This is a genomic window from Streptomyces sp. NPDC001493 (assembly GCF_053597235.1).
In genome coordinates, this window is sequence record NZ_JBSFHV010000044.1 from 1 (window position 1) to 48,105 (window position 48,105).

Below are 48,105 nucleotides of genomic sequence, written 5' to 3' on the forward strand. Positions count from 1 at the left end.
TGTCGGGATCACCCCGATACATCCAGTATCGGGGCGACCCTCCGCCTTGCGATCGCACGCACCGGACGCCGCCGGACCCGCCCTCCGGGCGGACGACGCCCCTTTCGACACACGACCTAGCAGCCCTGAGCGGCCGTGGCCGCCCGGCCCCACGGCCCGGGGGCGCGCGCCGTACGCTGGTCGCATGAAGAGCCCCTTGCTGTCCCTGCCCGGCGCCGTTCCCGCCGAAGGCCGCGACGAAGGTGTCGCCGCGCACTACGGCGACCTTTTCCGTGAGCAACGCGCCCTCGCCGCCGGAGACGGGTTCGTCGACCTGTCGCACCGGGGCGTCGTCACCGTCACCGGCGACGACCGGCTGAGCTGGCTCCACCTGCTGCTCACCCAGCACGTCACCGACCTCGCGCCGAACCGGGCCACCGAGGCGCTGATCCTCTCCGCCAACGGCCACATCGAGCACGCCCTCTACCTCGTGGACGACGGCTCCACGGTGTGGATGCACGTCGAGCCGGGGACCCGCGCGGAGCTGGTGGCGTACCTGGAGTCGATGAAGTTCTTCTACCGGGTGGAGGTCGCCGACCGCACCGAGGAGTTCGCCGTCGTGCACCTCCCGGCCGGTTCCATCACGGAGGTGCCCGAGGGCGTCGCCGTACGCGAGGAGCCGCACGGCCGCGACGTGTTCCTGCCGCGCGCCGACCTGGAGGCGTACACCGCCGGGGCGGGCCCGGCCGCGGGCATCCTGGCGTACGAGGCGCTGCGCGTGGAGGCGCACCGCCCGCGCCTGGGCTTCGAGACCGACCACCGGACCATCCCGCACGAGCTGGGCTGGATCGGCACGGCGGTCCACCTCCAGAAGGGCTGCTACCGGGGCCAGGAGACCGTTGCGCGCGTCCACAACCTGGGGAAGCCGCCGCGCAGGCTCGTCTTCCTCCACCTGGACGGCAGCGAGGTGCACCTGCCCGGACACGGCACACCGGTCCGGCTCGCCTCGGACGGTGCGGAGGGCCGCCAGCTCGGCTTCATCACCACCTCGGCCCGGCACCACGAGCTCGGCCCGATCGCCCTCGCGCTGGTCAAGCGGAACGTCGCGGTCGACGCGGAGCTGCTCGCCGGGGACACGGCCGCCGCGCAGGAGACGATCGTCGAGCCGTAGGCGGTGTCCGGCGGATCGCCGGTCAGACCTCGATGAGGACGGTGAACGGGCCGTGGTTGGTGAGCGTGACGCGCATGTCCGCCCCGAAGCGGCCCGTCTCCACCCGCGCCCCGAGCGCCCGCAGCTGTGCCACGACCTCGTCGACCAGCGGCTCGGCGACCTCACCGGGCGCGGCGGCGTTCCAGGTGGGGCGGCGGCCCTTGCGGGCGTCCCCGTAGAGGGTGAACTGCGAAATGACCAGAAGCGGTGCGTTCACGTCGGAACAGGACTTCTCGCCCTCCAGGATGCGCACCGACCAGAGCTTCCGGGCGAGCTGCGCGGCCTTCTCCGGGGTGTCCCCGTGAGTGACTCCGACCAGCACGCACAGGCCCTCGCCCATGATCTCGCCGACGACCCCGGTCTCCGGAGCGGCCTCGGTGCCCTCGGACACGGAGACGCTGGCGCCATCCACTCTCTGTACCACTGCACGCATACAGACCAACCTATCTTGGGCTGAACGGGTACAGAACCCCTGCGTCGGCCCCGGGCGGGGTGGCACGATGCACGATGTCGGTGTGCCGACGCACCGGTCGAGGGGACGGAACATCATGAGTACCTATGGAACGGGACAATCTCCCGGTGCCGTACCGACGACGCCCACCACCATGAGGCCGCCCGTGCAGCGGAGCGTACCGGGACCGGAGGGCGGGCCCGGGGCAGGGGCCGCGGTCGCTCCGGTGCGGATGCCGTCCGCCGCCCCGGCCGGTGCCGCTGTCTCGGCCGGTTCCGCCGCTTCCGTGCCCGAGCAGGGCGCGGCGCACCCGGGCCTCGAAGGGCTGGGGGCGATCCGCCCGCAGGCCGGGTTCCGCGGGCTCCGGCTCCCCGCACTGCGGACGCTGCGCCGGGACGCCCAGCGCGACGAGGCCGACCTCAGCTACGTACGCCGGCTGGTCCAGGGGCGCATCGACATCCTGCGGGCGGAGCTGGCGCGCCGGCAGGACCCGGAGTCCCCGGTGGTGGACCGGCTCCCGGAGATCCTCGCGGACACCCCGTCGCGGCACCGCACCTCCGCCCGGCACGTCACGCTCCGCACCCCGCGCGGCGACGAGTACGCCAGGCTGGCGGCGGAGACGCTCGCCGAGGTGGAGCTCTCCGACCTCGAAGCCCGTACGGACGAGGAGCTGCACACCGCGATGGGCAGGCTCGTCGGGTACGAGAAGCAGGTCTCGCGCCGCCGCCACCAGCTCCAGCGGACGGCGGACGAATGCGGGGCGGAGATCGCCCGCAGGTACCGTGACGGAGAAGCACAAGTAGACGATCTGCTCGCCTGAGGTGATCCTTCCGGGAGCGGGTCCAGCCCCCGGAAGGCCCTCATGACCAGCAACGACGCCCTCGCCTCCTCCTCCGGCCCCGGTACGCCGGACGTCCGTCCGGTGCTCGCGGAGGTCGTGCGGTCCGGGTTCCTGGAGGGCCGACACCGGGGCTCGCTGGTGCTGCTGGCGGCGGACGGCAGCGTGGAGTACGCGCTCGGCGATCCGTCGGCACCCGTCTTCCCCCGCTCGTCGAACAAGCCGATGCAGGCCGCCGCCATCCTGCGGGCCGGTCTCGACCTCTCGGGCGAGCGGCTGGCGCTCGCCGCCGCGAGCCACTCCGGGGAGGACTTCCACCTCGCGCTCGTCGCGACGATGCTGGCCGAGCACGGGCTGAGCCCCGCCGACCTGCAGACCCCGCCCGACCTGCCGCTGGACCCGGTCGAGGCGGAGGCGTACCTCGCCTCCGGGCGGGTCCGGGAGCCGATCACCATGAACTGCTCGGGCAAGCACGCGGCGATGCTCGCGGTCTGCGCGCTCAACGGCTGGGACACCGCGAGCTACCTCGACCCGGCGCACCCGCTCCAGCGGCTGGTGCACCAGGTGATCGAGGAGGCGGCGGGCGAACCGGTCGCCTCGGTCGGTACGGACGGCTGCGGTGCGCCGCTGATGGCGATCGGGCTGACCGGGCTGGCGCGGGCGTTCCGCTCCTTCGTCCTGGCGGAGCCCGGTACGGCGGAGCGGCGGGTCGCGGACGCGATGCGCGCCCACCCGGAGTACGTGGCGGGCACCCGGCGGCCGGACACCTGGCTGATGCGCGAACTGCCGGGAACCCTCTCCAAGATGGGCGCCGAGGCCGTGCAGGCGCTGGCGCTGCCGGACGGCCGCGCGCTGGCCTTCAAGATCGAGGACGGCTCCACCCGGGCGCTCGGCCCGGTGCTGGCCCGCGCCCTGGAACTCCTCGGCGTGGACGCCCCGGTCGTCGCCCGGGTCGGCCGGGCGCCGCTGATGGGCGGGGCGGCCGAGGTCGGCGAGGTGCGGGCGGCGTTCTGACGCCCCTGCGCGCCGGGGTCCCGTGGGCCGGGCTGCGGAAACGATCCGCCTGCCCGGTCTCCGGGGCGGCCGGGCAGACGTCGCGAGCGGCCGGGCGGGCGTTGTGAGCGGCCGGGCGGGCGTCGTGAGTGGCCCCGGTCCGGCGTCGTGAGCGGAGCGGCGTGTGTCAGCCGCGGTCGATGGACTGCTCGATGAGGGCCACGGTGGCCCGGGGGTTCTCCACCTCGATCACGAGGCGGTCGTAGGTCTCCGCGTCGGCGAGTTCTATGACGACCGCCTTCTCCGGGTTCTTCACGTCCCAGAAGAGGCGTTCGCCGTGGCGGAGGAACCGGCCCGCGGTGATGACCCCGGGGAGGTAGGTGCCGCCGACCCGGATGCCCTTCCCCTCGCGGGCGATGCCGGGGTCGTGGGTGGCGCCCCGGACGTGCTCCAGAGGGATCTCCAGACGGCTCTTGAGGCTCCAGAGCTTGTCGAAGCCCTGGATTTCGACGGTCATCAGGCCGCCTTCACGGTCGATGGAGATCAGGGCCATGTCAGTGCTCCTTTGAGGTGGCGGGCTGTGCGCCGGGGACGGCGGGCCGGGCGCGCAGACGCAGCCGGGCGCCGAGAACGGTGGAGGCGGTGTGCGGAGCGTTCTCGCCGTGGGAGGGGCGCAGGGCTTCCTCCAGCGCGGTGATGCCCTCCGCGACGAGGGCGGCGACTTCCGGGTCGTGCGGGGCGCGTTCGGCGGCGGCGAGGACCAGGAGCCCGGCCGCCGGGCCGTTGTCGAACGAGGCGATCGCCGTCGACAGCGCCCGCGCCGGGTCGGTGACGGTGGCGAGCGCGGCGGTGGCCGGGCGGATCTCGTGGTCGAGGTGGTTGCGCAGCACGGTCAGATGCAGGCTCCGCTTGGATCCGAAGACCTTGTAGAGGCTGCCCCGGTGAATGCCGGTGGCCGTGACCAGGTCGTCCACCGAGGTGCCCTCGAAGCCGTGGGCGGCGAAGAGGGCGGCGGCCGTACTGACCGCCAGGTCGGTGTCGAAAGCGCGAGGTCGTCCCATGGCCCGGAGCGTAGAAGTAAAAGAACGATCGGTCAAGAACGAGCGTTCCTTTACGGATGCGCCGTGGCCGGCCGTGGGAGAAAAGGGGGCGACACGGCCGGGTCGGCCGCTTAGCGTGAGCCCATGGGCCTGGACATACGTGTGATCACCGCGACCGAGTTTCCCGCCTGGCTGAAGGCCAACCGGCGGGGGTTCCTGCAGACCTCGACGGTCGGTCTCGAAGAGGAGGCGGCGGCGAGGCTGGCGCAGTTCGACCTCTCCCGGGTGCAGGGCGCGTTCGACGGTGAGCGGTGCGTGGCGACCTTCCGGTCGTTCGCCCAGGAGCTGACGGTGCCCGGCGGCGCCCGGGTCGCGGTGGACGCGGTCAGCGCGGTGACGGTCGCGCCGACGCACCGCAGGCGGGGGCTGCTGAGCCGGATGATGGTGACGGACCTCGCGGCGGCGAAGGAGCGCGGCGACCTGGCCGCCACCCTGATCGCGGCCGAGTACCCGATCTACGGGCGCTTCGGCTTCGGCCCCGCCGCCTCGCTCACCGAGTGGGAGGTGGACGTCACCCGTTCGGGCCTGGACCCCCGCGGCCCGGGCGCCGCCGCGCTGGACGGCGGCCGGATCGAGCTGGTGGAGGGTGAAGAGGTACGGAAGCTGGGCCCGGAGATCCACGCCCTGCTGGCCGCCCGGCAGCACGGCGCCGTCGACCGCCCGGCCGCCTGGTGGGACCGGCACACCGGGGTCGGCCTGCCGGACCCGGGCAAGTGGACCGAGCCCTTCCACGCCCTGTACCGCTCCGCCTCCGGCGAGCCCCAGGGGCTGGCCACGTACCGCACCGCGGACGACTGGGGCGACCGCAAGCAGCCCCGGAACACCGCGACGGTGAGCGAGCTGATCGCGGCGGGCCCGGTCGCCGAGCGCGCCCTGTGGGAGTTCGTCTGCTCGGTCGACTGGATCACCACGGTCCGCACCGGCTACCGCGCCCCCGACGACCTGCTCCCGCTGCTGCTGCCCGACCCCCGGGCGGCCCGGGTGGTCACGCACGCCGACTGGCTCTGGCTGCGGGTGCTCGACACCGCGCGCCTGCTCGCGTCCCGTACGTACGGGCGGGAGGCCTCGCTCGTCCTCGACGTCCGCGACCCCGCCGGGCTCGCCGGCGGGGTCTTCCGCCTGGACGCCTCGCCGCAGGGCGCGGAGTGCGTACCGGACACCCGGAGTGCCGATCTGACCCTGGACGTACGGGACTTGGCGTCCGTGTTCCTCGGCGACGAGTCGGTGGAGCGGCTGCTGGCCCTGGGCCGGATCGAGGAGAACCGGCCGGGCGCGGCGACGCTGGCCGACGGTGCCTTCCGTACGGCCCGCCGGCCGTGGTGCCCGGACATGTTCTGAACCGGGCGCCGGGTCAGCTCTGGGCGGTGCGCAGCCGGACGAAGGCGGAGTTGAGCCCCTGCTTCAGCAGGCGCGCGAGCGGGCGTTCCACGAAGCGGTGGATGACGTAAGCCAGGACGAGGAAGCCCGCGAGGACGGCGAGGAGCAGCAGCCGGGGGTCCATGGTGTCCCGCAGCCGGTTGATCAGCGTGGTGCCGATCGCGTAGTGCGTCAGGTAGAGCGGGTACGTCATCGTCCCGGCGGTGACCAGCCACTTCCAGCGGACGCGGTCGGTCAGGCCGAGGGAGACGCCCACCATGAGCAGGACGAACGCGGTGAAGATGACCACGCTGCCGCGCCAGCTGGAGACGTGCTCGACCATGTCGATGCGGTGCCCCAGCTCCAGCTGGCCCATCATCCACGCCATGCCGAGGATGCCCCAGAGCAGCAGGTCCTGGCCGAACCGGTGCATCAGGTAGAGCGCGAGCCCGGCGATGAAGTACCAGGCGCCCTCGGGCTGTGCGACGAGGACGAGCAGCGGGAAGTGGGAGACCGGCGCCAGCATGGCGACGGCACCCCACACGCAGCAGAACACCACGACCTTGCGGTACGTCAGCCCGGAGGCGACGACGATCAGGAAGAGCAGGTAGAACCGGAGCTCCGACCAGAGGGTCCAGTAGACGCCGTCGACGTTCGGGACCCCCGAACCGGACTGCAGCATCGTGAAGTTGATCAGCACCTCGCGCAGCTTCAGCCGGTCCCAGACCCCCGGCACCGCGGCCAGGAACCCGGTGGTGAGGACGATGCCGATCCAGTACGCCGGGTAGAGCCGGATCACCCGCGAGACGAAGAAGTCCTTGGGGGTCCTGCCCCAGCAGGACATGCAGATGACGAACCCGCTGATCACGAAGAAGATCTCGACGCCGATCCAGCCGTACGAGGCGAACCGGAACACCGTCGGCATCAGCTCGGACGCCGGGCGGCCCCAGATGAGGTTCCCCGGCCGGTCCGCCCTGGCCGTACCGGCGTAGTGGTGGACGGCCACCATCAGCGCGGCGGCCAGCCGGATGCCGTCGATGGCGTAGAGGCGGCGCCCGGTCCGGGCGGGGGTGGCCGCGTGCTTGGCGCCCGCCGCCCCGGCGGCCTGCTGGGGGAGCCCGGTACCCGTGGCCGACACCGCCTCGATCCCGGCGAGCGGGGGGAGGGGTTCCTGCAACCCGCCCGTGACCCGCTGCCGTAGGGGTATCGACAAACCGCCGTCCGCGCCGCGCATGCGTATCTGACCATCCTCATCAGGGAACTCCGGGGCGGAGCGGCCACCGGTCGGGCCAGGCTACGACCGGCTCATCGAACAGATGGGAACAAATTCGCTGGGGGTGACATGTTTCCCTCGCCGCCCGCCCGGCCGTTCCGCAGTGTTGGCCGGATGTTCACGTGGCGTCGGCGGCGGGGGTGGTGGCCGAGTCCTCGACCGTGGTCGTCACCCGGCCGGGAAGCAGGAAGAGGGTGGCGACGAAGGCGGCGGCGAGCAGGCCCGCGCCGACCGTGAAGGCGAGCCGGTATCCGTCCGTCAGCGCGTGGGCCGTGCCCTGTCCGGCGGCGAGCAGTCCTTCGGTGCGTCCCGCCGCCAGGGTGCTGAGGACGGCCACGCCGATGGCCATGCCGACCTGCTGGGTGGTGTTGAAGAGCCCGGAGGCGAGCCCCGCGTCCTCCTCGGCGGCCCCGGACATCCCCAGGGTGGTGAGGGCCGGGAGCGCCAGGCCGAAACCGCTCGCCAGCAGCATCACCGGCAGCAGGTCCGTGGCGTAGTCGGCGTGGTCGGGCAGGCGGCTGAGCAGCGCCATCAGGACGGTCAGCAGGGCGATCCCGGCGAGCAGCACCGCACGCTCGCCGAACCGGGCGTTGAGCCGCGTCGAGACCAGCAGCGACACCCCTCCGATGACCAGGGCGGCCGGCAGCAGCGCGAGGCCGGTCCCCAGCGCCTCGTAGCCGAGCACCTTCTGGAGGTAGAGGGCGATGAGGATCTGGAAGGTGAACATCGCGCCCATGATGAGGACTTGCACCACGTTGCCGCCGACCGTGGTGCGCGAGCGCAGCAGGCGGGGCGGGATCAGCGGGGTGCGCGAGGTGGCCTGGCGTACGACGAAGCCGGCGAGCAGCGCGAGCGCGAGGGCGCCCAGGCCCAGGGTGTGCCCGGACAGCCAGCCGTACCGCTCGGCCTGGACGACGGAGTAGATGCCCACCACCAGGGCGGCGGTGACGAGCAGGGCGCCGGTCACGTCCGCGCCGGAGGCGAGCCCGGGGCCCCGGTCGCCGGGCAGGACCCGGACGGCGAGGACGAGGGAGGCGAGGCCGATCGGCAGGTTGATGAAGAAGATCCAGTGCCAGTCGAGCGCGTCGGTGAGCACCCCGCCGAGCACCTGGCCGAGCGAGGCGCCGACCGCCGAGGTGAACGAGAACACCGCGATGGCGCGGGCCCGTTCGCGCGGCTCGGCGAAGAGGGTGACCAGGATGCCGAGCCCGACCGCCGAGGCCATCGCGCTGCCGACCCCCTGGAGGGCCCGCGCGGCGATGAGTACCCCGGGCGAGACCGCCACGCCCGCGAGGAGGGACGCGGCGGTGAAGACGGCGGTGCCGGTGACGAACATCCGCTTCCGCCCGATGAGGTCCCCGAGCCGTCCGGCGAGCAGCAGCAGGCTGCCGAACGCGATCAGGTAGGCGTTGACGACCCAGCTGAGGCCTGCGGGGGTGAAGCCCAGGTCGCGCTGGATCACGGGCATCGCCACGGTGACGATCGAGCCGTCGAGAATGATCATCAGCAGGCCGGAGGCGATCACGCCGAGCGCGAGCCACTTCTGCCGGGGGGAGAAGGGCGGCGGGGAGGGGGGCGCGGTCGCGGAGGTGCTCGTGGAGGCGGGTGCGGGGGTGCTCGAAGAGGCGTTTGCGGGGCGGGCTGCGGTGGGCATGGGCGTGCTCCTGCGGTGGGCAGTGGCCGGCTCGGCATGTGCGGAGGGTCGGACGCACCGCGGTGGCTGCCCCGACTGGACTGACCGTAGCAGAAGGTTTTGTTGCGGACTATCTATATCGGGAGCTCCCGTGGACGCCTCCGTGCGCCGGGAGCGAGGGGAACGTCCGCTTCTGAACCATCCGTCACGGATCGAATTGCTAGCCTGGAGAGCATGACCTCCTCGCTGCCCGCCCCCACCGGCCCGGCCGGCTTCGACCTCTCGTACCTCCTCAACCACACCAGCCACGTCCTGCGCACCCGGATGGCGGCGGCCCTCGACGAGGTGGGTCTCACCCCCCGGATGCACTGCGTCCTGGAGCACGCCCTGGAGGAGGAGCGGACCCAGGCGCAGCTCGCGGAGATCGGCGACATGGACAAGACCACGATGGTGGTGACCGTCGACGCCCTGGAGAGCGCCGGACTCGCGGAGCGGCGGCCCTCGCTTCATGACCGGCGGGCGCGGATCATCTCCGTGACGGAGAAGGGTGCCGAGCTCGCCGCCCGGAGCCGGCGGATCGTCGACCGGGTGCACGCCGAGGCGCTGGGCGACCTGGCCGAAAACGATCGGGCGCTCTTCGTGCGGGCCCTGGAACAGCTGGCCCAGGGCCACCTGGCCGAACCGGTCGAGAGCCCCCGCCCCGCACGGCGCGCCCGCCAGGCGGCTTAGGGCCTTTCGCGGCCTTTGCGTGTTTGGGCGGTTATCGTGCGGGCGTGAACGGTCCGGAGCCCCGCCCCCTGCTCTTCCTCGACGTCGACGGCCCTCTCATCCCCTTCGGGGCGACGGCGCGCGAGCTCCCCGGCGGGTACCCGGTGTACCGCTCCGGCTCCGGACGGCCGGAGGACCTCGACAACCCGCTGCTGGCCCGGATCAACCCCGCGCACGGGCCCCGACTCCTCGCGCTGGGCTGCGAGTTGGTGTGGGCGACGACCTGGATGGACGACGCGAACCTCGTCCTGTCGCCCTGGCTCGGGCTGCCCCGGCTGCCCGTCGTGGACTGGCCGGAGGACGTGGACGGCGCGGACGAGCGGGGCGGCCTCCACTGGAAGACCCGCACGCTCGTGGAGCTGGCGGCCGGGCGCCCCTTCATCTGGGTGGACGACGAGATCACCGGCATCGACCTGCGCTGGGTGGCGGACCACTGCCGGGGCTGCCGGCTCCTCCACCGCGTCGATCCCCGATTCGGTCTGACGGACGCGGACTTCACGGCGCTGGCGGAGTGGGTACGGGCGCTCGGCGACGCCACCCGCGACTGAGCCCGTGCTGCCGGAAATGGCTTCCCGCCTGTGGAAACAGCGAAGGCAGGAAGATGAGGATCTCCCTGCCACTCTCAAGATATAGCGCACCGGGGGGCTTGCGGCAAGGCCCCCGGTGTCCCGCACAATCACCACTTCCACCGCTCCCGGACGGGCTCTCCGCGTGCCCGCAGGCATGCGTGCCCGCACGCCCGGACGCCGGTGGCCCGGCCGGGAGACCGGCATCGCGCTTTCTCGCTCACTGGGGTGTTCATGACGGACGTGATCGTGGTCGGCGGCGGACCGACCGGCCTGATGCTGGCCGCCGAGTTGCGGCTGCACGGTGTCGGGGTGGTGGTGCTGGAGAAGGAGACGGAACCGACCACGCAGTCCCGCGCGCAGGGCCTGCACGCACGCAGCGTCGAGGTGATGGACCAGCGCGGACTGCTGGAGCGGTTCCTCCGGCTCGGCAAGCAGGTCAGGTCCGGCGGGTTCTTCGCCGGGCTCGGCAAGGTCTGGCCCGAGCACCTGGACACCGCACATTCGTACGTACTCGCCATTCCGCAGGCCACCACGGAACGCCTGCTGGCCGAGCACGCCGCCGAGCTGGGCGCCGTGATCCGGCGCGGCCACGAGCTGGTCGGGCTGAGCCAGGACGACCAGGGGGTGACCGCCGAACTCGCCGACGGCACCCGGCTGCGCTCGCGTTGGCTCGTCGGCTGCGACGGTGGCCGCAGCGCCGTCCGCAAGCTCCTCGGGGTCGGCTTCCCCGGCGAGCCCGCCCGGGTCGAAACCCTGCTGGGTGAGCTGGAGTTGACGTCCTCCGTGGAGGAGGTGGGCCGAGTTGTCGCCGAAGTCCGCAAGACCCAGCTCCGGTTCGGACTGATGCCGCTGGGCGACGGGGCGTTCCGCGTCATCGTGCCCGCCGAGGGCGTGGCCGAGGACCGGGCGTCCGGGCCCACCCTGGAGGAGTTCAAGGAGCGGCTCCGGCACTACGCGGGCACCGATTTCGGTGCGCACTCGGCGCGTTGGCTCTCCCGCTTCGGCGACGCGACCCGCCTGGCCGAGCGGTACCGGACCGGCCGGGTGCTGCTGGCCGGCGACGCGGCGCACATCCACCCGCCGACAGGCGGGCAGGGGCTCAACCTCGGCGTCCAGGACGCGTTCAACCTCGGGTGGAAACTCGCCGCCGAGGTCAACGGCTGGGCCCCGGAGGGGCTGTTGGACACCTACCACTCCGAGCGGCACCCGGTGGCCGCCGAGGTGCTCGACAACACCCGCGCGCAGATGGTCCTGTTGTCCACCGACCCCGGACCCGTGGCGGTGCGCAAGCTGCTCTCGGAGCTGATGGACTTCGAAGAGGTCAACCACCGCCTGATCGAGAAGATCACCGCGATCGGAGTCCGCTACGACGTCGGCGAAGGCCACGCCCTTCTCGGCAAGCGGCTCCGTGACGTGGGCCTGAAGCAGGGCCGCCTGTACGGCCTGATGCACGCCGGGCGCGGTCTGCTGCTCGACCGGACCGGCCGGCTCTCCGCCGACGGCTGGGCGGACCGCGTCGACCACGTCGTCGACGGCAGCGACGAACTCGACGTTCCCGCCGTACTGGTGCGCCCGGACGGCCACGTGGTCTGGGTCGGCGACGATCAGCGGGAACTGGACGAGCGGCTGGACCGGTGGTTCGGGACGGCCGCTGCCACCGGGTGAGGGCGGTGGCGCGGTGTCGTGCGGTCGCCGTGGCTTCGCGGCCCGGAGACGGTCGGCCGGCCCCGTGTGCGGACGGGCTCCGACGGGAGGGCGGGGTCCTGGCCGGCGTTGCGCGAGCCTCAGCCGGTGATCTCCGGGTTGGCGGCCATGACGGCCTCGGCGGTGCGCCAGAGGCGGGGCAGGTACCGGACGGTCCCGGCGGCCCGCCGGACGAGGTCGTCGCCGGATTCGATGCCGAGCAGGTCGGCGACAGCCGCCCGGAACGCCGGGAGGCGGGCGTCGGCCAGGTGGGGCGCGTCGGCGGCCAGGACGGTGTGGCAGCGGGCGAAGGTCGCGACGATCCAGAACACCGCCTCGCGGTGGTCGCCCGCGTCGACGAGGGCCTGGCTCCCGTCGATGGCGATCGGCCGGGCCCCGGGCGTGAGGTCGCTGCTGAAGAAGTACGGGGTCCTGGCCACCCGCGCGGTGGCGTCGAAGGTCCGGGCGAGCGCGTCCAGATGGTGCTGGACGCGCTCGGCGGGCAGGTCGGCGCAGCCGAGGAGCCCGAGGAGTTCGGGGTAGACGCCGAGGTGCCCGTAGTCGGCGAGAACCGCGCGCGCGGCCGGGTAGCGCAGCCGGATGGTGGGGTTGCGCAGCGCGGCGACGAGCAGCACGTGGCAGGTCACGCCGGTGGGGAACAGCCACCCCAGCACCTGCTCGTGGAACGGCGCCGATACGTCGATCGCGGCGAGCCGGGTCTCCACCCGGCGGCGGGCGTCCTCGCACCGGCGGCGTACCCAGGGCGCGGTGGCGTAGAGCGGCGCGACCTCCGCGCGGAGCGTGCGCAGCCGGCCGGTGGGGTCGTCGATGAGAGTGTCGGTGCGGAAGCAGCCGGCCAGGTGGTAGGAGCCGAGCACCGCTTCGGCGGAGTCCAGTTCGGCCCAGGAGACGTAACTGATCTCCAACAGGGCTCCCCGGTGGCGGAGTTTGCCGGCGGGGACGGAATGGCTGTCGGCGGTGGTGGCGATGTGGACGTCGACGTCGGAGGTGCCCGGCAGCTCGGTCCCGTCCGCCATTCCCACGGTGGAGCCGCTGAAGTAGGCGCCCCGGTAGCCCGGTTGAGTTACGGCGTGCCGGTTGACCCAGTCGATCGCGGCGGAACGCGCCTGCCCGGCCTTCATGGGGCGACTCCCTGTCGGATGGTGTCCCGGCCTTGCGCCTCGGGACCGCGGTCCCCGTACCGTACGCGCACCGGCGCGGCCCGGTCCGGCGAGGCGTGGCCCGGCGCGGCCCGGCCCGGCTGCCGGCCGACTTCTACCGGCCGAGTTCCCCGACATCGGCGACCACGCAACTGACGTTGTCGGGACCGCCGGAGGCGTTGGCGAGAGCGACGAGTTCGCTGACCGCCTGCTCGGGCTCGCGGGTCCCGGAGAGCACCCGGTGGATCGCCTCGGCCGAGGCCACGGCCGAGAGGCCGTCGGAGCAGAGCAGGTACCTGTCTCCTCGCCGGGTGTCGTGCAGCCGCGTGTCGGGCGCGTTGTTCCCCTGGCCCAACGCGCGCAACAGCACAGTTTGTTGCGGATCCAGGGGGAGGGCCATCCGTCCTCGCTCCCGCTCCCGCTCCCGCGCCGTCGGCCCGTCACCGTCAGCTCGTACGTACCGCCATCAGCAGCCCGCTCGACCACGCCAGGCGGACGCACCGGAAGTCCTCGCGCGCCTCCAGCTCGGCCACCAGACGGTGGACGGCGGCGGTGTGCTCGCCGGGCCAGTCCCGCCGGGGGAGGAGGTCGTCGATGAGGTAGATCCCGCCGGGCGCCACGAGGTCCAGGGCCCGTTCGAGGTGGGTGAACTTGCCCGGCCAGGTGTCCGCGAAGACGAGGTCGAAGGGCGCGCCCCCGTACCCGTCCAGCCAGGTGCCGCCGTCCCCGGTCACGAAGGTCACCCGCGGGTCGGCGCCCAGCAGTTCGTGGCCGACGGCCTGGAGGGCGGGGTCGAGCTCGACGGTGATCAGGGAGGCGGCGCGGTCCATGCCGCTGAGGAGCCAGGCGGTGCCTTCGCCGATTCCGGTGCCGAGTTCGAGGATGCTGCCGCCCGGACGCGCGGCGGCGAGGGCGGCCAGGAGGCTTCCGGTGCGGTCCTCGCTGGACATGGTGAAACCGGCGTCGCGTGCCTTGGCGCGCAACGCGGGCAGTGCGGGCGGGAGTCGGGTCGGCTCGTCATCCATCCGGAGATGATGCGAGGGGCACGTACGGCCGGGCAAGGCTCTTTCGGCGGGGCGGACGGTTCCGGCCGGCGTGTGCCGCCCCGCGGGCATCCGTGCGCACCGGAGTCCCGGGGTTCGGGCCGCGCGGGGCCGTGCGGCGGTAGCGTCGTCGTCATGACGGCTGAGGGCGGGACGGCTGCCGGGGGCGAGGCGTTGGCCGGCGGCATGATGAACGCGGGATCGGTCATTCGCCGTGGCGCGCTGGTGGAACGCCCCGCGCCGCGCAACGCGCGTGCCCTGCACGCCTACCTCCTCGCGCTCAAGGAGCACGGCTTTGACGCGGCGCCGACCCCGGTCGGTCTCACCGGGGACGGCCGGGAACAGCTGACCTTCGTCCCCGGGGACGTGCCTCTGCCGCCGTTCGCGGAGTGGGCCATGACGGGGACCGCCCTGGCGTCGGTGGGAAGTCTGCTGCGGCGCCTGCACGAGGCCGGCGCGGGCGTCGAGCCCGACACCCGTGCCGAGTGGCGGCGGGACCTGGCCGACCCCGAGGGAGGAACGACGCTGTGCCACAACGACGTGTGCCCCGAGAACGTCGTCTTCCGTGACGGCCGTGCCGCCGCTCTGATCGATTTCGACCTGGCAGCCCCGGGCCGTCCCCTCTGGGACGTCGCCATGACCGCCCGCTACTGGGTGCCTCTCGTCGATCCCTCCTCCGCGGCCGCCCTGTATCCCCCCGGGCTGGAGGCGCCCGCGCGGCTGCGGATCCTTGCCGACGGTTACGGCCTTTCGCCGCAGGACCGCGTCGAGCTGCCCGGCGTCGTCGAGCAGGCCACCGAGGTCTGCCGGTCCTTCGTCGCCCGCCGCGTGGCCGACGGCGACCCGGCCTACCTCCGGGCGCTGGCCGAACGCGGCGGATGGGAACGCTGGGACCGGATGCGGACCTGGCTGGCGGAGCGCCGCGAGGTGTTCACGGCCGCCCTGCTGGACTGACCGGCCCGGCCCGGCTGTCCCGTCCCCGTGGACGTGGGCCATCGCGAGGCGGTGACCCTGGGTGGTCCGAGTCGAGCGGGACGGGAATGGGTCGCGCGCCCCCGTTGCGCTCGGATCGCCGTTGTCCATGGTGTTGCGATGTGGAAAGCCCCGAACCCGCCCTCACCGCTTCGGATCTGCACGTGGTGATGTGCTGTGTGATGTGCACCTTTACCTGTACGCCGTGCTGAGCTGCACTGTTGATGGGGAGTTGAACCCCCGCGTTGCTCTTCACGCGCCAGGAGTGGGCTGGAAAACCGCCGGCCCTCGGTGTGTGCACGCCTCCGAAGCTGCTACCTGCTCCACATCGTCCCCGCCTGCTGGACTACTCAGTCCAGCAGATCCGCCTCCCAGTTCGTACGCTGGATCCGCGTATCTACCTCGCGGATCTCCCGCGCGAGAACATCCGCCTGACCGCGCAGTTCCGCTACCGGAAGCGCGGAAAGCATCATCAGCTCGGACCGAAGCTGTCGGCCGTATCCCCGCTCGCCGCTACCTGCCGCCGCGTCCGCCGCCGCGGTGACCACGGAGTGACGCAACCGCAGGACATCCCGGCGTGCGAGGGCATCGGTGAGCGTGCCGTCCGAACCCATCTCCACGGTGGCATTGGTCCGGTTGATCCGCCGGATCAACGTTTCCAGAGCACTCAGCACCTCACCGGCCTCAGCCAGCAACTGGGCGGCATCCTCGGCGGGCGTCTCCCCCTCCTGGTACCGCGCACTGCTGACGACGCGCGCTCGCAACTGTTCTACACGGCGCGTCGCTTCCGCCCGTTCTGCCAGTGCCTCAGCAAGCTTCACTGTCTCCGCCTCCCCCTCCATGAGCTCGCACGAGTATACGAGTGCAAACCAGCTCATACGCGCTTGGATTTTGATCCACAGGGGCTCTGGCCAGCCACTGGAACGAGAGCGGACAGCCGCTCAGAGCGCTACGCAAAGAGAACCCGACAGTGCGAACGAGAATGAGTGGGAATCCGCCGGTTTCAGCGAGGCGAGACAACGGGCTGGCCGGTTTCGTCAGGACTCCGCCAAGTCGTTCGCCAGAAGCGCTGGGACTCGCCACATCTGCTGAGAACGGACAACCGCGCTCAGCCGCACTCGCCGTCACGCGACACGCACCACACTTTTGCAAGCAACCGCTTGCAATTGTTAGCACCGTCGTCGCATCATCGAACCATGGCATCACTCAACGTCGGCAACCTGGGCGAGTACCTCCGCGAGCAGCGGCGCAGCGCGCAGCTCTCGCTGCGGCAGCTCGCGGATGCCGCCGGGGTGTCCAATCCGTATCTCAGCCAGATCGAACGCGGCCTGCGCAAGCCCAGTGCGGAGGTGCTCCAGCAGGTCGCCAAGGCACTGCGGATCTCGGCCGAGACGCTGTACGTACGCGCCGGGATCCTGGACGAGCGGGAGCGGGGCGAGCTGGAGACGCGGGCGGTCATCGTGGCCGACCCGTCGATCAACGAGCGGCAGAAGAACGTGCTGCTGCAGATCTACGACTCGTTCCGCCGCGAGAACGGCTACGTCCCCGATCCGGACGCTACTGCTGATACCGATACGGCAGACGGCGGAGGACTCGGCGACGCAGGTACGTCCGACGGCTCCGCCGAGAGCGCCCGCGCACCACGTACGTCCGGCGGCAGCGATGCCGCAGACCCTCACAACGAACTCTGATCCGGGAGGACCACAGTCATGGCCATCACCGATGACCTGCGCAAGACCCTCACCGACCCCACCCCCCTCTACTTCGCCGCCGGTACGGCCGAGCTCGCCGTGGAGCAGGCGCGCAAGGTGCCGGGACTGATCGAGCAGCTGCGGGCCGAGGCGCCCGAGCGGTTCGAGGCGGTACGCAGCACCGACCCGAAGGCCGTGCAGGAGAAGGTCTCCACGCAGGCCCGCGAGGCGCAGGCCAGTGTCCAGGCGAAGGTCACCGAGGTGATCGGCTCGTTCGACACCGACCTGCGCAAGCTCGGCGAGACGGCGCAGGACCTCGCGCTGCGCGGCCTGGGCGTGGCCGCCGAGTACGCGGTGCGGGCCCGGGAGGCGTACGAGAAGGTCGCCGAGCGCGGCGAGCAGAGCGTGAAGGCGTGGCGCGGGGACGCGGCCGACGAGATCGTCGAGATCGCCGCCGTGGTGGAGGCGGACCCCAGGGCCGCCGAGCCCAAGGCCGCGCCCAAGCCCACCGGGCCGAAGCCGGCGGCGGCCAAGCCGGCCCCGGCCGCCGCGAAGCCGGCCGCTGCCAAGCCCGCCCCGGCCGCCAAGCCCGCTCCCGCCGCCAAGCCCGCCGAGGCGAAGGCCGCTCCGGCGAAGCAGCCGCCCGCGCCCCGCAAGGCCGCGGCGAAGAAGTCCACCCCGCCCGCGAAGTAGCGGAGCGGGCCCGTGCGGGCCGGGGCGGGCCGACGCGAACGTGCGGCCCGCCCCGGAGCCGGTCGCCCGTTGACCGGCAGCCGGTCGGCGGACCGGACGGCACGGGCGGTGCGGCCCGACGGCACGGGCGGTGCGGGCGTGTTCCGGCGTGGAGCGGGCATCGTGACCCCTGGCCCGTTCGCCGTTTCGGTACGGTTGCCACAGGGGCCGTAAGGGGCTCACCCACGACTAGGCGGTGCACACCATGTTGCTCAGCGGATTCGGCACGTTCATCCAGCTGCTGTACCTGCTCATGCTCGTTCTGGCCGTGCTGGCGCTGGTCTTCGCGTCCATCTCGCGCGAGGACGCCTACCGGGCGGCCGACAAGAAGACGAAGAAGTTCTGGGTGATCATCCTGGCCGTCGCGGTGGCCGTGAACCTCTTCGTCCCGATGCTGTTCCTGATCCTGGCCGGGACGGTCGCGTCCATCGTGTTCCTGGTGGACGTACGGCCCGCGCTCAAGGCGGTGACCGGAGGCGGGAACCGTCGCGGCGGGTCCAGCAGCGACGGCCCGTACGGCCCCTACAACGGCGGGCGCTGAGCCGGTACGACCGGTACGGCGGTCGCGACGGCCGACGGCACGGGGTGGGTTCGCACGGCGAGCCTGCCCCGTTTGCGTGTCCGGTCCCGCTCGCGGTCCCTGCTCCGGTCGCGGTCCTTGTCGCGGTCGCGGGAGAGGAGCAGGACGGCCACGTCGTCGGTGAGCTCGCCGCCGTTCAGCTCCCGCACCCGGGAGACGGCGGCGTCCAGCAGCTCCTCGCCGCGCAGGCCCCGGCCGAGCTGTTCGTCGACCATGGCGACCATGCCGTCCTGGCCGAGGCGCTGGTTGCCCTCGCCGATACGGCCCTCGATGAGCCCGTCCGTGTACATCATCAGGTGCCAGGCGCCGCCCAGCTCGACCTGGCGCCGGGGCCACCGGGCGCGCGGCAGCAGGCCGAGCGCCGGACCGCCGTCCTCGAAGGGCAGCAGACGGGCGGCGCGCCCCGCCCGGGAGATCAGCGGCGCCGGGTGCCCGGCGAGGCAGAGGCCGGCACGGCGGCCGTCCGGGGCGATGTCGACGGTGCAGAGCGTCGCGAAGATCTCCTCGCTCTGCCGCTCGTGCTCCAGGACCTGCTGGAGCGTGGAGAGCAGCTCGTCCCCGCAGAGCCCGGCCAGCGTGAGGGCCCGCCACGCTATGCGCAGCTCCACGCCGAGGGCCGCCTCGTCGGGGCCGTGGCCGCAGACGTCGCCGATCATCGCGTGGACGGTGCCGTCCGGCGTACGGACGGTGTCGTAGAAGTCGCCGCCCAGCAGCGCGCGGCTGCGGCCGGGGCGGTAGCGCGCGGCGAAGCCGAGGTTGGAGCCGTTCAGCAGCGGGGTGGGCAGCAGGCCGCGTTCCAGCCGGGCGTTCTCCTGGGCGCGCAGCCGGGACTCGGTCAGCTGGTGCTGGGTGATGTCCGCCCGCTTGCGCTGGACGGCGTACCGGATGGCGCGGCTCAGCAGCCGGGCGTCGAGCTCGTCGCGGAAGAGGTAGTCCTGGGCGCCGACACGTACCGCCTCCGCCGCCAGTTCCGCGTCGTCCTCGGCGGTGAGCGCGAGCACGGCGTGCTGGGGCGCGATCCGCAGGACGTGCAGGAGCGCGGCGAGCTCATCGGTGCGCCCGGAGCCGCCCCCGTCGTCCGCCGTGGCGCGTGCGCCGGAGCCGCCGGGCAGTGAGAGGTCGAGCAGGATGCAGTCGACGTCGTCGGTGAGGAGCCGCCCGGCCTCGGTGAGGTTGCGGGCGGTACGGACCCGGACCCGGGTACCCGCCGCCGCGGGGAGATCCGGGAGGGAGAAGGTGCCCGTGGGGTCGTCCTGGATCACCAACAGGGTGAGGTCGGCTCCAGCGGTGGTCTCCGCAGCGGGCACGGCACGCTGCGGAGGTACGGGTGCGGGCATCGGTTTCCGGGTTCCTTCCCTCCCCCCGAGGGCGCGGGCGGGACGACGGTCGACGACCTGCCAGATCGGGACCATAGCGTTCGGCGGGCCAGGAGCGGAATGGCGCCCGGGGACACGCCGGAGTCATATGCGCAGTCATAAGCCGCGTCCTGGCACGGATCCGGCGCGGTGCACCCCTCCGCCGTGGGCCCGGACGCCATGACAAACATCACGCGGGCGCGTACGCGTGTGGGGAGTGGGTCACACGCCCGCGCACGGGCCGGATCGCACGCCCGGCGCGCGGCGGTCGTACGCACTCCGGCGCTCGTCCACGGCTGCTGGACCGGCGCGCGCCCGTGCTGGTACCGCACCGGCGCGCGCTCCACAGCGTGTGGACAACCCGGTCCGCGGCGGCACGTCCCCCAGGCGCAGGCCCTACGCGTCCGGGCGCACCACGCCGAGGATCTCCATCGAGCCGGCCCCGGTCAGCGTGACGTTCCGGCCGGGGCGCGGGGCGTGCACCACCATGCCGTCGCCGACGTACATCCCGACGTGGGTGGCGTCGCTGTGGTAGATGATCAGGTCGCCCGGGCGCATGTCCCCGATCGCGATGTGCGTGAGCTGCTTCCACTGCTCCTGCGAGGTGCGGGGGATCGGCCGCTTCGCCGCCGCCCATGCCTGGGAGGTCAGGCCGGAGCAGTCGTACGAGCCGGGGCCCTCGGCCCCCCAGACGTACGGCTTGCCGATCTGGGCGAGCGCGAACTTCACGGCGGCCTTGCCGCCCGGGCTCGCCTCGCGGTTGATGTCCTTCAGGGCGCCGGAGCTGAGCCAGGAGGACTGGGCGGCGGCCTGCGCCTGCTTCTCCAGTTCGAGGAGGCGGGCGCGTTCCTTCTCCTCCAGCTGCGCTTCGAGCTTCTTCGCCTCGTCGATCCGGGCGTTGATCTCCTTCTTCGCCCGGGCCTGCTTGAGGCGGCCTGCCTCCAGCTTGTCCCAGTTGTCCTGCGCGTCGTCGGTGTACAGCTCCAGGTCCGCCTGGGCCCGCGTCAGTTCGGACAGCGCGGCGTCGGAGGCCTGCTGGCTCTGGCGTATCTGGTTGAGGCCGTACAGGAAGAGCCGGGGGTCGGTGCTGAGGGCGAGCTGCGTGCCCGGCGGCAGGCCGGCGTTGCGGTACTGCTCCCGGGCCTGGGCGCCGATCCGGTCCTTCAGCCGGGCGATCTTCGAGCGGCCCTCGTCGATGGCGCGGCCGAGGTCGCCCAGCTCGGCGGTCTGCTTCTTCACCTGCTCCTCGGCCAGGTTGTACGCGTCGGTCGCGGCCCCGGCCTTCTCGTAGAGCTGATCGATCTCCTCGCGCACCTCGGCGAGGGACTTCGTGGCGGGGACCTGCTGGACCGAGGGGGGCGGCTCGGGTGCGGCCCATGCCTGGGCCGGTGCGGAAAGCACGGCGAGTGCGCAGACCACGGTGATGGCGGCTGCGGCACAGTGACGTCGCTTCACGGACGTACTCCCCCTCCGGCACCTTGGAGCAAAGGCCCGATAGCGCTCATGTGACTTACTGTCAGTAACTTTTCGGCAACGTCGCGATCGTGCCATGCCGTCCCGAAAAGCAACAGGGGGACCGGGGGAAGGACGCGTCACACGTACGCAACACGGCGTGCCTTTCCTCCCCCTTTCCCTCTCGGTCCCGGGCCCGCCCCCTGCCGTACGCCCCGCGCACATCTCCGGAGCGCGCCGGACTGTTCGCCGGAGCGTCTGCCGGTGCGCGCGCCGGGCGGTACGCCCGCCGCTCTCAGCCCCGGTCCCGGCCGTGCCCGGTGCCGCAGCCCGGGCGCAGGGCCTCCCAGGCCACGGTGAGTTCGCCCTGGCGCCAGCGGCGTGCGTCGTCGCGGAGCGGCCAGTCGGCCGCGAGCGAGCGGGCGGCGGCGATCCAGCGCTGGCGTGCGCCGAGGGAGGCGTACGGGGCCGCGGTCGCCCAGGCCCGGTCGAAGTCGCGGAGGAAGGCGTGCACCGGCTCGCCGGGCACGTTCCGGTGGATCAGCGCCTTGGGGAGGCGTTCGGCCAGGTCGGAGGGGCGGTCCAGGGAACCGAGCCGCGCGGCGAAGGTCACCGTGCGCGGGCCCTCGGGCCCCAGCGCCACCCACACGTGCCGGCGCCCGATCTCGTCGCAGGTGCCCTCCACCAGCAGCCCGTCCGGGGCGAGCCGGGCGCGGAGCCGCTCCCAGACGGCGGCGACCTGGTCCTCGTCGTACTGGCGCAGCACGTTCGCCGCCCTGATCAGGGCGGGCGGCTCGGTCAGCGGCACCTCGAAGCCGCCGTGCCGGAAGGTGAGCCCCTCGCGCGCGTACGGCTGGGCCGCCGCGACCCGCTCCGGGTCGATCTCGACGCCGACCACACGGGTGTGCGGGGCGGCGGTACGCAGCCGGTCCAGGAGCTCGACGGCGGTCCAGGGGGCCGCCCCGTAGCCGAGGTCCACCGCGACGGGGGAGTCCGCGCGCCGGAGGGCGGGGCCGTGGGTGGCGGCGATCCAGCGGTCCATGCGGCGGAGCCGGTTCGGGTTGGTGGTCCCGCGGGTCACGGTGCCGATGGGGCGCTGGTGCATGCGGTCGAGCGTACGCGGCGGGGACCTGGGCGTGTCGTGGGCGTGTCGCGGGAGTGCCGTCCGCCGGGGGCCGCCACTTCGGTCCCGCGCCCCGGGCCGTACGGGGCGCACGTATACGAGAAGTGCGCGGGCGTGTGTGCGGAACATGCGCGCCCGCGCGCGATCGCGGGTACGCGGCAGGGGAGCCCGCGCGGCCGGCGCGCGCCGGCCCGTACCCCGTGGGCGGGGCGGAGAACGGCTCGTGAGGGACGGAGACCGACATCCACCGGGCGGAGAACGACGGAGGTTGACACGGCATGGCAATGATTTGGCAAAGACGGAAATGAATCGGGCGCGTTTCGCTGTTTCGCCGACGAGGGGACGTCCGTCCCTTCCATGGCATGCCCTGAGCGAGGAGGTCCGGACGACGTGAGTCGTGACGTCTCCCGATTCGGCGGCAGCCGCGTGACGCCCCGCCTGCGGTTCCCGGGCGGGCGTGGCAGCGCTCTGGCGGCCGGGTTCACCGGCGGGCACCGCAGGCCGCGCAGGATCGCGATGCTCTCCGTGCACACCTCGCCGCTCCACCAGCCCGGCACGGGCGACGCCGGCGGCATGAACGTCTACATCGTGGAGCTGGCCAGGCGCCTCGCCGAGATCAACATCGAGGTGGAGATCTTCACCCGGGCCACCACCGGCTCCCTGCCCCCGGTGGTCGAGATGGCGCCCGGGGTGCTGGTCCGGCACGTCGACGCGGGGCCGTACGAAGGGCTCTGCAAGGAGGACCTGCCCGCCCAGCTCTGCGCCTTCACCCACGGCGTGATGCAGGCCTGGGCAGGTCACCGCCCCGGCTACTACGACCTCGTGCACTCCCACTACTGGCTCTCCGGCCAGGTCGGCTGGCTGGCCGCGCAGCGGTGGGGCGTCCCGCTGGTGCACGCCATGCACACGATGGCGAAGGTCAAGAACGCCGCGCTGGCGGAGGGCGACACCCCCGAACCCGCCGCCCGGGTCATCGGGGAGACGCAGATCGTCGACGCGGCCGACCGGCTCATCGCCAACACGGCGGAAGAGGCGGACGAACTCGTCCGCTTCTACGACGCCGACCCGGCCTCCGTCGCCGTCGTCCACCCCGGCGTGAACCTGGAACGTTTCTGCCCCGGCGACGGGCGGGCCGCCGCGCGCGCCCGGCTCGGGCTGCCGCAGGACGCGCTGATCCCGCTTTTCGCGGGGCGCATCCAGCCCCTGAAGGCGCCGGACGTGCTGCTGCGCGCCGTGGCGGTGCTCCTGGAGCGCGATCCGTCGCTCCGGTCCCGGATCGTCGTACCGGTGGTGGGCGGACCGAGCGGTACGGGCCTCGCCAAGCCGGAGGTCCTCCACAAGCTGGCGGCCAGGCTCGGCGTCGCCGACGTCGTACGGTTCCAGCCGCCGGTCGGGCAGGACCAGCTCGCCGACTGGTTCCGGGCCGCGTCCGTGCTGGTCATGCCGTCGTACAGCGAGTCGTTCGGGCTGGTCGCCATAGAGGCCCAGGCGGTCGGTACGCCGGTCGTCGCCGCGGCCGTGGGCGGACTGCCGGTCGCGGTGCGGGACGGTGTCAGCGGCTTCCTGATCCCGGGGCACGACCCGGAGTCGTACGCGCTGGCGCTCGAACGGTTCGTCCGCACGCCGGAGCTCGTCGACCGGATGGGCGCCGCCGCCGCCGAGCACGCGCAGTCCTTCGGCTGGGGCACCGCCGCCGCCGCGACCGCCGACGTCTACACCGGTGCGATGCAGGACCACCGCCGCCGGGTCCGCTCCCGCCAGGGCTGAGGCCGGGAGCCGGATCCGGAAGCGGGAGCCCGTACCGGCCGGTAGGTGCGCGGCAGCACGCTGTCGTACGCTCGCACCATGGCTGAGGCAGTGGACGAAGCGGCAGTGGCGCGGATCATCGAGGCGACCCTCGACGACGCCGGCCTGGAATGGGAGAGCCCGGAGTCCGGCAACTACGTCGTCAAGCTGCCCGGCACCCGCAAGCTCTCCACCACCTGCTCGCTCCTCGTCGGCAAGCACTCCCTCTCCCTCAACGCCTTCGTCGTCCGGCACCCGGACGAGAACGACGCGGCGGTCCACCGCTGGCTGCTGGAGCGCAACCTCCGCCTCTTCGGCGTGAGTTACGCGGTGGACCGGCTCGGCGACGTCTATCTGGTCGGCAAGCTGCCGCTGAGCGTGGTCACCCCGGACGAGCTGGACCGGCTGCTCGGCGTGGTGCTCGAAGCGGCCGACGGTGCGTTCAACACCCTGCTGGAGCTGGGCTTCGCGAGCGCCATCCGCAAGGAGTACGCCTGGCGGGTCTCGCGGGGCGAGTCCACCCGGAACCTCGACGCCTTCGCCCACCTGACCCGGCGTACGGACGCGGACGCGGGGCCGGACGCGGGCTGACCGCTGCCCCCGGGCCACCGGACGCCCCGGTGTCCGGACGGTGTGTCATCTCCCCCCGACGGGGCAGATGTCCGTGCGTCCGCACCCCCACCTGCCCGGAGCCACCGCGTGCCCAGTCAGCCACGTTCTGCCGTGCCGCTCGGCTTCCACTGCGAGCGCACCCCCGGTGAGAGCCGGGTCCTCGCGCTGGTGGACCGCGGCCCGCGTCCCGCCACCCTGCACGCCGTCCTGGCCTGCCGCACCCCCGAACTAGCCGACGAGGCCGCCCGCATGCTCCAGCGAGCCCTGCGCACACCGGCCGACGCGTGGGACCCGGGCCCGCCGGAGGAGCTGTGCACCCGGCTGCCGGACCGTGCGGCCGAGTCCCTGCGCACCGCTGTCGGCCACGCTCTCGCGGGCGCCTGGCCGGAGGACGACGCGCCGAGGGACGGGGAGCACGGGCGCGGGGAGCGCGGTGACGGGGAGCGCGGGCAGGGGCGGGCCGCCGCCCCGGACGCCAGGCTCGCCGAGCTCTCCGGCCCGGTCTTCCGGATCGCGCTGCTGCGGGAGTTCCACGTCCACGACCGGCGGGCGCTGCTCAAGGCCGCCGCCGGCGAGGGCTGGGAACCGCTGCCGGCCGACCAACTGGGCGCCCACGACCGGCAGGACCTCATCGGCGCCACCCAGTGGCTCGCCGAGCGCGGAGGAGACATCGCGGGAGCGGACACCCTCGCCGACCGCAGTCAGGTCTACCGGCTCACCGCCGACGAGGACGACGAGCTCGCGGGCTGGAGCCGTGAAGCGGTGGTGGCGGACTTCGGCTCCGGCTGGCTCCGTGGCGAGGAGGCCCACCGGCCCGCGGAGCCCGGAGTGGCCGCGGAGCCCGGAGTGGCCGCGGAGTCCGGAGCGGCCGGCGAGCCCGTGGACGGCGGGGAGCCGGTAGACGGCGGGGAGCCCGAACGGCCGGACTTCGCCGCACTGTTCGAAGTGGACGCCCCGCACTGCGCGGACCCGGAGTGCGGGAAGGAGCGCTGCCGGTGGCACCTCACGCCCCGTACCGCCGCAGCCCTCCACGGGGCGCTGCGGCGGCTGGCCCACCACGCACGCGAGGACGCCGCGGCGCTCGGCGACCGGCCTCTCGCGCCGGGCGGGCTCGGCGAGAAGGCCGGGGTTTTCACCCGGCTGCCCAGGGTGACGTTCGGCGTCGGCGCGGCCTGGCGGCTGCGCTTCGCGCGGGCGGCCGAGAACATCGGGGGCGACCTGCGCGACGGCTGGTGGCCGGAGCCCACCTGTACGGCCGAGGAGGTGGCTCTGCACCTCGCCATCGAGGACGCGCGAGCCGCCGTCGAGGCCGGGACCTCCGCCGGGACCGGGGCCGTCGGGATCGGGACCTCCGCCGGGACCGTCGCCGGGACCGGGACCGTCGTCGGCGGAGACCTCCCGTCCCACCGGGACGACTACGACTTCGACGCGTGCGCCGAGATGTTCTTCCAGGACACCGACGTCCTGATGCTCTACGACGCCGGTCTGGACGGCATGGAGGACCCGGAGGACGAGGTCAACCAGCGGCTGGGCATAGGCGACCTCCGGCCGGCCGCCTGGTTCGAACCCTTCCTCAACGTCACGCCCCGCGACGAAAAGGCCACCTGAGGCTGTCCCGGTCCGCCCGTCACCGCCCCCGGGCCGCCTCCCCCACCTCCGCGAGCGCCGCCACGAGCCGGGGCCCCCGGCCACAGGGTCCCCGGCCGCAGCGGCGCGCCCGTTCCGTGACGGTTCGGCGGTGGGGGAAACCCGCTGGTCCAAGGGGCCGTGAGGCATGAATGCTCCCGAAACGGTCGGTGAATTCACAGGGTGATCACAGAGGAATCACAATCACGCCAGGAGTCGTAGGGAAACCATGGTCGAGCAAATTTTCGACCATAGAGTGACGCGCAATGCGACGATCCTGCCGCGACCGCGTGAACGGGCAGCCGAGCAGGGGTTGTTGCTCCCGAAATAGGAGAAATGAACCATGCGCGCTTCCACCGTCCGCCGATCCGCCCTCGCCGCTTCCGTGGCCTCCCTGGTCCTTCTGGCCACCGCTTGCGGAGGGTCCTCGGACGGTTCGGACAGCGCCGACAAGGCGGGAAGCTCCGCGAAGTCCTCCGCGTCCGCGTCCGCTTCCGCCGAGGCGGAGCAGAGCGCCGTCAAGGCGCTGACCGCCGCCGAGCTGGAGAAGGCCAGCCTGGTGCAGGGCGACGTCGCCGACCTCAAGATCGAGAAGGCCACCGCCGAGGACATCGTCAAGCCCGAGGCCGTCACTGTCGACAAGGCCGAGTGCCTGCCCTTCGCCCAGGCGCTCTTCGGCGCGGCCCAGGGCAAGCCGGCCGCCTCGGCCTCGCGCAGCGTCGAGTCGGAGGCGAAGACCACCGGCGTCGACGCCACGTCGGACGACGCGACGGCCTCCGTATCGGGCGGGGACCACACCATGCTCACCCTGTCCTCCTACGAGGGCACGGGAGCGGCTGACACCGTCGCCGCCATCCGCGCCGCCGCCACCGCCTGCACCGCGGGCTTCACCGCCACCGTGGGCGGAGACGCCCAGAAGATCTCCGCGGTCACCGAGGAGAAGGTGACCGGCGGCGAGGAGCAGGCCGCCTGGGCCACGACGATGGAGCAGGAAGGCATGAAGGTCCCGTTCGATCTCGCGGTGGTCCGCCAGGGCAGCACGGTGAGCACCTTCAGCACGCTGAACGTGACCTCGTTCATGGGCAACGACGTCAAGCTGACGCAGCCGCAGCCGGTCATCGACGCCCAGGTGAAGAAGGTCTCCTGACGGACTGAGGCCCGTCTCTTCCCCCGGGGCCGCCCAGGTCCGGCCAGGGCCGCCCCGGGGGCTTCGGGAGGCTCAGGGCAGCGGTACGAGCCGGACCACGGTGACGGTGAGCACCGAACCGGAGACGTAGTACAGGACGATCGCGCCCGCCACCGTCGCCTCGCGGCGGTCGCGTTCGCCCTTCACGGCCGTGGAGCCGTGGCCGTACGGAGCCCGCCCCAGGGTGCGGGCCATCTCGTCGCGGAACGGTTCGACGTCCCGCATCTTGGCCAGGGTGTCGTCGGCCGGCGGGGCGTAGGAGATACGGAAACTCAAGCCACGCTCCGCCTCTCGGCCTCGTCCCGCGCCAGCCGGTCCAGGATGCGTTCGGCCTCGGGATCGGGGACCGCCTCCAGCATCCAGTGCCGCATCACGGCGTGGATCTGGTGCACGCCCGCCTCGTTGACGGCGCGGTCGAACTCGTCGCGTCTCTCGTCGGGGAGCGCGGCGCGGATGGCCGGGATGCTGTTGGGCACCTCCACCTCGGTACCACCGACGAAAGTCTTCAGAGACTCGCCCACTGTGCTCTCCCCGATCTCCTTGTGCCTCGGCCGGCAAGGTGCGCCCCGTCGGCAGGGCCCGGGTACGCGTCCGCGTGGGGGCGCCGGAAGGCACCCCCACGGTAGTGGGTGGCGGGCCCGAGTACACGGGCGCGTCTGCTCGTCGGGCGGTACCCGATGGTGCGTCAGCCGCGCGTGACCTCCACCGAAAGCTCATTGTCCAGCGTGTAATAGATGCGCGCAGTAAGGCCGTTGAGAGTGAAGGCCGGGAAGACCCACACCTTCTTGCGGTCCGCTACATCGTCCAGCAGCCGCCCCACCCGGATCGGCCGCGCGCCCGTCTCCGTACGCACGAGTACGTCCCACACCCCCGGCCCACCGTCGGGCGTGTCCACCAACTCCCTGTGGGAGAAGGCGAACCGCACGCCGTCGCCGCCGTCCGTGTGGAGCTCCGTCTCGCGCACCCCGCCGGCCGCTCCCCGCAGTCGCAGCAGGGCTGCCGCGCCGACGCCCGGCCGGGGCCCGAAGATCCGCGCGCGTACGGTGGTCGCTTCGGCGCCGACCTCGATACGGTCCGCCTCGACGTGCGCCGCCCGCAGCCAGGTCCGTACGGCGAGGGTGCCGTCCCCGGTGGCGAACGGCACCCGCACCGCGAGCGGCAGCGGTGTCCGCCCGGGCTCGCGCCCGGCCGGCAGCGCCCGCAGGTCGCGGACGCCCGCGAGCAGCGGCGTACGTTCCGCGTCCGGCGCGGGCAGTACGAAGAGGTCCCACCGCCCCTCCGTCAGCGCCGGCTCCGGTTCGAGCACGGCCCGCCAGGAGCGCTCCGGTCCACCCGTCCGTGCGTCGGCCGGTCCGTCCGGCTCCAGGTCGACCAGCCGGGTGACCGACTCCGGCTTCCCCTTCGGCGGACGCAACCGCAGCAGCAGCCGCGGGCGTTCCGCCGTACGGGGCTCGAACCCGAACCGCACCACCATCCGGCCCTCCCGGTCCACCGAGCAGGCGGCGCGCGGGAGTTGATCCGGCGCGGAGTCCGTGCCGCCGCCCCGCGCCGGGTCGGTGCCTTCCGTCGCCTTCGTCTCCGTCATCGCCGCTTCGCCTTCCGTACGGTCTTCAGCAGGGTGCGTGCCGCCGTTTCCAGGGTGTCCCGGGCCGCGTACCCGTGTGGTCCGAGCGCGAGGGCCGTGCCGGTGTCCGGTGCGGCAGGGCGCCCGGCGGCCCGGGCGGCGGCCAGCCCCTCGAACATGGCCTCCGCCCGCGCGACGACCGGACCCGGCGCGTACCGGCGGGAGTTGTCCAGCGCGGCGCGGCCCATCCGGCGGCGCAGCTCGTCGTCGCGGACGAGGTCGAGCAGCGCGGCGGCCAGCGCGTCCCGGTCCCCGACCGGGACCAGCCGGCCGTCCTCGCCGGGCCGGATGATCTCGGCGGGCCCGTGCGGGCAGTCGGTACTCACCACGGGGAGCCCGCAGCGCATCGCTTCCACGATCGTCATGCCGAACGGCTCGAAGCTCGAAGTCGCGGCGGCGATCGAGCCCTTGACCCACTCGGCCTCCATCGGGGCGGCGGCGCCCATCAGGAACACGTTGTTGTGCAGGGCGAGTTCGTCCACCAGGCGTCGCAGCCGGTCGTGCTCCTCGCCGCGTCCGTAGATTCGCAACTGCCAGTCGGGACGCTCGGCGGCCACCTTCGCGAACGCCTCGATGAGCAGGTCGTACCGCTTCACCCGCACCAGCCGCCCGGCCGCGACCACGATCCGCGCGTTCCCGTCGGCGGGCGGGAGCGCGGGGTCCGGCACGCTGTTGGGCAGCGCCTCGACGCGTACGCCCGGCAGCCGCATCGTCCGCCGGTAGGCGTCCGCGTCCGCGTCCGTGACGGTGGTCAGCGCGTCCAGCCGCCGGTACGCCCGGCGCAGGACCCGGCGCAGGGCGGGCGGGTGGCTCTCCACCGTGAGGTGTTCCTGCCCGACCCGCACGGTGCGGTCGGGTGCCTGGAGCGCGAGGTGCACGTTGAGCCCGGCGCGCGTACCGATGGCGACGTCGGCGTCCGTGCCCGACAGGAACTCGGCGATCCGGCGGTCCGTCAGCGCGCTGTACTCCCCGTACCGGCTCTCCGCGCGCGGGAACGCCTTCGACGGCTGCCCGAACAGTGGGTGGCCCTTCTCCCGCCGCAGGTCGATCAGCGGCCGCAGCCGGATGCGCGGGTCGAGCGCGAACGCGGGCGCGTCCCGGTGCCGGTTGACCGAAACGATCTCCACCTCGTGCCGCTCGGCCAGCGCATGGGCCAGGTTGAACGTGGTGGAGATCGTCCCCCCGATCCCGTACGCGTTGTGGATGAGGAAGGAAATCTTCATGAACGGCAAGACAGCGGCGGGGGGCCGGTAGTTGCGGTCGTTACTCCTTCGTGAGGGGCGAATGCCGCCGAGTGGCCCCTCGTGCGGGGGTGTGCCCGGGGCGTCGGCCGTCTCGGCCGAGTGCTGCCCGGCAGGCGTGCGTGGCGCCGGTGCTCAGATACGCCGAAGGTGCTGCGCGAAGAGTGCGCGGGCCCGGACCAGGTCCTCGGGGGAATGCGCGCCGCGCTTGGGTATGACGAAGAAGTACTCCGCGCTGCCCGTGAGGACGAACAGGTCGGGCGTCTCGAACCACCACGGGTAGATGTTCCAGCTGGTGGTGCCGCTGCTCTCCCCGGACGAGCCGGTGGTGGTGAGCCCGTCGGCGGTAAGCGTGGTGCGGCAGTTCCCGAGAGCCGCGTGCTCCTCGTACTGGGTCCGTGTCCGGGTCCTGCGGACCCGCTGCCGTGCGTAGAAGAGGGCGCTGACGCCGATCACGCTGATGCCGGTCGTCTCGGCGGCGCCGAAGTGCCAGGCCAGTGTCCGCGTGGTGATCACCGCGGCCCCGAACAGGGCGGGAAGCCACAGACCACCGGTCAGGCCGTGCCGGGTCCTGAGGGAGAACCTCTTCCGGGCCTGGTCGTAGTCCGCGGCGGTCGGGAGGTAGTCGAACAGGGCGGTGTCCGATGCCGCGGATTCGGCCTGTCCTGCTTGATCCATTTTCATGGCGGCTGAGAGTAGGGCAGTTCGCGTGTACGGCACAGCCACTCGTGAGCGACCGGACCGGCCCCACTGCGATGGCGGTGGAATCCGGCGGGGCGGTCGCAGCCCTCCCGGGGACCCGGACATGCGTCCGTGGCCTGCGGCGGGGCGGGTCGGGGCCACGAAAACGCCCCCGCTCCGCGCCGTACGCGCGGACCGGGGGCGTGATCGCGGAATTTACTTCTTCTTGCCCTGGTTCTTCACGGCCTCGATGGCGGCCTTGGCCGCGTCCGGGTCGAGGTACGTGCCGCCCGGCTTGACCGGCTTGAAGTCGGCGTCGAGCTCGTAGACGAGCGGGATGCCGGTCGGGATGTTGAGGCCCGAGATCTCGTCGTCGGAGATGCCGTCCAGGTGCTTGACCAGGCCGCGGAGGCTGTTGCCGTGGGCGGCGACGAGGACGGTCTTGCCGTCGAGCAGGTCCGGGACGATGCCGTCGTACCAGTACGGCAGCATGCGGACGACGACGTCCTTGAGGCACTCGGTGCGCGGGCGCAGCTCGGTCGGGATCGTCGCGTAGCGCGGGTCGTCGCTCTGCGAGAACTCCGTGCCGTCCTCGAGGACCGGCGGCGGGGTGTCGTAGGAGCGGCGCCACAGCATGAACTGCTCCTCGCCGAACTCGGCGAGGGTCTGGGCCTTGTCCTTGCCCTGGAGCGCGCCGTAGTGGCGCTCGTTCAGCCGCCAGGAGCGGTGGACGGGGATCCAGTGGCGGTCGGCGGCCTCCAGCGCGAGCTGCGCCGTGCGGATGGCGCGCTTCTGGAGGGAGGTGTGCAGGACGTCCGGGAGCAGCCCGGCGTCCTTCAGCAGCTCACCGCCGCGCACCGCTTCCTTCTCGCCCTTTTCGGTGAGGTTCACGTCCACCCAACCGGTGAACAGGTTCTTCGCGTTCCATTCGCTCTCGCCGTGGCGGAGGAGGATCAGCTTGTACGTCGCGTCGGCCATGAGCCCGAGCGTAATCGAACCTGTACCCCCTTCGCGCGTCCGGCCACTGGACGGACAAACAGGTACACAGGCGAGCGGTGCGGGGCGCACATGAGGGGTGCCGGGAGGGCTGTCCGAAGGCCCCCGTCCGTGCCCCGTCCGCGCCCCACCTGCGCAGCGAGCCGCACCCCGCCGGGCCGACGATTGACGGCTGCCGTCAATCGAGTGGCGGTCGGGAAGCCGTCCTTCGTAATGTTCGCTCAGCTGCCGTACCGCTTACCGGGCGTGTCCGTGCGGCACTCGTCCCGCACCTGTTCCCGCTCGCGCCACCTGGGGGTACCCGCATGTCTGTCCACGGTCTACGGAGAGCCGCGCGCGGCGCGGTGTCCGGGATGCCCCGGGAGTTCTGGTGGCTGTGGACCAGCACGCTGGTCAACCGGCTCGGGGCGTTCGTCGCCACCTTCATGGCGCTCTACCTGACGCTGGACCGGGGCTACTCGGCCTCGTACGCGGGTCTGGTCGCCTCGCTGCACGGCCTCGGCGGGGTCATCTCCTCGCTCGGCGCGGGGGTGATGGCCGACCGGCTCGGGCGGCGGCCGACCATGCTGATCGCGCAGGTCTCGACGGCCCTCTCGGTGGCGGTGCTGGGGTTCATGGAGAACCCGGTCGCCATCGCGGGCGTCGCGTTCGTCGTCGGCATGGCGAGCAACGCCTCGCGCCCCGCCGTCCAGGCGATGATGGCGGACATCGTGCCGCCGAAGGACCGGGTCCGGGCCTTCTCCTTGAACTACTGGGCCATCAACCTCGGCTTCGCCGTCTCCTCCACCGGCGCCGGGTTCATCGCCGAGTACAGCTACCGGATCGGCTTCTTCGTCGAGGCGCTGCTGACCCTGTGCTGCGCCGCCGTCGTCTTCCTGAAGGTGCCGGAGTCCCGGCCGGACCGCGCCCCGGTGGTCTCCGCGTCCGGCGCGCGGACCGCCGAACCCGTCGGGGTCCGGCTCACGGACGTGCTGCGGGACAGGCGGTTCATGGGGGTGGTCGGGCTGTCGTTCCTGGTCGCGCTGATCACCCAGCAGGGTTACGTGGGCCTGCCGGTGGCCATGGGCGCGGACGGGCTCACCAGCTCCGACTTCGGTACCGCGATCGCCGTCAACGGCCTGCTGATCGTCGTACTCCAGATCCCCCTCTCCCGGTTCATCGAGAGCCGTGACCCGCGTCAACTCCTCATCGTCTCCACGCTCTTCCTGGGGTACGGGTTCGGTCTGACGGCCTTCGCGGGCTCGGTCGCCGCGTACGCGCTGACGGTGTGCGTCTGGACCCTGGGCGAGATCGTCAACGCCCCGACCCAGTCCGGTCTGGTGGTGAAGCTTTCGCCCTCGCAGGGCCGGGGCCGCTACCAGGGGGTGTACACGATGTCCTGGTCGGTCGCGGCGCTGGTCGCCCCGCTGATGTCCGGCGTGGTGATCGACCACTGGGGCGCGTCCTGGCTCTGGATGGCCTGCGCCCTGCTCGGTACGGCGACCACCCTGGGCTACTGGCTGCTGATGCGGGACCTGTCCCCGCTCGCGGAGCCGGGGGACCGGGAGCGCGTCGTGGAGACCGGCGATCCGGAGGGGCGCGTCGTGGAGACCGGCGGGCCGGCCGTACCGGCCCCCGCCGTCGAGCCGTCCCCGCGCGTCGACGCCGGGGACAAGCCTCTTCAGGTGCGGGCGGCGCGGCCGCACGACGGCGTACAGCCGTCGCGCCGTCGTACGGCCACAGCCGGGACAGGCCCCCGGAACGGGTCCGGTCAGCCGCCGCACTGACAGGGCGAACCGGACTGGCAGCCGCAACCGCAGCCGGAGCCGCAGCCGCAGGCGCCGAGCACGGTCAGGCGCACCACTTCGGTCGGGGTCTCCTGCTCGGGGTCGGGCAGGGGGGAATCGGCCGCATGTGCCATGAGGTCCTCCTCAACGCGTACCACCGGCCGGGGCCGGAGGGCCGCCGCGCCGGTGTCGTACGCCCGGTGCGCACGACAGGGGCGTACGGGATCGGTCCCGGCCCCCGTCCATTGCATGCCCAGCCGGGCGGGCGCATCAACGGCGCACACGCGCAGAGATTCCGTGCCCCTCCGGTGGTCCGACGGCGCCGGCGCGCGCCGGATCGCACTGCGGGGCGGTACGGGGCGGTACGGGGGCGTGCGCCCGGCCCCGTACCACCGACCCCGCCCGCCCCACCCGTACCGTCGGCCCTGCCCGCCCCGCCCGCCCCGCCCGTCCCGCGTCGGTCAGGCGCCCTCGACCGAGGTCGGCGACTGGAGCTCGTCGGCGTGCTCGCCCGTCACCAGGTAGACGACCCGCTTGGCGACCGAGACCGCGTGGTCGGCGAAGCGCTCGTAGTAACGGCCGAGCAGGGTCACGTCGACCGCCGTCTCGATGCCGTGCTTCCAGCGGTCGTCCATCAGGTGCTGGAAGAGCGCGCGGTGCAGCAGGTCCATCTCGTCGTCGTCCTGCTCCAGCTGGAGGGCGAGGTCGACGTCCTTGGTGATGATCACCTCGGCGGCCTTCGCCATCAGCCGCTGGGCCAGCTGCCCCATCTCCAGGATCGTCGCGTGCAGGTCGTGCGGGACGGCCTTGTCCGGGAAGCGGAGCCGGGCCAGCTTGGCGACGTGCTGGGCGAGGTCGCCCGAGCGCTCCAGGTCGGCGCTCATGCGCAGCGAGGTGACCACGATCCGCAGATCGGTCGCGACCGGCTGCTGCCGGGCGAGGAGGGCGATGGCGCGCGCCTCCAGTTCGTGCTGGAGGTCGTCGACCCTCTGGTCCGCGGCGATGACGGTCTCCGCGAGCGTGAGGTCGGCGTCGAGCATGGCCGTGGTGGCCCGTCCGATCGCCGACCCGACGAGCCGGGCCATCTCGACCAGGTCCTCGCCGATCGAGTCGAGTTCCTCGTGGTAGGCGTCGCGCATGGAAGTCCCTCTCCAGTCCTGTGGGCCGGGGTCTCTGGGTCGAACCCCACGCTCCCACGGTGCGCCCGGAACGCGTCGGAATCCGACCGCAGAAGTGAACCGGGCCCATACCCTCGGTGAACTCTGGGCGACGAGTGTTCGAGATGGCACTCGTATGGCTGGGAGGGCGTACGCATCGACGCATAACCTGGACGACATGGACGTGAACGCGGCGGTCGCCGCAGCAGCCGGGACCGCCGGGTTGTGCACCGGCGTGATCGCGATGCTGGCGTTTCGCTGGAGCGAGCGCGAACTGAAGAAACCGACGCGCGCTTCCGTGCGGCCGGAGACCGCCGCCACCCTGCCTCCCGGGGTGGACACCGTCCTCTCCGTCCTCAGTTCGTCCGCCGTCGTGCTCGACGAGAGCGACGGCGTGGTGAAGGCCAGCTCCGCCGCGTACGCGCTGGGCCTGGTCCGCGGCGGCCGGCTGGCCGTCGACCAGATGCTGCAGATGACCCGGGACACCCGCCGGGACGGCGAGATACGGCAGGTCGAGCTGGAGCTGCCCCGCCGCGGTACGGGCCGGGGCGACGCGCTCGCCGTCTCCGCCCGGGTCGCCCCGCTGGGCTCCCGGCTGGTGCTGCTGCTGGTCGAGGACCTGACCGAGTCGCGGCGGATAGAGGCGGTACGGCGAGACTTCGTCGCCAACGTCAGCCACGAGCTGAAGACGCCGACCGGCGCGCTCTCCCTGCTGTCGGAGGCGGTCCTGGAGGCGTCCGACGACCGGGAGGCCGTCGAGCGCTTCGCTGGCCGGATGCAGATCGAGGCCACCCGGCTGACCAACCTCGTCCAGGAACTGATCGACCTCTCCCGGGTCCAGAACGACGACCCGCTGGAGGACGCCGAGGCCGTCCGGGTGGACGAACTCGTCGCCGAGGCCATCGACCGCTGCCGCCAGCAGGCCGTGTCGAAGGAGATCACCATGGCCTCCGGCGGAACCAGCGACCTCTCCGTCTGGGGCAACCGCGGACAGCTCGCGGCGGCCCTCGGCAATCTGGTCGAGAACGCCGTCAACTACAGCCCCGCCCGTACCAGGGTCGGCATCGCCGTCCGGCGGATGGCCGGACAGGGCCGGCCCCTGATCGAGCTCTCCGTGACCGACCAGGGCATCGGCATCTCCGAGAAGGACCGGGACCGGGTCTTCGAGCGGTTCTACCGCGTCGACCCGGCCCGCTCACGAGCCACCGGTGGCACCGGCCTCGGGCTCGCCATCGTCAAGCATGTGGCCGCCTCGCACGGCGGGGAGGTCACCGTCTGGAGCTCCGAGGGACAGGGCTCCACCTTCACCCTGCGCCTGCCCGAGACGGGCACCGTACGGGAACGCACCACCGGCGGACCGCTCGTCGTCAGCAGTGACGACGACGGACCGTTCGACACCGCTGCTTTTGAACCCTTTCCTGCCCCGGAGGCCCTTCCGTGACCCGAGTGCTTGTCGTCGAGGATGAGGAATCCTTCAGCGACGTCCTGTCCTACATGCTGCGCAAGGAGGGTTTCGAGGTCGCCGTGGCGGCGACGGGTCCCGACGGTCTCGACGAGTTCGACCGCAACGGCGCCGACCTCGTCCTGCTCGACCTCATGCTGCCGGGCCTGCCCGGTACCGAGGTCTGCCGCCAGCTGCGCAACCGCTCCAACGTCCCGGTGATCATGGTCACCGCCAAGGACAGCGAGATCGACAAGGTGGTCGGTCTGGAAATAGGAGCCGACGACTACGTCACCAAGCCGTTCTCCTCGCGCGAGCTGGTGGCGCGCATCCGCGCGGTGCTGCGCCGCCGCGGGGAGCCGGAGGAGATCACGCCGGCGGCCCTGGAGGCCGGTCCGGTCCGGATGGACGTCGACCGCCACGTGGTCACCGTCTCCGGCGGCAAGGTGGACCTCCCGCTGAAGGAGTTCGACCTGCTGGAGATGCTGCTGCGCAACGCGGGCCGGGTACTGACCCGCATGCAGCTCATCGACCGGGTCTGGGGCGCCGACTACGTGGGCGACACCAAGACCCTCGACGTGCACGTGAAGCGGCTGCGCGCCAAGATCGAGCCCGACCCGGGAGCGCCGCGCTACCTGGTGACGGTCCGCGGCCTGGGCTACAAGTTCGAGCCGTAAACCGGTGGCCGGCCACCGCACGGACCGATGAGTGAAGGGCGCCTCCCCCCGAGGGGAAGGCGCCCTTCACTCGTGTACGCGGCCGGCGCTCGGGTACGAGGCCGGCCCGATGTCACTCGGCGGCCGGGGACTCGCTGTCCGTCGGGGTCGCGGAGGCGTCGGCGCCCGCGGAGGCGTCCGGGGAGGCCGAGGCGTCGGCGGAGGCCGAGGCGTCGGGGCTCGCGGCGGCGGTGGGCAGCGCGCTCGGCCCGAAGCCCTTGAAGTAGGAGCGGGAGGGCACGACGGTGGCGCCCAGCGCGATGTCGCCGCTGTCGCTGAGGCGGAAGACGACCTGCTCGATGTTGCCGTTCTGAGTGGCCTGGCGGCCGTTCTCGATGACGGCGGACGCGTTGCCCTCGCCACCGAGGACGACCTTGCCGCCGGCCGGGACCACGAGCGGCCCGTCGCCCTTGGCGGCGTGCAGCTTCACCTCGGTGCTGGACCGGGGCAGCGTGATGGCCTCCAGCGTCTCGTCCTCGGTGCCCTGGTTGAAGAGGGCGCCGGTGACCACGGCGGGGCCCTCGGCGTCGTGGTCGGGCTGCGTGACGACGTTCACGTTCTGGATCTTGATGTCGCCGACCGAGGTGGCGGCATTGTCCGGCCTGACCTGGAGCGTTGCTGCGTCGTTGCCCGCGGCGCACGCGGACAGCGAGGCGATGGAGATCACGAGGGCAGTGGCGGCGAGAGCGCCGTGTCGAAGGCTGCGGCTCACGGCGGCGGCAACTCCTTGAACGTTCGGACTGCGGACTACGGACGTGGTGCGCAGGTGCACTGCACGACCGCGCAGGGCGGCGGGTCCGAGTGACGTAAAGCCGCCCTAAGGGTGTGTCAGCGGCCTTAGGCTACCGAGCCGCCGCTCACGCCTCGCACCCGACCCGCCCCTTTGCCCCACGGCTCTTCGCCGGGACCGGGGCGGTCCGCCCGGCTCACGGACCGGAGCCGCGCCCGGACCGTCCCTCCTCCGGGCGGCCCCGGCACGCCGGTCACCGCCCGACATCCGCTGTTCACAAAACGCGAATGATCAATTTTCCCGGCGGTGACGCATTCGTCGGCGGAAAAGCGCGGGGAGCGGTTGTCAGGGGCGGCTTGATCAATTTCAATGGGGCGCGAAACTTCTGTCGATCGTGTGATCGATCTCCGAACGCGCGGAAGAAACCGCCGCTTCGCGAATCCGGCAAAACGGGATCTTTAACCCGTTCGGACAGGGTTCCCGGGCGCGCGAACGGTGCGTTTCCGGCCGGTCGTACAACGGCTCCGACCTGCGAATACCCTCTCCGCGAAGCCCCGCGCAGCACGTTCCCGATGCTGTTGTCAAGCCCCGAGATATGCCCTGACCTGCGAAAACGCCATTCAGGAGTAGCCGTTCTCGTGTTACCCTGGATAGCCACGGAAGGGGTACCTGTCACATGACGTTCAAGGTTGGCGACACCGTGGTCTATCCCCATCACGGGGCCGCGCTGATCGAGGCTATCGAAACTCGCCAGATCAAAGGCGTGGACAAGACCTACTTGGTGCTCAAGGTCGCCCAGGGCGACTTGACGGTTCGTGTGCCGGCGGACAATGCGGAGTTCGTAGGCGTGCGCGACGTGGTCGGGCAGGACGGGCTGGACCGGGTCTTCGAGGTGCTGCGCGCACCGTATGCCGAAGAGCCGACGAACTGGTCCCGTCGCTACAAGGCAAATCTGGAGAAGCTCGCCTCTGGCGATGTCATCAAGGTCGCCGAAGTGGTGCGCGACCTGTGGCGTCGTGAGCGCGAGCGCGGACTCTCCGCCGGAGAAAAGCGCATGCTCGCCAAGGCCCGCCAGATCCTGGTGAGTGAGCTCGCTCTCGCGGAAAACACGAACGAGGACAAGGCCGAAGCCCTGCTCGACGAGGTTCTCGCGTCCTGAACCGGATCACACCGGTTGTACGAATATGCCGTGGTCCCCGCTGACCTGCCGTTTTCAACGGCACGTCTCCGGGCGCCGCGGCACGTTCGCGTTCTGGGCCCGTACGTGTTCCCCGTATGACGCCCTGCGTCGTATGACGCGCCGCGACTTCCCGCGGTCCCGCCGGCTTCCGGTCCCGGTGCGGCGGGTTTCCGATGCGGCGGAACCCACCGCACCGGATTCACCGCATGCGGGGGGCCGGACACCTGGGCACCCGGCGCTTTTTCAAGATTCTTTTTCGGCCACCCGGATGCGGCTGAATTCGGCCGGATACCAGGTGGTGGTCGCGCCGGCCCTCGTGCGGCTAGCGTCCCCCTCGGCCGGTCAACGCACCGGCCGCCCCGCGCCGCCGCCACGACTCGCTCGACCGGGTCACGGAAGGGGTCCGGACCGAGGCGGGCCGTTGTACGGCGGCTCGTTCGGTGCCCTACCCACGTCGGCCGTGGCAACAAACCTGCCGAAGCTTCGGAGTCCAACCGATGTCACCCATGTCACCGCCCGACACGTCGCCACCCGACGGGCTGCCGGGTCCGTCGGGCGCCCCGGCGCCCGCCGTACCCCCCGCGACCGGCGGTTCCGCCAGGCCGCCCCGTACCGCCGCCGTCATCCCGGCGGCCGGCCGGGGGGTCCGGCTCGGTCCCGGCGCGCCCAAGGCGCTGCGGACCCTGAGCGGTACGCCCATGCTGATCCACGCCGTACGGGCGATGGCCGCCTCGCGCGCCGTCTCGCTCGTCGTGGTGGTCGCCCCGCCGGACGGTGCGTCCGAGGTGAAGAACCTCCTCGACGCGCACGCCCTGCCGGAGCGCACCGACTACGTGGTGGTGCCCGGCGGCGAGACCCGCCAGGAGTCCGTCCGCCTCGGCCTGGAGGTGCTGCCCGAGGACGTGGCCACGGTCCTGGTGCACGACGCGGCCCGCCCCCTGGTGCCGGTCGACACCGTGGACGCGGTGATCGAGGCGGTACGCGGCGGCGCCCCGGCCGTGGTGCCCGCCGTGCCGCTCGCCGACACCGTCAAGGAGGTCGAGCCCTCGGTGGTCCCGGGCGGACCGGAGCCGGTGCTCTCGACCCCCGTACGGGCCACGCTGCGCGCGGTGCAGACCCCGCAGGGCTTCGACCGGGAGACCCTGGTGCGGGCGCACGCGACCGTGGTGTTCGGCGGCGACGGCGCCACCGACGACGCGGGGATGGTGGAACGTCTCGGCGAGCCCGTCGTCGTGGTGCCCGGCCACGAAGAGGCGTTCAAGGTGACCCGGCCGCTCGATCTCGTGCTGGCCGAGGCGGTACTCGCACGCCGGAGGGCGAACGATGGCTTCTGATCCCCGTCCCGTCACCGATTCCCGCCCCGTGATCCCGCTCGTCGGGATCGGGACCGACATCCACGCCTTCGAGGAGGGCCGCGAGCTCTGGTGCGCGGGCCTGAAGTGGGAGGGCGAGGGCCCCGGCCTGGCCGGGCACTCCGACGCGGACGTCGTCGCGCACGCCGCCTGCAACGCCCTCTTCTCCGCCGCCGGCCTCGGTGACCTGGGGCAGCACTTCGGCACCGGCCGCCCCGAGTGGTCCGGTGCCTCCGGTGTGACGCTGCTGGCCGAGGCGGCCCGGATCGTGCGGGCGGCCGGGTTCGAGATCGGCAACGTCGCCGTCCAGGTCGTCGGGGTACGCCCGAAGATCGGCAAGCGGCGCGAGGAGGCCCAGCAGGTCCTCTCGGACGTGGTCGGCGCCCCCGTCTCGCTCTCGGCCGCCACCTCGGACGGCCTCGGCTTCACCGGCCGGGGCGAGGGCATCGCGGGGATCGCCACCGCGCTGGTGTACCGCACCCCCTGAGGCCGCGCCGGGCCCGCCGCCGTACGGCCGCGGGCCCGGAGGGCCATGGCCCGGGGCCCGTACACTTCCCGGCCGTTTTTTCACTCTTCCGGTGGGGCCGGTCCGGGAACGAACGGAGCGGCCGCGTGGTTACGGGGTAGGAGACGCAGATCACGTACCGTCGCAGCCCGTCACCGCTACGCGCAGGAGGATGTAGGTCATGACCGCCGCACTTTCCGATGAGCTCAAGAACCTGCTGGACACGCCCGTCTTCGTCAACGTCGCGACCATCCAGCCGGACGGCAGCCCGCAGGTGTCGCCCGTGTGGGTGGCGCGGGACGGGGACGACGTGCTGATCTCCACCACGGTCGGCCGCCGCAAGGAGAAGAACCTGCGCCGCGACCCCCGGGTGACCGTGCTGCTCCAGCCGTTCGACGCGCCGTACTCCTACGCCGAGATCCGCGGCGAGGCGACCCTGTCCACCGAGGGCGGCCAGGAGCTGATCGACCAGCTGTCGCGGAAGTACACCGGCAAGGGATACGCGGACTTCAACCCGGACTCGGTGAACGACGCCGAGCGGGTGGTCGTGCGGATCACCCCGCGCAAGGTGGTCGGCCGCATCTGACGGACGGGCCGCCGGGGGCGGTCCGGAGGCGACGGCTCCGCCCGTGACGGAAAGTCTTCTTTTCCGTGCGGGCGGGCGGCCACGACACACCCGCCCCACGCGTCCCACCTGCACCCCGTGCCCCGTAGCGGCACCCTCGAAGAGCCCTCCCGGGGGCCGTATAGCAGAAAAGTTACCCCGCGACTCTCCAACGGTCGCGGGGCACTGGTGTCGGCCTACTACCCTTGAGGCGTGACTATTCGCCTGTACGACACCAGCGCCCGGCAGATCCGTGACTTCGTCCCGCTCACCGCGGGCTGTGTCTCGATCTACCTCTGTGGCGCTACCGTCCAGGCCGCACCGCACATCGGGCACATCCGTTCCGGCCTGAACTTCGACATCATGCGCCGCTGGTTCGCGTACCGCGGCTACGACGTGACCTTCATCCGGAACGTCACGGACATCGACGACAAGATCATCCGGAAGTCCGAGGAGCAGGGCCGCCCCTGGTGGTCGATCGGGTACGAGAACGAGCGGGCGTTCAACGACGGTTACGCCGCGCTCGGCTGCCTGCCGCCCACCTACGAGCCCCGCGCCACCGGCCACATCCCCGAGATGATCGAGATGATGCGCGGCCTCATCGAGCGCGGCCACGCCTACGCGGCGGACGGCAACGTCTACTTCGACGTGCGCTCGTTCCCCGGCTACCTGGAGCTGTCGAACCAGAACCTGGACGATCTGCGCCAGCCGTCCGGCGAGGGCGAGACCGGCAAGCGCGACCAGCGCGACTTCGCCATGTGGAAGTCGGCGAAGCCGGGCGAGCCGAGCTGGGACACCCCCTGGGGCCGCGGCCGGCCGGGCTGGCACCTGGAGTGCTCCGCGATGGCGCACAAGTACCTCGGTGCCGAGTTCGACATCCACGGCGGCGGGATCGACCTGATCTTCCCGCACCACGAGAACGAGATCGCCCAGTCCAAGGCGTTCGGCGACACCTTCGCGAAGTACTGGGTGCACAACGGCTGGGTCACCATGGCCGGCGAGAAGATGTCGAAGTCGCTGGGCAACTCCGTGCTGGTCAGCGAGATGGTCAAGGCGTGGCGGCCGATCGTGCTCCGCTACTACCTCGGCAGCGCGCACTACCGCTCGATGATCGAGTACAGCGAGGCGTCCCTGCGCGACGCGGAGTCCGCGTTCGCGCGGATCGAGGGCTTCGCGCAGCGGGTCACCGAGAAGACGGGCGAGACGGTCGAGCCCGCTTCCGAGGTGCCGCCGGCCTTCGCCGAGGCGATGGACGACGACCTGGGTGTCCCGCAGGCGCTCGCGATCGTCCACACCACCGTGCGCCAGGGCAACTCGGCGCTCGCCGCCGACGACAAGGAAGCGGCGATCGCCCGCCTCGCCGAGGTCCGGGCCATGCTCGGCGTCCTCGGTCTGGACCCGCTCGACCCGCACTGGGCGGGCGAGGGCGACCGGGGCGAGGACCTGCACGGCGTCGTCGACACGCTCGTACGGCTCGTGCTGGACCAGCGGCAGGGTGCCCGCGAGCGCAAGGACTGGGCCGCCGCGGACGCGATCCGCGACCAGCTGAACCAGTCCGGGCTGGTCATCGAGGACAGCGCGAGCGGTCCCCGGTGGTCGCTGGGACCGCGCTGAGCACCGCTCCTCGCACCGCGTCCTGAGGCGCGAATGTGCCGCCCGGCCGTCCGGGCGGCACACTTTCACTTGTAGAAGCATTTCTGAAGCAACGAAACAGGTAGGTCATGGCCGGGAACAGCCAGCGCAGGAACCGCCGCACGTCCAACAAGAAGGGCGCGCAGGTCGGCAGCGGTGGGCAGCGACGCCGTGGCCTCGAAGGCAAGGGCCCGACGCCGCCCGCCTCCGCCCGCAAGGGACACAAGAAGAACCGCATCGCCAACGCGGCGGCCAAGCAGGCCGCGGCCCGTCGCCCCGCCCCGCGGCGCGGCGGCGTCAAGGGCACCTCGGAGATGGTCGTCGGCCGTAACCCGGTCTTCGAGGCGCTGCGCGACGGCGTCCCCGCGGTGACGCTCTACGTCCAGCAGTTCATCGACAACGACGAGCGGGTCCGTGACGCGCTCAAGCTCGCCGCCGACCGCGGCAACATCAACCTCATGGAGGCCCCGCGCCCCGAGCTGGACCGGATGACGAACGGCCTGAACCACCAGGGCCTCGTCCTCCAGGTCCCGCCGTACGAGTACGCGCACCCGGAGGACCTGACGGCCGCCGCGTACGACAACGGCGAGGACCCGCTGATCGTGGCGCTCGACGGGGTCACCGACCCGCGCAACCTGGGCGCGATCGTCCGGTCCGTGTCGGCGTTCGGCGGCCACGGCGTGGTCGTCCCCGAGCGGCGTGCGGCCGGTATGACGGCGGGTGCCTGGAAGTCCTCGGCCGGTACGGCCGCGCGCACCCCGGTCTCCCGGGTCACCAACCTGACCCGCGCGCTGGAGGGCTACCAGAAGGCGGGCCTCACGGTCGTCGGTCTGGCCGCCGACGGTGAGCACACGGTGGAGGACCTGGAGCAGCTGTCCGGCCCGGTCGTCATCGTGATCGGCAGCGAGGGCAAGGGCCTCGGCCGCCTCGTGGGCGAGACCTGCGACTACCGCGTCCGTATCTCGATGCCGGGTGGCGCCGAGTCGCTGAACGCCGGTGTCGCGGCCGGCATCGTGCTCTACGAGGTGGCCCGCCGCCGCGCTTGAGCGCCCCGGACCGCCTGAGCGCGCCTGCGCTTGGGCGGCCCGACCGCTTGAGCGCCCCCGCGCTCGGGCGCCCCTGACCACCGGCCCGGTACCACGCGCCCGGGTCGGTACGTACGACGAACGGCCCCAGGAGGACATCTCCTGGGGCCGTTTCTCGTGGGCTCTCGCGCCGCCCCTCAGACCAGGGCGCGCAGCCGGGCCAGCAGGGCCGCGGCCCTGCGCCGGGCGGCCCGCTTCAGGCGGAGCACCGTGACGGGGCGGGCGGGCGGGGTGGTGAGCACGGGCGGGGCGCCGTCCGTGGCGATGAGGAGGCTGAGCGGCAGCGGGGCGTCGCGCTGCCAGCCGCAGCTGCTGATGCGCACCTTGAGATCCCAGGTGCCCGCGTTGCGGCCCGAGTTGAGGGTGTCGGGGGCGAGGCGGGCGACGGTGGTGTGGACGGTACGGAAGCCGCCGGGGGTGCCCGGGTCCTGGACGCGGGTGAGGCTGGTCTTCGAGGGGACGAAGAACTCCTCCGCGCCGCCCCTGCGCCGGGCCAGCACGTCCATCTTCGCGTTCCTGAGCGCCTTGGTGACGTCCAGAGCCTCGGCCGGGATGCCGGGGACGGGCACGGCCAGCGCGTCGGACCCGTCCGCGCGGTGGGTGAAGGCGAGCGGGGAGCCGCCGGAGAGCAGCTCGCCGGTGGCGGTGATCTCCTCGGCGGACGGGGCGGAGACGGTCGCCCTGGCGCGGACCGCCGTCTCCCAGACGGCGAGTTCGCGTACGGCGTCGATCCGGTCCTGGACGAGGAGTTCGGCCGCCGCGCGCTGGCGGGCGGGCAGCCCGGCGGCGACCCCGGGGCCGAACCGCTCGGCGACCAGGGCCCGGGCCTCGCGGAAGAAGTCCGCGCGCCACTGTTCGGGGGCGTCCAGGAACCGCTTCCCGCTGAGCCGCTCCACCGTCTCGACCCGGAGCCACCGCCGGTGCAGCCGGTCGCGGACGGCGCCGGGTCCGGTGTGGGCGTCGACGATGTCGAGCGCCTCGCGGAGGTTGCCGAAGTACCCGGCGGGGTCGAAGGTGCGGAACCCCGCGTTGGAGTGGTCGGGGCGGGCCACGTGGTAGTAGCAGACGTAGTCGGAGAGGACCGAGATCCGCCGGGCCGCGAAGTAGGCGGCCATCACGAAGACGTGGTCCTCCAGCCGCCGTCTGCCCTCGGGGAAGCGCAGCCCGTGGTCCAGCAGGAAGGACCGGCGGAACATCTTGTGCGGGGTGAGGCTGTCGACGAGCGCGCTCTTCTCCGGCCGGGCGTCGGGGAGGTTCTTCCGGAACAGCTCGCGCGGTACGCCCCGGCCCCGGCCGGCCATCCGGCCCACCACGATGTCGGAGCCGTTCTCCTCGGCGTACGCGTACAGCCGTTGCAGCGCCTCGGTGCCGAACCAGTCGTCGTTGTCGGCGAATTGGACGTAACGGCCCCGGGCGCGCTCGATCCCCACGTTGCGGGGGCGCGAGGGCCAGCCGGAGTTGGGTATGTGCACCACCTCGACGTGCGCGTGCTCCGCCGCGAGCCGGTCGAGCCGCGCTCCGGTGCCGTCGGTCGAGCCGTCGTCCACGAAGATCACTTCGAACTCGCCCGGATCCATCGTCTGGTTCAGCAGCGAATCGATCAACTCGTCCATGTGGGGGCCCGGGTTGTACACGGGGACGACGACGCTGACCTTCGGCGGAGAGGAGGAGGCCGAGCTCATGGGGATGCCTTTCGGGGCGTGCGGACGTACGCGAAGGGGGTGCCGGGGGTTCAGGGCCGGGCGGGGAGCAGACCGCGGGTGCGCAGCACCCGCCGCTCCACCGGGGTGAAGAGGGCGGACTCCATGACGATGCCGACGGTGAGGACGAGGAGGACGGCGGCGAGTACGAGCGCGGTGTCGTCGTTCTCCTTGCCGGAGCTGAGGAGTTGGCCGACGCCGGGCAGCGGGGTCGCGGTGATCAGCTCCGCCGTCATCAGCGCCCGCCAGCCGAAGGTCCAGCCCTGCCGCAGCGCGGCCACCAGACCCGGCAGCGCGGCCGGCAGCAGGATGTGCCGGACGAGGGCGGGGCCGGTGGCGCCCAGCGACCGCCCGGCCCGCAGCAGCGGCGGCGGGATCTGCCCGAGCGCCCCGGCCACGCCGAGCGCCACGGACGGTACGGCTCCGAGCAGTACCACCGCGTACACCGCCGCCTCGGACTCGCCGAAGACGATGACCCCGAGCGGGACGAGACCGGCGGCCGGGAGCGACTGGAGCGCCGAGAGGACCGGGGCGAGCGCCCCGCGTGCGGCGCGCACCCGGTGGATCAGCAGCCCGAGGAGGGTGCCGAGCGCCACGGAGACCGCGAATCCCGCCACCGTACGGAGCAGGCTGTGGCCGAGCGCCGGCCACAGGGTGCCGTCCCGCCGCGCGTCGCCCAGGGACGAGGCGACGGCGGCGGGGGAGGGGAGGGTGGCGGAGAGACCGAGTGCGTACGCGCCCTGCCAGAGCAGCAGCAGGGCGAGGACGGAGAGGGCCGGGGCGGTCGCCGTGGAGCGGAGGCGGGCGGCGTACCGCCGGGCGGGGCCGCCGGGTGCCGGGTGGTCCGCCGGGGCGGTGGTCTCCAGCCGGTCCAGGCCCTCGGTGAGCGCGGTGGTCCCGGCGGCCCGCTCCCGCTGGCCCGTCCGCTCCCTCTGGTCAGTGGGCGGGGGCATGGCGCCGGACCTCCTCCCGCAGCCGGGCGGTGATGGCCGCGCTGTCGGCCCCGGGTTCGCCGGTGCGCCAGCTGTGGGCGATCCGGCCGGGGCGCGAGGAGAGCAGCACGATGCGGGTGGCGAGCCGGACGGCCTCGGACACCTGGTGGGTGACGAGCACGACGGTGAGCCCGCGTGCCTCCCGGACGTCGAGCAGGACCTCGTGGAGCACCTCGCGGGTGATCGCGTCGAGCGCGGCGAAGGGCTCGTCCATCAGGAGGACCCGGCTGCCCTGCGCGAGCGCGCGGGCCAGGGCGACGCGTTGCCGCATGCCGCCGGAGAGCTCGTGCACGGGCCGGTCGTACGCGTCCGGGAGCCGTACCAGGGCGAGCAGCCGCCGGGCCTCCGCCTCGCGGTCGTCCTTGGGCAACCCGCAGAAGCGAAGGGCGAGTTCGACGTTCCCTCCGGCGGTGAGCCACGGGAAGAGCGCGTGCTCCTGGAACATCAGTGCGGGTCGGGGCGAGGGCAGCGTCACCGTGCCCGAGGAGGGGTGCTCCAGCCCGCCGAAGAGGCTCAGCAGGGTGGACTTCCCGGAGCCGGACGCGCCCAGCACACAGAGGAACTCGCCCTGTTCCACGGTGAGATCGACCCGGTCGAGCACCGGTGGTCCGCCGGGTTGGTAGGCGTGGGTGACCTGCTTCAGTACGAGGGCCGGGGCGCGGCCCTGGGTCGGCACGCGATCACCGGACCATGCCCGCGGTCAGCGTGGCGCCGTCAGCGGGGTCGATGAGGAGGAAGGAGCCCGTGCGACGGGAGACGGCGTAGGCGTCGGCGGCGAGCGGTTCGGCCGTGCGGAGCCGTATCCGGCCCAGCTCGTTGGCGGTGAGACCGTCGGGCCGGCCGGGCAGGTCCTGGACGACCGCCTTGACCGTACGGGTGGTGTGCCGGAGCAGCACCCGGTCGCCGACGCGCAGGGCGCGGTCGTGCAGATGGCAGACGTCCGCGTCGACGCTCCGGGTGAGCGCGGGCGCCTCGGCCACCGGGACGATGAGGTCGCCCCGGCCGATGTCGAGGTCGTCGGCGAGGCGTACGGACACCGAGTCCAGGGCGTACGCGGCGTCGACGGGTTCGCCGAGCCGGTCGACGGCGGTGACGGTGGAGGTGACGCCGGAGGGGAGCACCGTCACCGCGTCACCGGTGCGCAGTTCGCCGGTGGCCAACTGGCCCGCATAGCGCCGGACGTCGCCGTGCCGGATGACGTACTGCACGGGGAGCCGGGCCGGACGGTCCGCCTCTCCGCCGTCGGTGCGGACGGTTTCCAGGTGGTCGAGGAGGGTGGGGCCCGTGTACCAGTCCATGTGCGCGGAGCGCTCCACGACGTTGTCGCCGGTCAGCGCGGAGACCGGGATCGCGGTGAACTCGGCGAGTGGGTGGTCGAGTTCGGCCGCGTACCGGGTGAACTCCTCGGCGATCCGCAGGAACTCCATCTCCGACCAGTCGACGAGGTCCATCTTGTTGACGGCGAGGACGACGTGGGGGACGCGGAGGAGGGCGGCGACGGCGGCGTGGCGGCGGGTCTGTTCGACGACGCCG

Annotated in this window: 48 protein-coding genes and 1 pseudogene; 24 read left to right on the top strand and 25 right to left on the bottom strand. The window is 72.5% G+C overall.

The genetic code is table 11. The features are described 5' to 3' along the window. Positions 1 to 184: 184 nt before the first annotated feature. Complete coding sequence (gene ygfZ, locus ACWCWD_RS35555; RefSeq protein ID WP_450779555.1) at positions 185 to 1,150, top strand: CAF17-like 4Fe-4S cluster assembly/insertion protein YgfZ; 966 nt, start codon at positions 185 to 187, stop codon at positions 1,148 to 1,150. A gap of 22 nt (positions 1,151 to 1,172) precedes the next feature. Here ygfZ and dtd read toward each other — a convergent pair whose 3' ends face one another. After that, positions 1,173 to 1,622 carry a D-aminoacyl-tRNA deacylase gene (dtd, locus tag ACWCWD_RS35560; protein WP_266706062.1) on the bottom strand — a complete coding sequence of 150 codons (450 nt, stop codon included), beginning with the start codon at positions 1,620 to 1,622 and terminating at the stop codon, positions 1,173 to 1,175. 115 nt (positions 1,623 to 1,737) lie between these two features. On the opposite strand from dtd, the gene ACWCWD_RS35565 reads away from it, so the two are divergent. Continuing rightward, positions 1,738 to 2,460: an RsiG family protein gene (locus ACWCWD_RS35565; RefSeq protein ID WP_450779557.1), complete on the top strand. Its 723-nt coding sequence runs from the start codon at positions 1,738 to 1,740 to the stop codon at positions 2,458 to 2,460. 42 nt (positions 2,461 to 2,502) lie between these two features. Beyond that, on the top strand, positions 2,503 to 3,492 hold the full coding sequence (locus ACWCWD_RS35570) for an asparaginase (protein WP_450779559.1): 990 nt from the start codon (positions 2,503 to 2,505) through the stop codon (positions 3,490 to 3,492). A 166-nt stretch (positions 3,493 to 3,658) separates the two neighbouring features. Here the strand turns inward: ACWCWD_RS35570 and ACWCWD_RS35575 are convergent, their stop codons facing one another. Then, positions 3,659 to 4,024, bottom strand: a complete 366-nt coding sequence (locus tag ACWCWD_RS35575) for a hypothetical protein (RefSeq protein ID WP_450779561.1) — start codon at positions 4,022 to 4,024, stop codon at positions 3,659 to 3,661. Position 4,025: 1 nt separating this feature from the next. Then, positions 4,026 to 4,532 carry a TetR/AcrR family transcriptional regulator gene (locus ACWCWD_RS35580; RefSeq protein WP_450779563.1) on the bottom strand — a complete coding sequence of 169 codons (507 nt, stop codon included), beginning with the start codon at positions 4,530 to 4,532 and terminating at the stop codon, positions 4,026 to 4,028. 123 nt (positions 4,533 to 4,655) lie between these two features. Between ACWCWD_RS35580 and ACWCWD_RS35585 the strand changes: the two genes are divergently transcribed. After that, positions 4,656 to 5,909 (top strand): GNAT family N-acetyltransferase, encoded by a 1,254-nt coding sequence (locus tag ACWCWD_RS35585; protein ID WP_450779565.1) that lies wholly within the window; start codon positions 4,656 to 4,658, stop codon positions 5,907 to 5,909. Between the two features lie 13 nt (positions 5,910 to 5,922). On the opposite strand, the gene ACWCWD_RS35590 is transcribed toward ACWCWD_RS35585, so the two are convergent. Together ACWCWD_RS35590 and ACWCWD_RS35595 are read right to left on the bottom strand one after the other, a co-directional pair. Next, positions 5,923 to 7,104, bottom strand: coding sequence for an acyltransferase family protein (locus ACWCWD_RS35590; protein WP_450779567.1), 1,182 nt, complete (start codon positions 7,102 to 7,104; stop codon positions 5,923 to 5,925). Positions 7,105 to 7,318: 214 nt separating this feature from the next. After that, positions 7,319 to 8,854: an MFS transporter gene (locus ACWCWD_RS35595; RefSeq protein ID WP_450779569.1), complete on the bottom strand. Its 1,536-nt coding sequence runs from the start codon at positions 8,852 to 8,854 to the stop codon at positions 7,319 to 7,321. A 213-nt stretch (positions 8,855 to 9,067) separates the two neighbouring features. Here ACWCWD_RS35595 and ACWCWD_RS35600 point away from each other — a divergent pair, with 213 nt between their 5' ends. From ACWCWD_RS35600 to rox, 3 genes are all read left to right on the top strand, one after another. Continuing rightward, complete coding sequence (locus tag ACWCWD_RS35600) at positions 9,068 to 9,562, top strand: MarR family winged helix-turn-helix transcriptional regulator (protein ID WP_450779571.1); 495 nt, start codon at positions 9,068 to 9,070, stop codon at positions 9,560 to 9,562. Positions 9,563 to 9,606: 44 nt separating this feature from the next. Further along, on the top strand, positions 9,607 to 10,149 hold the full coding sequence (locus ACWCWD_RS35605; protein WP_450779573.1) for a hypothetical protein: 543 nt from the start codon (positions 9,607 to 9,609) through the stop codon (positions 10,147 to 10,149). A gap of 252 nt (positions 10,150 to 10,401) precedes the next feature. Further along, positions 10,402 to 11,835 (top strand): rifampin monooxygenase, encoded by a 1,434-nt coding sequence (gene rox / locus ACWCWD_RS35610; RefSeq protein WP_450779575.1) that lies wholly within the window; start codon positions 10,402 to 10,404, stop codon positions 11,833 to 11,835. Between the two features lie 119 nt (positions 11,836 to 11,954). Here rox and ACWCWD_RS35615 read toward each other — a convergent pair whose 3' ends face one another. The 3 genes and pseudogenes from ACWCWD_RS35615 to ACWCWD_RS35625 all read right to left on the bottom strand — a co-directional run bounded on the left by ACWCWD_RS35615 (position 11,955) and on the right by ACWCWD_RS35625 (position 14,038). Further along, entirely contained in the window at positions 11,955 to 12,995 is a 1,041-nt protein-coding gene (locus ACWCWD_RS35615) for a hypothetical protein (RefSeq protein WP_450779576.1), read from the bottom strand. A 133-nt stretch (positions 12,996 to 13,128) separates the two neighbouring features. After that, positions 13,129 to 13,395: pseudogene (locus ACWCWD_RS35620) on the bottom strand (PP2C family protein-serine/threonine phosphatase); the annotation flags it as partial. 64 nt (positions 13,396 to 13,459) lie between these two features. Further along, positions 13,460 to 14,038 (bottom strand): O-methyltransferase, encoded by a 579-nt coding sequence (locus ACWCWD_RS35625; RefSeq protein WP_450779578.1) that lies wholly within the window; start codon positions 14,036 to 14,038, stop codon positions 13,460 to 13,462. A gap of 153 nt (positions 14,039 to 14,191) precedes the next feature. Here ACWCWD_RS35625 and ACWCWD_RS35630 point away from each other — a divergent pair, with 153 nt between their 5' ends. Further along, positions 14,192 to 15,010, top strand: coding sequence for a phosphotransferase (locus tag ACWCWD_RS35630; RefSeq protein WP_450779580.1), 819 nt, complete (start codon positions 14,192 to 14,194; stop codon positions 15,008 to 15,010). A 368-nt stretch (positions 15,011 to 15,378) separates the two neighbouring features. Here ACWCWD_RS35630 and ACWCWD_RS35635 read toward each other — a convergent pair whose 3' ends face one another. Further along, the gene (locus ACWCWD_RS35635; protein ID WP_450779582.1) at positions 15,379 to 15,849 is read right to left on the bottom strand and encodes a DIP1984 family protein; all 471 of its coding nucleotides are present in this window, start codon (positions 15,847 to 15,849) and stop codon (positions 15,379 to 15,381) included. A gap of 375 nt (positions 15,850 to 16,224) precedes the next feature. On the opposite strand from ACWCWD_RS35635, the gene ACWCWD_RS35640 reads away from it, so the two are divergent. The 3 genes from ACWCWD_RS35640 (at position 16,225) to ACWCWD_RS35650 (ending at position 17,992) form a co-directional block, all read left to right on the top strand. Continuing rightward, on the top strand, positions 16,225 to 16,719 hold the full coding sequence (locus ACWCWD_RS35640; RefSeq protein WP_450779584.1) for a helix-turn-helix domain-containing protein: 495 nt from the start codon (positions 16,225 to 16,227) through the stop codon (positions 16,717 to 16,719). Between the two features lie 18 nt (positions 16,720 to 16,737). Beyond that, complete coding sequence (locus ACWCWD_RS35645) at positions 16,738 to 17,412, top strand: hypothetical protein (protein ID WP_450779586.1); 675 nt, start codon at positions 16,738 to 16,740, stop codon at positions 17,410 to 17,412. A gap of 244 nt (positions 17,413 to 17,656) precedes the next feature. Continuing rightward, complete coding sequence (locus ACWCWD_RS35650; RefSeq protein WP_450779588.1) at positions 17,657 to 17,992, top strand: DUF2516 family protein; 336 nt, start codon at positions 17,657 to 17,659, stop codon at positions 17,990 to 17,992. On the opposite strand, the gene ACWCWD_RS35655 is transcribed toward ACWCWD_RS35650, so the two are convergent. From ACWCWD_RS35655 to ACWCWD_RS35665, 3 genes are all read right to left on the bottom strand, one after another. Then, positions 17,974 to 19,368 (bottom strand): PP2C family protein-serine/threonine phosphatase, encoded by a 1,395-nt coding sequence (locus tag ACWCWD_RS35655; protein WP_450779590.1) that lies wholly within the window; start codon positions 19,366 to 19,368, stop codon positions 17,974 to 17,976. The two genes, ACWCWD_RS35650 and ACWCWD_RS35655, sit on opposite strands and share 19 nt — an antisense overlap. 414 nt (positions 19,369 to 19,782) lie before the next feature. Beyond that, positions 19,783 to 20,841: an NlpC/P60 family protein gene (locus tag ACWCWD_RS35660; protein ID WP_450779592.1), complete on the bottom strand. Its 1,059-nt coding sequence runs from the start codon at positions 20,839 to 20,841 to the stop codon at positions 19,783 to 19,785. Between the two features lie 292 nt (positions 20,842 to 21,133). Next, positions 21,134 to 21,943 carry a class I SAM-dependent methyltransferase gene (locus ACWCWD_RS35665; RefSeq protein ID WP_450779593.1) on the bottom strand — a complete coding sequence of 270 codons (810 nt, stop codon included), beginning with the start codon at positions 21,941 to 21,943 and terminating at the stop codon, positions 21,134 to 21,136. A 408-nt stretch (positions 21,944 to 22,351) separates the two neighbouring features. Here ACWCWD_RS35665 and mshA point away from each other — a divergent pair, with 408 nt between their 5' ends. The 4 genes from mshA to ACWCWD_RS35685 all read left to right on the top strand — a co-directional run bounded on the left by mshA (position 22,352) and on the right by ACWCWD_RS35685 (position 27,131). After that, positions 22,352 to 23,728 (top strand): D-inositol-3-phosphate glycosyltransferase, encoded by a 1,377-nt coding sequence (gene mshA, locus ACWCWD_RS35670; RefSeq protein ID WP_450779595.1) that lies wholly within the window; start codon positions 22,352 to 22,354, stop codon positions 23,726 to 23,728. 78 nt (positions 23,729 to 23,806) lie between these two features. Continuing rightward, entirely contained in the window at positions 23,807 to 24,337 is a 531-nt protein-coding gene (locus ACWCWD_RS35675; protein WP_450779597.1) for a YbjN domain-containing protein, read from the top strand. Positions 24,338 to 24,445: 108 nt separating this feature from the next. Next, positions 24,446 to 25,966 carry a hypothetical protein gene (locus tag ACWCWD_RS35680; protein ID WP_450779599.1) on the top strand — a complete coding sequence of 507 codons (1,521 nt, stop codon included), beginning with the start codon at positions 24,446 to 24,448 and terminating at the stop codon, positions 25,964 to 25,966. 361 nt (positions 25,967 to 26,327) lie between these two features. Further along, positions 26,328 to 27,131: a hypothetical protein gene (locus ACWCWD_RS35685; RefSeq protein WP_450779601.1), complete on the top strand. Its 804-nt coding sequence runs from the start codon at positions 26,328 to 26,330 to the stop codon at positions 27,129 to 27,131. A gap of 72 nt (positions 27,132 to 27,203) precedes the next feature. Here the strand turns inward: ACWCWD_RS35685 and ACWCWD_RS35690 are convergent, their stop codons facing one another. From ACWCWD_RS35690 to ACWCWD_RS35715, 6 genes are all read right to left on the bottom strand, one after another. Then, positions 27,204 to 27,446, bottom strand: coding sequence for a hypothetical protein (locus tag ACWCWD_RS35690; RefSeq protein WP_450779603.1), 243 nt, complete (start codon positions 27,444 to 27,446; stop codon positions 27,204 to 27,206). Further along, the gene (locus ACWCWD_RS35695; protein WP_266706012.1) at positions 27,443 to 27,691 is read right to left on the bottom strand and encodes a hypothetical protein; all 249 of its coding nucleotides are present in this window, start codon (positions 27,689 to 27,691) and stop codon (positions 27,443 to 27,445) included. Before ACWCWD_RS35695 ends, ACWCWD_RS35690 begins: the two co-directional genes overlap by 4 nt. Before the next feature lie 164 nt (positions 27,692 to 27,855). Further along, entirely contained in the window at positions 27,856 to 28,755 is a 900-nt protein-coding gene (locus ACWCWD_RS35700; RefSeq protein WP_450779605.1) for a hypothetical protein, read from the bottom strand. Then, positions 28,752 to 30,017 carry a glycosyltransferase family 4 protein gene (locus ACWCWD_RS35705; protein WP_450779607.1) on the bottom strand — a complete coding sequence of 422 codons (1,266 nt, stop codon included), beginning with the start codon at positions 30,015 to 30,017 and terminating at the stop codon, positions 28,752 to 28,754. The genes ACWCWD_RS35700 and ACWCWD_RS35705 overlap by 4 nt, the downstream gene beginning before the upstream one ends. A 153-nt stretch (positions 30,018 to 30,170) precedes the next feature. After that, on the bottom strand, positions 30,171 to 30,719 hold the full coding sequence (locus ACWCWD_RS35710; protein ID WP_450779609.1) for a YcxB family protein: 549 nt from the start codon (positions 30,717 to 30,719) through the stop codon (positions 30,171 to 30,173). Positions 30,720 to 30,932: 213 nt separating this feature from the next. Next, positions 30,933 to 31,694: a phosphoglyceromutase gene (locus tag ACWCWD_RS35715; RefSeq protein ID WP_386889069.1), complete on the bottom strand. Its 762-nt coding sequence runs from the start codon at positions 31,692 to 31,694 to the stop codon at positions 30,933 to 30,935. A 323-nt stretch (positions 31,695 to 32,017) separates the two neighbouring features. On the opposite strand from ACWCWD_RS35715, the gene ACWCWD_RS35720 reads away from it, so the two are divergent. After that, the gene (locus ACWCWD_RS35720) at positions 32,018 to 33,478 is read left to right on the top strand and encodes an MDR family MFS transporter (protein WP_450779612.1); all 1,461 of its coding nucleotides are present in this window, start codon (positions 32,018 to 32,020) and stop codon (positions 33,476 to 33,478) included. Here ACWCWD_RS35720 and ACWCWD_RS35725 read toward each other — a convergent pair. Together ACWCWD_RS35725 and phoU are read right to left on the bottom strand one after the other, a co-directional pair. After that, complete coding sequence (locus ACWCWD_RS35725) at positions 33,463 to 33,612, bottom strand: hypothetical protein (protein ID WP_266705998.1); 150 nt, start codon at positions 33,610 to 33,612, stop codon at positions 33,463 to 33,465. The two genes, ACWCWD_RS35720 and ACWCWD_RS35725, sit on opposite strands and share 16 nt — an antisense overlap. A 327-nt stretch (positions 33,613 to 33,939) precedes the next feature. Next, on the bottom strand, positions 33,940 to 34,617 hold the full coding sequence (gene phoU / locus ACWCWD_RS35730) for a phosphate signaling complex protein PhoU (protein ID WP_327176532.1): 678 nt from the start codon (positions 34,615 to 34,617) through the stop codon (positions 33,940 to 33,942). A gap of 196 nt (positions 34,618 to 34,813) precedes the next feature. Between phoU and ACWCWD_RS35735 the strand changes: the two genes are divergently transcribed. Beyond that, positions 34,814 to 36,076, top strand: coding sequence for a sensor histidine kinase (locus tag ACWCWD_RS35735; RefSeq protein ID WP_450779615.1), 1,263 nt, complete (start codon positions 34,814 to 34,816; stop codon positions 36,074 to 36,076). Beyond that, positions 36,073 to 36,753, top strand: a complete 681-nt coding sequence (locus ACWCWD_RS35740; RefSeq protein WP_275493488.1) for a response regulator transcription factor — start codon at positions 36,073 to 36,075, stop codon at positions 36,751 to 36,753. The genes ACWCWD_RS35735 and ACWCWD_RS35740 overlap by 4 nt, the downstream gene beginning before the upstream one ends. Before the next feature lie 112 nt (positions 36,754 to 36,865). Here ACWCWD_RS35740 and ACWCWD_RS35745 read toward each other — a convergent pair whose 3' ends face one another. Then, positions 36,866 to 37,504, bottom strand: a complete 639-nt coding sequence (locus tag ACWCWD_RS35745; protein ID WP_450779617.1) for a DUF461 domain-containing protein — start codon at positions 37,502 to 37,504, stop codon at positions 36,866 to 36,868. 694 nt (positions 37,505 to 38,198) lie between these two features. Between ACWCWD_RS35745 and ACWCWD_RS35750 the strand changes: the two genes are divergently transcribed. From ACWCWD_RS35750 to rlmB, 6 genes are all read left to right on the top strand, one after another. Continuing rightward, positions 38,199 to 38,681: a CarD family transcriptional regulator gene (locus ACWCWD_RS35750; RefSeq protein WP_003953493.1), complete on the top strand. Its 483-nt coding sequence runs from the start codon at positions 38,199 to 38,201 to the stop codon at positions 38,679 to 38,681. A gap of 527 nt (positions 38,682 to 39,208) precedes the next feature. Further along, positions 39,209 to 40,036 carry a 2-C-methyl-D-erythritol 4-phosphate cytidylyltransferase gene (ispD, locus tag ACWCWD_RS35755; protein ID WP_450779619.1) on the top strand — a complete coding sequence of 276 codons (828 nt, stop codon included), beginning with the start codon at positions 39,209 to 39,211 and terminating at the stop codon, positions 40,034 to 40,036. Beyond that, positions 40,026 to 40,541 (top strand): 2-C-methyl-D-erythritol 2,4-cyclodiphosphate synthase, encoded by a 516-nt coding sequence (ispF, locus tag ACWCWD_RS35760; RefSeq protein ID WP_450779621.1) that lies wholly within the window; start codon positions 40,026 to 40,028, stop codon positions 40,539 to 40,541. The genes ispD and ispF overlap by 11 nt, the downstream gene beginning before the upstream one ends. 199 nt (positions 40,542 to 40,740) lie before the next feature. Further along, positions 40,741 to 41,145: a PPOX class F420-dependent oxidoreductase gene (locus ACWCWD_RS35765; protein ID WP_328720941.1), complete on the top strand. Its 405-nt coding sequence runs from the start codon at positions 40,741 to 40,743 to the stop codon at positions 41,143 to 41,145. A 231-nt stretch (positions 41,146 to 41,376) separates the two neighbouring features. Then, positions 41,377 to 42,777, top strand: a complete 1,401-nt coding sequence (gene cysS / locus ACWCWD_RS35770) for a cysteine--tRNA ligase (RefSeq protein ID WP_450779623.1) — start codon at positions 41,377 to 41,379, stop codon at positions 42,775 to 42,777. 107 nt (positions 42,778 to 42,884) lie between these two features. Beyond that, complete coding sequence (gene rlmB / locus ACWCWD_RS35775) at positions 42,885 to 43,841, top strand: 23S rRNA (guanosine(2251)-2'-O)-methyltransferase RlmB (RefSeq protein ID WP_390959443.1); 957 nt, start codon at positions 42,885 to 42,887, stop codon at positions 43,839 to 43,841. Between the two features lie 176 nt (positions 43,842 to 44,017). Here the strand turns inward: rlmB and ACWCWD_RS35780 are convergent, their stop codons facing one another. The 4 genes from ACWCWD_RS35780 to ACWCWD_RS35795 all read right to left on the bottom strand — a co-directional run. Next, on the bottom strand, positions 44,018 to 45,562 hold the full coding sequence (locus tag ACWCWD_RS35780) for a glycosyltransferase family 2 protein (RefSeq protein WP_450779625.1): 1,545 nt from the start codon (positions 45,560 to 45,562) through the stop codon (positions 44,018 to 44,020). 50 nt (positions 45,563 to 45,612) lie between these two features. Next, positions 45,613 to 46,533: an ABC transporter permease gene (locus ACWCWD_RS35785; protein WP_450779627.1), complete on the bottom strand. Its 921-nt coding sequence runs from the start codon at positions 46,531 to 46,533 to the stop codon at positions 45,613 to 45,615. Further along, a complete protein-coding gene (locus ACWCWD_RS35790; protein ID WP_450779628.1) occupies positions 46,517 to 47,248 on the bottom strand; it encodes an ABC transporter ATP-binding protein in 732 nt (243 codons plus the stop codon). Before ACWCWD_RS35790 ends, ACWCWD_RS35785 begins: the two co-directional genes overlap by 17 nt. Positions 47,249 to 47,252: 4 nt before the next feature. Next, the coding region (locus ACWCWD_RS35795; RefSeq protein ID WP_450779630.1) for an elongation factor 1-alpha C-terminal domain-related protein at positions 47,253 to 48,105 on the bottom strand (853 nt) is incomplete at its 5' end.

Bases quoted from the DNA above. Each gene is read 5' to 3' on its own strand.
- ygfZ (WP_450779555.1), top strand. From the start codon at position 185: ATGAAGAGCCCCTTGCTGTCCCTGCCCGGCGCCGTTCCCGCCGAAGGC.
- dtd (WP_266706062.1), bottom strand. From the start codon at position 1,622: ATGCGTGCAGTGGTACAGAGAGTGGATGGCGCCAGCGTCTCCGTGTCC.
- ACWCWD_RS35565 (WP_450779557.1), top strand. From the start codon at position 1,738: ATGAGTACCTATGGAACGGGACAATCTCCCGGTGCCGTACCGACGACG.
- ACWCWD_RS35570 (WP_450779559.1), top strand. From the start codon at position 2,503: ATGACCAGCAACGACGCCCTCGCCTCCTCCTCCGGCCCCGGTACGCCG.
- ACWCWD_RS35575 (WP_450779561.1), bottom strand. From the start codon at position 4,024: ATGGCCCTGATCTCCATCGACCGTGAAGGCGGCCTGATGACCGTCGAA.
- ACWCWD_RS35580 (WP_450779563.1), bottom strand. From the start codon at position 4,532: ATGGGACGACCTCGCGCTTTCGACACCGACCTGGCGGTCAGTACGGCC.
- ACWCWD_RS35585 (WP_450779565.1), top strand. From the start codon at position 4,656: ATGGGCCTGGACATACGTGTGATCACCGCGACCGAGTTTCCCGCCTGG.
- ACWCWD_RS35595 (WP_450779569.1), bottom strand. From the start codon at position 8,854: ATGCCCACCGCAGCCCGCCCCGCAAACGCCTCTTCGAGCACCCCCGCA.
- ACWCWD_RS35600 (WP_450779571.1), top strand. From the start codon at position 9,068: ATGACCTCCTCGCTGCCCGCCCCCACCGGCCCGGCCGGCTTCGACCTC.
- rox (WP_450779575.1), top strand. From the start codon at position 10,402: ATGACGGACGTGATCGTGGTCGGCGGCGGACCGACCGGCCTGATGCTG.
- ACWCWD_RS35615 (WP_450779576.1), bottom strand. From the start codon at position 12,995: ATGAAGGCCGGGCAGGCGCGTTCCGCCGCGATCGACTGGGTCAACCGG.
- ACWCWD_RS35625 (WP_450779578.1), bottom strand. From the start codon at position 14,038: ATGGATGACGAGCCGACCCGACTCCCGCCCGCACTGCCCGCGTTGCGC.
- ACWCWD_RS35630 (WP_450779580.1), top strand. From the start codon at position 14,192: ATGACGGCTGAGGGCGGGACGGCTGCCGGGGGCGAGGCGTTGGCCGGC.
- ACWCWD_RS35640 (WP_450779584.1), top strand. From the start codon at position 16,225: ATGGCATCACTCAACGTCGGCAACCTGGGCGAGTACCTCCGCGAGCAG.
- ACWCWD_RS35645 (WP_450779586.1), top strand. From the start codon at position 16,738: ATGGCCATCACCGATGACCTGCGCAAGACCCTCACCGACCCCACCCCC.
- ACWCWD_RS35650 (WP_450779588.1), top strand. From the start codon at position 17,657: ATGTTGCTCAGCGGATTCGGCACGTTCATCCAGCTGCTGTACCTGCTC.
- ACWCWD_RS35655 (WP_450779590.1), bottom strand. From the start codon at position 19,368: ATGCCCGCACCCGTACCTCCGCAGCGTGCCGTGCCCGCTGCGGAGACC.
- ACWCWD_RS35665 (WP_450779593.1), bottom strand. From the start codon at position 21,943: ATGCACCAGCGCCCCATCGGCACCGTGACCCGCGGGACCACCAACCCG.
- ACWCWD_RS35675 (WP_450779597.1), top strand. From the start codon at position 23,807: ATGGCTGAGGCAGTGGACGAAGCGGCAGTGGCGCGGATCATCGAGGCG.
- ACWCWD_RS35685 (WP_450779601.1), top strand. From the start codon at position 26,328: ATGCGCGCTTCCACCGTCCGCCGATCCGCCCTCGCCGCTTCCGTGGCC.
- ACWCWD_RS35700 (WP_450779605.1), bottom strand. From the start codon at position 28,755: ATGACGGAGACGAAGGCGACGGAAGGCACCGACCCGGCGCGGGGCGGC.
- ACWCWD_RS35705 (WP_450779607.1), bottom strand. From the start codon at position 30,017: ATGAAGATTTCCTTCCTCATCCACAACGCGTACGGGATCGGGGGGACG.
- ACWCWD_RS35710 (WP_450779609.1), bottom strand. From the start codon at position 30,719: ATGAAAATGGATCAAGCAGGACAGGCCGAATCCGCGGCATCGGACACC.
- ACWCWD_RS35715 (WP_386889069.1), bottom strand. From the start codon at position 31,694: ATGGCCGACGCGACGTACAAGCTGATCCTCCTCCGCCACGGCGAGAGC.
- ACWCWD_RS35720 (WP_450779612.1), top strand. From the start codon at position 32,018: ATGTCTGTCCACGGTCTACGGAGAGCCGCGCGCGGCGCGGTGTCCGGG.
- ACWCWD_RS35725 (WP_266705998.1), bottom strand. From the start codon at position 33,612: ATGGCACATGCGGCCGATTCCCCCCTGCCCGACCCCGAGCAGGAGACC.
- phoU (WP_327176532.1), bottom strand. From the start codon at position 34,617: ATGCGCGACGCCTACCACGAGGAACTCGACTCGATCGGCGAGGACCTG.
- ACWCWD_RS35735 (WP_450779615.1), top strand. From the start codon at position 34,814: ATGGACGTGAACGCGGCGGTCGCCGCAGCAGCCGGGACCGCCGGGTTG.
- ACWCWD_RS35750 (WP_003953493.1), top strand. From the start codon at position 38,199: ATGACGTTCAAGGTTGGCGACACCGTGGTCTATCCCCATCACGGGGCC.
- ispD (WP_450779619.1), top strand. From the start codon at position 39,209: ATGTCACCGCCCGACACGTCGCCACCCGACGGGCTGCCGGGTCCGTCG.
- ispF (WP_450779621.1), top strand. From the start codon at position 40,026: ATGGCTTCTGATCCCCGTCCCGTCACCGATTCCCGCCCCGTGATCCCG.
- ACWCWD_RS35765 (WP_328720941.1), top strand. From the start codon at position 40,741: ATGACCGCCGCACTTTCCGATGAGCTCAAGAACCTGCTGGACACGCCC.
- rlmB (WP_390959443.1), top strand. From the start codon at position 42,885: ATGGCCGGGAACAGCCAGCGCAGGAACCGCCGCACGTCCAACAAGAAG.
- ACWCWD_RS35780 (WP_450779625.1), bottom strand. From the start codon at position 45,562: ATGAGCTCGGCCTCCTCCTCTCCGCCGAAGGTCAGCGTCGTCGTCCCC.
- ACWCWD_RS35785 (WP_450779627.1), bottom strand. From the start codon at position 46,533: ATGCCCCCGCCCACTGACCAGAGGGAGCGGACGGGCCAGCGGGAGCGG.